This window comes from Vogesella oryzagri (assembly GCF_040148885.1).
Taxonomy (GTDB): domain Bacteria; phylum Pseudomonadota; class Gammaproteobacteria; order Burkholderiales; family Chromobacteriaceae; genus Vogesella; species Vogesella oryzagri.
Genome location: NZ_JBEFLD010000007.1, coordinates 54,914 through 111,922 on the forward strand (window position 1 = coordinate 54,914; position 57,009 = coordinate 111,922).

At 60.8% G+C, this 57,009-nt stretch carries 53 protein-coding genes (2 of these 53 only partly in view); 14 read left to right on the top strand and 39 right to left on the bottom strand.

Going from position 1 to position 57,009, the window contains the following annotated elements:
• The 3 genes from tadA to ABNW52_RS13755 all read right to left on the bottom strand — a co-directional run.
• Positions 1-708, bottom strand: the 5' portion of a protein-coding gene (tadA, locus tag ABNW52_RS13745) for a tRNA adenosine(34) deaminase TadA (protein ID WP_349588867.1). Its footprint begins 6 nt before the window's first position; the window shows 708 of its 714 coding nt (coding positions 1-708); it begins with the start codon at positions 706-708; its stop codon lies beyond the left edge, outside the window.
• A gap of 74 nt (positions 709-782) precedes the next feature.
• Positions 783-1,481, bottom strand: coding sequence for a bifunctional 2-polyprenyl-6-hydroxyphenol methylase/3-demethylubiquinol 3-O-methyltransferase UbiG (gene ubiG / locus ABNW52_RS13750; protein WP_349588869.1), 699 nt, complete (start codon positions 1,479-1,481; stop codon positions 783-785).
• A gap of 12 nt (positions 1,482-1,493) precedes the next feature.
• Positions 1,494-2,813, bottom strand: a complete 1,320-nt coding sequence (locus ABNW52_RS13755) for a TRZ/ATZ family hydrolase (protein WP_349588872.1) — start codon at positions 2,811-2,813, stop codon at positions 1,494-1,496.
• A 172-nt stretch (positions 2,814-2,985) separates the two neighbouring features.
• Here ABNW52_RS13755 and ABNW52_RS13760 point away from each other — a divergent pair, with 172 nt between their 5' ends.
• Positions 2,986-5,802 carry an EAL domain-containing protein gene (locus ABNW52_RS13760; protein WP_349588874.1) on the top strand — a complete coding sequence of 939 codons (2,817 nt, stop codon included), beginning with the start codon at positions 2,986-2,988 and terminating at the stop codon, positions 5,800-5,802.
• A 231-nt stretch (positions 5,803-6,033) separates the two neighbouring features.
• Here the strand turns inward: ABNW52_RS13760 and sucD are convergent, their stop codons facing one another.
• From sucD to ABNW52_RS13820, 12 genes are all read right to left on the bottom strand, one after another.
• Entirely contained in the window at positions 6,034-6,918 is an 885-nt protein-coding gene (sucD, locus tag ABNW52_RS13765) for a succinate--CoA ligase subunit alpha (RefSeq protein ID WP_189354411.1), read from the bottom strand.
• A gap of 27 nt (positions 6,919-6,945) precedes the next feature.
• Entirely contained in the window at positions 6,946-8,115 is a 1,170-nt protein-coding gene (gene sucC, locus ABNW52_RS13770; protein WP_349588876.1) for an ADP-forming succinate--CoA ligase subunit beta, read from the bottom strand.
• Between the two features lie 157 nt (positions 8,116-8,272).
• Positions 8,273-9,706: a dihydrolipoyl dehydrogenase gene (gene lpdA / locus ABNW52_RS13775; protein WP_349588878.1), complete on the bottom strand. Its 1,434-nt coding sequence runs from the start codon at positions 9,704-9,706 to the stop codon at positions 8,273-8,275.
• 97 nt (positions 9,707-9,803) lie between these two features.
• The gene (odhB, locus tag ABNW52_RS13780) at positions 9,804-11,048 is read right to left on the bottom strand and encodes a 2-oxoglutarate dehydrogenase complex dihydrolipoyllysine-residue succinyltransferase (protein WP_349588881.1); all 1,245 of its coding nucleotides are present in this window, start codon (positions 11,046-11,048) and stop codon (positions 9,804-9,806) included.
• Positions 11,049-11,102: 54 nt separating this feature from the next.
• A complete protein-coding gene (locus ABNW52_RS13785; RefSeq protein ID WP_349588883.1) occupies positions 11,103-13,931 on the bottom strand; it encodes a 2-oxoglutarate dehydrogenase E1 component in 2,829 nt (942 codons plus the stop codon).
• 181 nt (positions 13,932-14,112) lie between these two features.
• On the bottom strand, positions 14,113-15,402 hold the full coding sequence (gltA, locus tag ABNW52_RS13790) for a citrate synthase (protein ID WP_349588885.1): 1,290 nt from the start codon (positions 15,400-15,402) through the stop codon (positions 14,113-14,115).
• Positions 15,403-15,459: 57 nt separating this feature from the next.
• Positions 15,460-15,708, bottom strand: coding sequence for an FAD assembly factor SdhE (locus ABNW52_RS13795; protein ID WP_349588887.1), 249 nt, complete (start codon positions 15,706-15,708; stop codon positions 15,460-15,462).
• Positions 15,705-16,409: a succinate dehydrogenase iron-sulfur subunit gene (locus tag ABNW52_RS13800; protein WP_349588889.1), complete on the bottom strand. Its 705-nt coding sequence runs from the start codon at positions 16,407-16,409 to the stop codon at positions 15,705-15,707. Before ABNW52_RS13800 ends, ABNW52_RS13795 begins: the two co-directional genes overlap by 4 nt.
• Before the next feature lie 21 nt (positions 16,410-16,430).
• The gene (gene sdhA / locus ABNW52_RS13805) at positions 16,431-18,197 is read right to left on the bottom strand and encodes a succinate dehydrogenase flavoprotein subunit (protein ID WP_349588892.1); all 1,767 of its coding nucleotides are present in this window, start codon (positions 18,195-18,197) and stop codon (positions 16,431-16,433) included.
• A complete protein-coding gene (sdhD, locus tag ABNW52_RS13810) occupies positions 18,197-18,541 on the bottom strand; it encodes a succinate dehydrogenase, hydrophobic membrane anchor protein (RefSeq protein ID WP_349588895.1) in 345 nt (114 codons plus the stop codon). The genes sdhA and sdhD overlap by 1 nt, the downstream gene beginning before the upstream one ends.
• Entirely contained in the window at positions 18,535-18,909 is a 375-nt protein-coding gene (gene sdhC, locus ABNW52_RS13815) for a succinate dehydrogenase, cytochrome b556 subunit (RefSeq protein WP_349588898.1), read from the bottom strand. Before sdhC ends, sdhD begins: the two co-directional genes overlap by 7 nt.
• Before the next feature lie 225 nt (positions 18,910-19,134).
• Positions 19,135-19,863 (bottom strand): GntR family transcriptional regulator, encoded by a 729-nt coding sequence (locus ABNW52_RS13820; protein WP_349588901.1) that lies wholly within the window; start codon positions 19,861-19,863, stop codon positions 19,135-19,137.
• A 207-nt stretch (positions 19,864-20,070) separates the two neighbouring features.
• Here ABNW52_RS13820 and ABNW52_RS13825 point away from each other — a divergent pair, with 207 nt between their 5' ends.
• The 6 genes from ABNW52_RS13825 to ABNW52_RS13850 all read left to right on the top strand — a co-directional run bounded on the left by ABNW52_RS13825 (position 20,071) and on the right by ABNW52_RS13850 (position 27,736).
• Positions 20,071-21,057, top strand: coding sequence for a malate dehydrogenase (locus ABNW52_RS13825; RefSeq protein WP_349588903.1), 987 nt, complete (start codon positions 20,071-20,073; stop codon positions 21,055-21,057).
• Between the two features lie 108 nt (positions 21,058-21,165).
• Positions 21,166-22,270 (top strand): peptide chain release factor 2 gene (prfB, locus tag ABNW52_RS13830; RefSeq protein WP_349589376.1). Its coding sequence is split into 2 segments (ribosomal slippage): positions 21,166-21,246 and positions 21,248-22,270, totalling 1,104 coding nucleotides; the frame shifts between segments, so codons are not numbered across the junction.
• Between the two features lie 60 nt (positions 22,271-22,330).
• The gene (gene lysS / locus ABNW52_RS13835) at positions 22,331-23,845 is read left to right on the top strand and encodes a lysine--tRNA ligase (protein WP_349588906.1); all 1,515 of its coding nucleotides are present in this window, start codon (positions 22,331-22,333) and stop codon (positions 23,843-23,845) included.
• A gap of 455 nt (positions 23,846-24,300) precedes the next feature.
• Positions 24,301-25,689 carry a tryptophanase gene (locus ABNW52_RS13840; RefSeq protein WP_349588908.1) on the top strand — a complete coding sequence of 463 codons (1,389 nt, stop codon included), beginning with the start codon at positions 24,301-24,303 and terminating at the stop codon, positions 25,687-25,689.
• Between the two features lie 70 nt (positions 25,690-25,759).
• Positions 25,760-26,509 (top strand): hypothetical protein, encoded by a 750-nt coding sequence (locus tag ABNW52_RS13845; protein WP_349588911.1) that lies wholly within the window; start codon positions 25,760-25,762, stop codon positions 26,507-26,509.
• A 123-nt stretch (positions 26,510-26,632) separates the two neighbouring features.
• Positions 26,633-27,736 (top strand): alpha-hydroxy acid oxidase, encoded by a 1,104-nt coding sequence (locus ABNW52_RS13850; protein ID WP_349588914.1) that lies wholly within the window; start codon positions 26,633-26,635, stop codon positions 27,734-27,736.
• 79 nt (positions 27,737-27,815) lie between these two features.
• Here the strand turns inward: ABNW52_RS13850 and ABNW52_RS13855 are convergent, their stop codons facing one another.
• The 7 genes from ABNW52_RS13855 to ccoN all read right to left on the bottom strand — a co-directional run bounded on the left by ABNW52_RS13855 (position 27,816) and on the right by ccoN (position 33,483).
• On the bottom strand, positions 27,816-28,235 hold the full coding sequence (locus ABNW52_RS13855; RefSeq protein WP_349588916.1) for a YbaY family lipoprotein: 420 nt from the start codon (positions 28,233-28,235) through the stop codon (positions 27,816-27,818).
• Positions 28,232-28,753, bottom strand: a complete 522-nt coding sequence (locus tag ABNW52_RS13860; RefSeq protein WP_349588918.1) for a FixH family protein — start codon at positions 28,751-28,753, stop codon at positions 28,232-28,234. The genes ABNW52_RS13855 and ABNW52_RS13860 overlap by 4 nt, the downstream gene beginning before the upstream one ends.
• A 1-nt stretch (position 28,754) precedes the next feature.
• On the bottom strand, positions 28,755-30,173 hold the full coding sequence (gene ccoG / locus ABNW52_RS13865; protein WP_349588920.1) for a cytochrome c oxidase accessory protein CcoG: 1,419 nt from the start codon (positions 30,171-30,173) through the stop codon (positions 28,755-28,757).
• A gap of 151 nt (positions 30,174-30,324) precedes the next feature.
• A complete protein-coding gene (gene ccoP, locus ABNW52_RS13870) occupies positions 30,325-31,239 on the bottom strand; it encodes a cytochrome-c oxidase, cbb3-type subunit III (RefSeq protein ID WP_349588922.1) in 915 nt (304 codons plus the stop codon).
• 3 nt (positions 31,240-31,242) lie between these two features.
• Entirely contained in the window at positions 31,243-31,422 is a 180-nt protein-coding gene (locus ABNW52_RS13875; RefSeq protein ID WP_349588924.1) for a cbb3-type cytochrome oxidase subunit 3, read from the bottom strand.
• 3 nt (positions 31,423-31,425) lie between these two features.
• A complete protein-coding gene (gene ccoO / locus ABNW52_RS13880) occupies positions 31,426-32,040 on the bottom strand; it encodes a cytochrome-c oxidase, cbb3-type subunit II (RefSeq protein WP_349588926.1) in 615 nt (204 codons plus the stop codon).
• A gap of 18 nt (positions 32,041-32,058) precedes the next feature.
• Positions 32,059-33,483: a cytochrome-c oxidase, cbb3-type subunit I gene (gene ccoN, locus ABNW52_RS13885; RefSeq protein WP_349588929.1), complete on the bottom strand. Its 1,425-nt coding sequence runs from the start codon at positions 33,481-33,483 to the stop codon at positions 32,059-32,061.
• A gap of 432 nt (positions 33,484-33,915) precedes the next feature.
• Between ccoN and ABNW52_RS13890 the strand changes: the two genes are divergently transcribed.
• Entirely contained in the window at positions 33,916-35,697 is a 1,782-nt protein-coding gene (locus ABNW52_RS13890) for a M61 family metallopeptidase (protein ID WP_349588931.1), read from the top strand.
• A 98-nt stretch (positions 35,698-35,795) separates the two neighbouring features.
• Positions 35,796-38,429 (top strand): aminopeptidase N, encoded by a 2,634-nt coding sequence (gene pepN, locus ABNW52_RS13895; RefSeq protein WP_349588934.1) that lies wholly within the window; start codon positions 35,796-35,798, stop codon positions 38,427-38,429.
• Positions 38,430-38,607: 178 nt separating this feature from the next.
• On the opposite strand, the gene ABNW52_RS13900 is transcribed toward pepN, so the two are convergent.
• Complete coding sequence (locus ABNW52_RS13900) at positions 38,608-39,090, bottom strand: Lrp/AsnC family transcriptional regulator (protein WP_349588937.1); 483 nt, start codon at positions 39,088-39,090, stop codon at positions 38,608-38,610.
• A gap of 141 nt (positions 39,091-39,231) precedes the next feature.
• Here ABNW52_RS13900 and phhA point away from each other — a divergent pair, with 141 nt between their 5' ends.
• Positions 39,232-40,119: a phenylalanine 4-monooxygenase gene (phhA, locus tag ABNW52_RS13905; RefSeq protein ID WP_349588940.1), complete on the top strand. Its 888-nt coding sequence runs from the start codon at positions 39,232-39,234 to the stop codon at positions 40,117-40,119.
• Between the two features lie 85 nt (positions 40,120-40,204).
• Here phhA and guaA read toward each other — a convergent pair whose 3' ends face one another.
• Genes guaA through smpB form a run of 3 tightly spaced genes read right to left on the bottom strand, consistent with a single transcriptional unit; the run spans position 40,205 to position 42,626 of the window.
• Positions 40,205-41,782 (bottom strand): glutamine-hydrolyzing GMP synthase, encoded by a 1,578-nt coding sequence (gene guaA / locus ABNW52_RS13910; protein ID WP_349588942.1) that lies wholly within the window; start codon positions 41,780-41,782, stop codon positions 40,205-40,207.
• A gap of 41 nt (positions 41,783-41,823) precedes the next feature.
• Complete coding sequence (locus ABNW52_RS13915; RefSeq protein ID WP_349588944.1) at positions 41,824-42,177, bottom strand: hypothetical protein; 354 nt, start codon at positions 42,175-42,177, stop codon at positions 41,824-41,826.
• A gap of 2 nt (positions 42,178-42,179) precedes the next feature.
• A complete protein-coding gene (smpB, locus tag ABNW52_RS13920; RefSeq protein ID WP_349588947.1) occupies positions 42,180-42,626 on the bottom strand; it encodes an SsrA-binding protein SmpB in 447 nt (148 codons plus the stop codon).
• 151 nt (positions 42,627-42,777) lie between these two features.
• Here smpB and ABNW52_RS13925 point away from each other — a divergent pair, with 151 nt between their 5' ends.
• Positions 42,778-43,215: a type II toxin-antitoxin system RatA family toxin gene (locus ABNW52_RS13925; RefSeq protein WP_349588949.1), complete on the top strand. Its 438-nt coding sequence runs from the start codon at positions 42,778-42,780 to the stop codon at positions 43,213-43,215.
• Positions 43,208-43,513, top strand: a complete 306-nt coding sequence (locus ABNW52_RS13930) for an RnfH family protein (RefSeq protein ID WP_349588951.1) — start codon at positions 43,208-43,210, stop codon at positions 43,511-43,513. The genes ABNW52_RS13925 and ABNW52_RS13930 overlap by 8 nt, the downstream gene beginning before the upstream one ends.
• 71 nt (positions 43,514-43,584) lie before the next feature.
• Here the strand turns inward: ABNW52_RS13930 and ABNW52_RS13935 are convergent, their stop codons facing one another.
• The 5 genes from ABNW52_RS13935 to ABNW52_RS13955 form a co-directional block, all read right to left on the bottom strand.
• Entirely contained in the window at positions 43,585-45,366 is a 1,782-nt protein-coding gene (locus ABNW52_RS13935; protein ID WP_349588953.1) for a diguanylate cyclase, read from the bottom strand.
• Between the two features lie 75 nt (positions 45,367-45,441).
• On the bottom strand, positions 45,442-45,741 hold the full coding sequence (gene ftsB / locus ABNW52_RS13940; RefSeq protein WP_349588955.1) for a cell division protein FtsB: 300 nt from the start codon (positions 45,739-45,741) through the stop codon (positions 45,442-45,444).
• Positions 45,742-45,743: 2 nt separating this feature from the next.
• Positions 45,744-47,027, bottom strand: a complete 1,284-nt coding sequence (eno, locus tag ABNW52_RS13945; RefSeq protein ID WP_349588957.1) for a phosphopyruvate hydratase — start codon at positions 47,025-47,027, stop codon at positions 45,744-45,746.
• 85 nt (positions 47,028-47,112) lie between these two features.
• Positions 47,113-47,964 (bottom strand): 3-deoxy-8-phosphooctulonate synthase, encoded by an 852-nt coding sequence (gene kdsA, locus ABNW52_RS13950; RefSeq protein WP_349588960.1) that lies wholly within the window; start codon positions 47,962-47,964, stop codon positions 47,113-47,115.
• A 101-nt stretch (positions 47,965-48,065) separates the two neighbouring features.
• Complete coding sequence (locus tag ABNW52_RS13955) at positions 48,066-49,706, bottom strand: CTP synthase (RefSeq protein ID WP_349588962.1); 1,641 nt, start codon at positions 49,704-49,706, stop codon at positions 48,066-48,068.
• A gap of 355 nt (positions 49,707-50,061) precedes the next feature.
• On the opposite strand from ABNW52_RS13955, the gene rpmB reads away from it, so the two are divergent.
• Both rpmB and rpmG read left to right on the top strand, forming a co-directional pair.
• The gene (rpmB, locus tag ABNW52_RS13960; RefSeq protein WP_026107616.1) at positions 50,062-50,295 is read left to right on the top strand and encodes a 50S ribosomal protein L28; all 234 of its coding nucleotides are present in this window, start codon (positions 50,062-50,064) and stop codon (positions 50,293-50,295) included.
• Positions 50,296-50,329: 34 nt separating this feature from the next.
• A complete protein-coding gene (gene rpmG, locus ABNW52_RS13965; protein ID WP_017506994.1) occupies positions 50,330-50,485 on the top strand; it encodes a 50S ribosomal protein L33 in 156 nt (51 codons plus the stop codon).
• A 75-nt stretch (positions 50,486-50,560) separates the two neighbouring features.
• On the opposite strand, the gene ABNW52_RS13970 is transcribed toward rpmG, so the two are convergent.
• The 8 genes in view from ABNW52_RS13970 to ABNW52_RS14005 are tightly spaced (at most 55 nt apart) and all read right to left on the bottom strand, a layout consistent with a single transcriptional unit that may run on beyond the window.
• The gene (locus ABNW52_RS13970; RefSeq protein WP_349588968.1) at positions 50,561-51,349 is read right to left on the bottom strand and encodes a uracil-DNA glycosylase; all 789 of its coding nucleotides are present in this window, start codon (positions 51,347-51,349) and stop codon (positions 50,561-50,563) included.
• Positions 51,346-51,795, bottom strand: coding sequence for a ribosomal protein S18-alanine N-acetyltransferase (gene rimI / locus ABNW52_RS13975; RefSeq protein ID WP_349588971.1), 450 nt, complete (start codon positions 51,793-51,795; stop codon positions 51,346-51,348). Before rimI ends, ABNW52_RS13970 begins: the two co-directional genes overlap by 4 nt.
• Positions 51,788-52,426, bottom strand: coding sequence for a tRNA (adenosine(37)-N6)-threonylcarbamoyltransferase complex dimerization subunit type 1 TsaB (gene tsaB / locus ABNW52_RS13980; protein WP_349588973.1), 639 nt, complete (start codon positions 52,424-52,426; stop codon positions 51,788-51,790). The genes rimI and tsaB overlap by 8 nt, the downstream gene beginning before the upstream one ends.
• A 15-nt stretch (positions 52,427-52,441) precedes the next feature.
• On the bottom strand, positions 52,442-53,653 hold the full coding sequence (locus ABNW52_RS13985) for an EAL and HDOD domain-containing protein (protein ID WP_349588975.1): 1,212 nt from the start codon (positions 53,651-53,653) through the stop codon (positions 52,442-52,444).
• Between the two features lie 12 nt (positions 53,654-53,665).
• Positions 53,666-55,537 (bottom strand): chemotaxis protein CheA, encoded by a 1,872-nt coding sequence (locus tag ABNW52_RS13990; RefSeq protein WP_349588977.1) that lies wholly within the window; start codon positions 55,535-55,537, stop codon positions 53,666-53,668.
• Positions 55,538-55,592: 55 nt separating this feature from the next.
• Positions 55,593-56,327 (bottom strand): protein phosphatase CheZ, encoded by a 735-nt coding sequence (gene cheZ / locus ABNW52_RS13995; RefSeq protein ID WP_349588979.1) that lies wholly within the window; start codon positions 56,325-56,327, stop codon positions 55,593-55,595.
• A 46-nt stretch (positions 56,328-56,373) separates the two neighbouring features.
• Positions 56,374-56,763 (bottom strand): chemotaxis response regulator CheY, encoded by a 390-nt coding sequence (cheY, locus tag ABNW52_RS14000; RefSeq protein ID WP_174875268.1) that lies wholly within the window; start codon positions 56,761-56,763, stop codon positions 56,374-56,376.
• 39 nt (positions 56,764-56,802) lie between these two features.
• Positions 56,803-57,009: the 3' portion of a chemotaxis protein gene (locus ABNW52_RS14005; protein ID WP_349588981.1), read on the bottom strand. Its footprint extends 729 nt past the window's final position; only the last 207 of its 936 coding nucleotides appear in the window; the start codon falls outside the window, past its right edge; it ends in the stop codon at positions 56,803-56,805.

Genomic DNA, 57,009 nt, shown 5'->3' on the forward strand with positions numbered 1-57,009 from the left:
GCGTTGGGCAAAAAAAGCAGCCAGAAGTGCCGCGGCAGCCTCGGCGGCGATGCCGCCATCGATGGCAGTGTGGTGATTGAGGCGGCGTTCGGCAAACAGATTGATCACACTGCCGGCGGCGCCGGTACGTGCCTCTGCCGCACCGTACAGCACGTGATCCAGCCGGCTGTGCAGGATGGCGCCGGCACACATGGCGCACGGCTCCAGCGTGACATACAGCTGGCAGCCGTGTAGCCGGTAGTTGCCAACATGAGCCGCCGCTTCGCGCAGTGCCAGCATCTCGGCATGGGCGCTGGGATCGTGGCTGCCGAGCGGGCGGTTGTAGCCACGGCCGATGATCTTGCCCTGATGCACCACGACCGCGCCTACCGGTACCTCGCCGTGTCGCGCCGCTTCGGCGGCCAGCGCCAGCGCCTCGGCCATGAACGCCTGCCGTTCCGCCTGTGGCGGCAGCGGCCGCACCGGTGGGTGGTTGCCCGCAGCGGCGCGTAGCGCGGCGCGAGTGGCGTCGTCCAGCGCCGACCAGTGTTCGCCGCGTGCCGCTGCCTCCAGTGCAAACAGCAGCCGCTCGGTGACGGTGTGACCGCTGGCCTTCAGCAGCAGAAATGCCCGCACGGCACCCACGGCCTGCAATTGCTCGCGGCGATGGATATTGAGTGCCGCCAGCCAGCGGATGGCATTGGGTGGCAGGGGGGGCGAAGTCAGCATGGCTATGGGCTTAAATGCTGCGGCCAACCTGAACATGGTGTCAGGTTGGCCGCAAGGTGGTCACGCCGGCAATATCAACCCGGACGGCGCATGGCCAGCAGGTAGTTGACGTCGGTGTCGTCGTTCAGACTATAGATATGTGTCAGCGGGTTGTAACCCATGCCCTTGACCTGTACCAGTTCCAGCCCGGCGCCACGCGCCATGCGTGCCAGCTCGGATGGCTTGAGGAAGCGCTTGTAATCGTGGGTGCCGCGCGGCAGCATGTTCAGCACGTATTCGGCGCCGACCACTGCCAGCAGATAGGCCTTGGCATTGCGGTTGAGAGTGGAGAAGAACACCCAGCCGCCCGGCTTCACCAGCTCGGCGCAGGCGCGCACCACGCTCAGCGGGTCCGGCACGTGTTCAAGCATCTCCATGCAGGTCACCACATCAAAGCTGGCGGGCGCCTCTGCGGCCAACTCTTCTACCGGCAAGCAGCGGTAGCTGACGCTGACGCCGGATTCTAGGCTGTGCAGCTGGGCCACTTTCAGCGACTTCTTGGCTAGGTCGATGCCGGTAACGCTGGCACCCTTGGCCGCCATGCTTTCGGCCAGGATGCCGCCGCCGCAGCCAACGTCCAGCACCGTCTTGCCGTCGATGGCAGCGAAGTCGTCGATAAAGCCCAGTCGCAGCGGGTTGATCTCGTGCAGCGGCTTGAACTCGCTGTCCTTGTCCCACCACTTGTGGGCAATCTGGCTGAATTTATCCAGTTCCAGTTCGTCTACATTGCTCATTTTGTATCCTGCTTATTTGGCCAGAATGCGCACGCGCCAGTCTTCGGCCTTGGCTTTCAGTTCCGCTTCGTCGAGGGTGGTCAGCTGGCGCTCGCGCAGCACCTGGCGACCATTTACCCACATGTGGCTTACCTGTTCGCGACCGGCGGCGTACACGATGTGCGAGATCGGATCGAATTGCGGGCTGGTTTCCACCGCCGACAGATCGACGGCAATCAGATCGGCCTGCTTGCCCACGCTGACGCTGCCGACCTTGTCGGCAATGCCCAGCGCCTGCGCGCCGTTGAGCGTCGCCATACGGATGGCGGTGGCAGCCGGCACGGCGGTCGGGTCCAGCGTGCCGACCTTGGCCAGCAACGCGCCCATGCGGGTTTCGCTCAGCATGTCCAATTTGTTGTTGGAAGCGGCGCCGTCAGTACCGATGCCCACGGTGACGCCGGCGGCCAACAGTTTCTGCACCGGGGCGATGCCGGAAGCCAGTTTCATGTTGGAGGTCGGGTTGTGGGCGATGGACACGCCATGCTTGGCCACCAGCGCGATTTCCTCGTCGCTCAGGTGCACCATGTGGGCGGCAATCAGCCGCGGCGACAGCAGGCCGAGATTGGCCAGGCGCGCCAGCGGGCGCTGCTTGAACTGCTCCAGGCTGCCGTTTACCTCGTCCATGGTTTCATGGATGTGGCAGTGGATCAGCATGTCTTCCTGTTCGGCCAGGGTGATCACCTTGCGGAAGGTGTCGTCGGCCACGGTGTACGGCGCATGCGGCGCCAGGGTGAAGGTCACCAGTTCCTCGCCCAGGAACTGCTGGCGTTCGGCCATGCCCTTGGCGATGTAGTCATCGGCATTCTGGCCGTAGACGGTGGGGAATTCCAGGATCGAGCAGCCGACGAAGGTACGCATGCCGGCAGCCAGGCCGGCACGGGCCATGGCGGCATGGAAGAAGTACATGTCGTTGATGGTGGTGGTGCCGCTACGGAACATTTCCCCCATCGCCAGCAGCGCGCCGTCGAACACGAAGGCATCGCTGACATGTTTGCCTTCTGCCGGCCAGATGTGGTTTTGCAGCCAGTCCATCAGCGCTTTGTCGTCGGCCATGCCGCGCAGCAGAGTCATTGCCGAATGACCGTGCAGATTGATCAGCCCCGGCATTAGCACGTGCTGCGGCAAGTTGATGTGCTTTACCGCGCTTGCCGCAGCAATTTCGTCCGGTCGCAGGATCGCCACAATGCGGCCATTACGCACGCCTACTGCGTGGTTTTCCAATATCTGGCCATCCTGCTCCACGGGAATAATCCAGCGAGCGCAAATCAACTGATCAAAAGCGGTATTTTGCATGAAATGTTGCCTATAAAAGTATGCGGGCGATTGTAGGCGCTGGCTTCCCGGTTCGGCAACCTGCCTTATACTATGCAAAAAGAGAAATTCCGCGCAGCGGCAAGCGCTTCCGTATAATCTGTTGCAATAAATTGAACATCCATGGCGCCTAGCCTTTGGGGAACCCGAGTCCATGACCCAGAAGCCTGACAATTTCGATAGCTATACCATTGGTTCGCGCCTGTCCTTGCGACAAGTCTTTCTGATGGCGCTGGTCCTTGGACTACTTATTCCTGCCGTCATCATCAGTGTGCTGAGTTTCAACCTGCAGCGTGAGCAGGCCGAGAACCAGCTGGCAGTGGACCAGAAGCGCCTGTTGGATATCGTGGCGCTGGGCATGCAGGAGCCGTTGTGGAACCTTAGCCGCCAGGCCGGTGCACCGCTGGTGTCGTCGGTGATGGACGACCCGCGCGTGATTTCCATCCGCGTGTCGGATACCCAGTCCAATACCGTGTTCCTGTCTACGCTGCGTAGCGAGCGCCGTATCGGCAGCGTGGCGTTTGTGCAGAAGCCGGTGGTGTACCGCGGCGAGGAAATCGGCCAGGTCAGCATCGAGTTCGACACCGAGCACCTGGCCATCTACCAGCGCAACCAGCTGAAGAACCTGCTGCTGATCGTGGCGGCACAGCTGCTGCTGTCGGTCATTCTGGTGATGACCATTCTGCATTCGCGCTTTCTGCGCCCCATCGCCCAGCTGTCGCAGCAGGCCACCAAGTTGGCCGCACTCAAGCTGGACGAGCCGTTCCATTGGGGGCGGCACGATGAAATCGGCACCGTGGGCAAGCATCTGGAGTGGACCCGCTCCGAGCTCAAGCGCCTGATCGACGAACTGAAAGCCAAGACCCTGGCGCTGGAGGCGGATATCGAGCGCCGCCGCGAGGTGGAAGACGCGCTGCGCCGCTCGGAGAACAAATACCGCGAACTGTTCTGGTCCAACCTGGATGGCATCGTGATCAGCTCGCTGGAAGGGCAGATCATCGACGCCAACCCGGCCTTCCTCAGCCTGCTGGGTTACAGCCTGGACCAGCTCAAACTGCAGAACTTCTGGGGCCTGCTTGATCGCGACAGCGAAGCCCACGAGCGCTATAACCTGGACAACAAGGTGATGCGCTTCGGCTTCTGCGATGAATTCGAAGTGCAGTACATCAACCGTATCGGTAACCCGATTCCAGTCAGCGTCAAGACCGTGGCCATGCGCGATGCCAGTGGGCGCATTACCGCCGTGTGGCGCATGGTGCGCGACATTTCCGAGCGTCGCGCGGCCGAGGAGCGCATGCAGCTGGCGGCCAAGGTGTTCGAGAACACCGCCGAAGGCATCATGATCACCGATGGCGATGTCCGCATTCGCAGTGTGAACCGTGCCTTTACCGAAATTACCGGCTTTGCGCAGGAAGAAGTGCTGGGCCAGCGCCCGATGGTGCTCAGCTCCGGCCGTCACAACAAGGACTTCTACGACAGCCTGTGGCAGGTGTTGAACGAGCAGGGCTCGTGGCAGGGCGAGGTGTGGAACCGCCGCAAGAACGGCGAGGTATACCCGGAGTGGCTGGCGATCAACGCGGTGAAGAGCCCGTCCGGCGATGTCACTCACTATGTCGCGATCTTCAGCGACCAGTCGGAGCGCAAGGCCGCCGACGAGCGCATCCAGTTCCTGGCGCACTTCGACGTGCTCACCGGCTTGCCCAACCGCGGCCATCTGCAGGATCGCGCGTTGCTGGCAATCCAGAACGCCACTCACGACAACGGCAAGCTGGCCATTCTGTTGCTGGACCTGGACCGTTTCAAGACCATCAACGAATCGCTGGGTCATGCCGCCGGCGACATCCTGCTGAAGATGGCATCCGAACGCATCCGCAGCGTGTTGGGCAGTGGCGAGGTGGTGGCACGGCAGGGCGGTGACGAATTCATCATTCTGCTGCCGCTGATCAGCGATGCCGCCGCCGCCGCGCATGCCGCCGAGCGTATCCTGTCCGAGTTCACCACCCCACTGGAGGTGTACAACCACGCGCTGATGGTTACCGGTAGTATCGGCATTAGCGTGTTCCCGGACGATGGCCGCGATTTCGACACCCTGGTGCGTAATGCCGATGCGGCGATGTACCACGCCAAGTCCAGTGGCCGTAACAATTACAAGTTCTACACTGCCGATCTGAACGCGCGTGCCCGTGAGATCCTGGCCATCGAGAGCCAGCTGCGTTACGCGGTGGAGCGTGGCGAATTTGTGCTGCACTACCAGCCGCAGGTGGAAATCAAGAGTGGTCGCATTGTTGGCGCCGAGGCGCTGATTCGCTGGAATCACCCGTCCTTGGGCTTGCTGGGGCCGTTGCACTTTATTGATGTTGCCGAAGAGCGCGGTTTCATCGTGCAGATCGGCAACTGGGTGATCCGTGAAGCCTGCCGCCAGATTGCTGCTTGGCATGCGGCTGGCCTGCCGCTGATCACCATCGGCGTCAACCTGTCGGCATTGCAGTTCCGTCATCAGGACCTGACCCAGGTGCTGGGTAATGCGCTGGCGGCCTACAACCTGCCGGGCAGTTGCCTGGATGTGGAAGTAACCGAAAGCGTGATCATGGACGATATGGAGTCCACGGTGCAGTCGATCCGCGCCATTCAGGAGATGGGCATCCGTTTGTCGATCGACGATTTCGGTACTGGTTATTCCAGCCTGGCCTACCTGAAGCGCTTCAAGGCGGACAAGCTGAAGATCGACCGCTCCTTTGTGCGCGATATTCCGGACGATCAGGACGATACCGCCATTACCCGCGCCATCATCAATATGGCCAAGAACCTGAACATGCAGGTGGTGGCCGAGGGGGTGGAAACCATCGAGCAATGGCACTTCCTGGAACAGCACGGTTGCGATCAGGTGCAGGGCTACTTACTGGCCAAACCGATGGCGGCCGAGCTGGTGGAGCCGCTGTTGCGCAATGCCAGCCTGTTGCCGCAGGGCTGATCGCTGACATTGCGGCCAACGTTGGCCGCAGCATGAAGCCCCGCCGGATACGGCGGGGCTTTTTATCGGCACTTGCTGCCGTGCTACGTGAGAGGCTGGCGTTGTCACGCTTGCCGCTATGCCGGTGACGAAGCTCTGTGCTGTATTACCTATCACCGCTGCCGCTACCCGAGGCAAGAAAAAACCCGCCATCTTGCGATGACGGGTTTTCTTTATCCGCAAATAGCCGGATTAGATCATGCCTTTGCTTTTCAGCAGTTCGAACATGGTCTTGCCGATTTCAGCCGGGCTGCGAGTGTAGGCGATGCCAGCCTGTTCAAAAGCCTTGAACTTCTCTTCGGCAGTACCCTTGCCGCCGGAGATGATGGCGCCAGCGTGGCCCATGCGCTTGCCTTTCGGGGCAGTCACACCGGCGATGTAACCAACAACCGGCTTGGTCACGTAAGCCTTGGCGAATTCGGCCGCTTCTTCTTCTGCGGAGCCGCCAATTTCACCGATCATCACGATCGCGTCGGTATCCGGATCGTCCTGGAACAGTTTCAGCGCGTCGATGTGGCTGGTGCCCGGGATCGGGTCGCCGCCGATACCGATGCAGGTCGACTGGCCCAGACCCAGCGCGGTGGTTTGTGCCACGGCTTCGTAGGTCAGGGTGCCGGAACGGGACACGATACCGATGCGGCCCGGGTTGTGGATGTGCCACGGCATGATGCCGATCTTGCACTCACCCGGAGTGATGATGCCTGGGCAGTTAGGGCCGATCAGGCGGATGCCGGCTTCGTCGACGGCTTTCTTTACGTACAGCATGTCTAGGGTCGGCACACCTTCGGTGATGCACACGATCAGCTTCACGCCGGAATCGATCGCTTCCAGGATGGAATCCTTGGCGAATGCTGCCGGTACGTAGATTACCGAGGCATCAGCCTGGGTCTGGCGTACGGCGTCCTTCATGGTGTTGAACACCGGCAGGCCCAGGTGCTCGGAACCGCCCTTGCCCGGAGTCACGCCACCGACAACCTTGGTGCCGACTTTCAGCGCCTGTTCGGCGTGGAAAGTACCGTTCTTGCCGGTGAAGCCTTGCACCAGCACTTTCGTATCTTTGTTTACCAATACGCTCATTTTGAAATCCTTATGCGGTGCAGGTGATTAAAGCGCGGCAACGGCAGCAACGATCTTCTCGGCTGCGTCGTTCAGGCCCTGGGCGGAGGTCAGTTTCAGACCGGATTCGTCCAGAATCTTGGCGCCCAGTTCAGCGTTGTTGCCTTCCAGGCGTACAACGACCGGAACGGTCACGTTCACTTCTTTAACTGCAGCGATGATCGCTTCGGCGATCATGTCGCAACGAACGATACCGCCGAAGATGTTGATCAGCACGCCCTTGACCGAGGTATCGGCCAGGATCAGCTTGAACGCTTCGATCACGCGCTCTTTGGTAGCGCCGCCGCCAACGTCCAGGAAGTTGGCCGGCTGGCCGCCTTTCAGCTTGATGATGTCCATGGTGGCCATCGCCAGGCCAGCGCCGTTCACCATGCAGCCGATGTTGCCTTCCAGTGCCACGTAGTTCAGGTCGAACTCGGAAGCTTTCACTTCGCGCTCGTTTTCCTGCGACTTGTCGCGCTGTGCCAGCAGCTCTGGGTGACGGTACAGGGCGTTGGAGTCCAGATTGATCTTGCCGTCGACGCAAGCCAGTTCGCCGTTTTCACGCAGCGCCAGCGGGTTCACTTCGAACAGTGCGAAATCGTTGGATACGAACGCGTCGTACGCGCCCAGCATCAGCTTGGTGAAGTCACCAATCTGCTTGCCGGACAGGCCCAGGGCGAACGCGCAATCGCGTGCCTGGAACGGCTGCATGCCGACCAGCGGATCCACTTCCACCTTGATGATTTTTTCCGGGGTTTCTTCCGCTACTTTTTCGATTTCCACGCCGCCTTCGGTGGAAACCATGAACACCACGCGCTGGGAGCCACGGTCAACCACGGCGCCCAGGTACAGTTCGCGCTGTACCGGGTACATGTCTTCGCATACCAGTACGCTGTGAACTGGCTGGCCAGCGGCGTCAGTCTGGTAGGTCACCAGATTGGTACCGATCAGGCTCTTGGCAACTTCAGCGGCTTCTTCGCGGCTTTTCACCACTTTCACGCCACCGGCCTTGCCACGGCCACCGGCGTGGACCTGGGCCTTAACAACGGCAAATTTGCCGCCCAGCTTGTCGTAAGCAGCAGCTGCTTCTTCCGGCGAATTGGCCAGAATGCCCTGTTGCACCGGCAGGCCGTACTTGGCCAGCAGCTCTTTCGCTTGGTATTCGTGCAGGTTCATTGAGTTTCCTTTCGGGTGGAAATGATGGCGGGGCCCTGTCTGGCCTACGTCTCTATTCCTTGGCCGCTTGCGCGGGCCTTATCTTGCGGGCGGTCATGGCTAGCCATTCCCGCCCCGATTCACGCGGGCCGCGTCATTGTACACGGCCCACCACCGTTTAGCCGTGCAAGGCGCGCTTGTCAGCGGCCAGGGCGGCTTCGTGTACTACTTCGGACAAGCTCGGATGGGCATGGACAATGCGTGCCAGGTCTTCGCTGGCAGCCTTGAATTCCATGGAAACCACGCCTTCGGTCACCAGCTCGGACACCATCGGGCCGATCATGTGCAGGCCGAGGATGCGGTCGGTCTTGGCGCAGGCCAAGAGCTTGACGGTACCTTGGGCATGGCCCAAGCCCAGCGCGCGACCGTTGGCGGCAAAGCCGGAAGTGCCCTTCTTGTACTCGATGCCTTCGGCCTTGAGTTGCTCTTCGGTCTTGCCGACCCAGGCGATTTCCGGCGAGGTGTAGATCACCCACGGAATCACGCCGAAGTCCACGTGCGGCTTCTGGCCGGCGATGCGCTCGGCCACTGCCACGCCTTCTTCGGACGCCTTGTGCGCCAGCATCGGGCCGCGCACCACGTCACCGACTGCCCATACGTTCGGCAGGTTGGTGTGGCAGTGGTCATCCACTACCACGAAACCGCGCTCGTCCAGCTGCAGGTTGACGTTTTCGGCGCCCAGACCGGCAGTGTTCGGCACGCGGCCGATGGCCACGATCAGCTTGTCGAACTCGGCCTTCACCGCTTCGCCATTCAGCTCGTAGTTCACGGTGACGCTGTTGGCACCCTTGCTGATCTCGCCGATCTTCACGCCCAGCTTGATGTCGAGGCCGGTGTCCTTGGTCAGCGACTTGAACGCTTCCTTGGCGATCTGCTGGTCGGCAGCGGCCAGGAAGGTCGGCATGGCTTCCAGGATGGTGACGTCGGCGCCCAGGCGCTTCCATACCGAACCCATTTCCAGACCGATCACGCCGGCGCCGATCACGCCCAGGCGGGCCGGCACGTCGGCCAGCGCCAGTGCGCCGGCGTTGTCCAGCACCAGCTGGTTGTCGGTCGGCAGGCCCGGCAGTTGGCGCGGGTTGGAGCCGGTGGCGATGATCACATGGCTGGCTTCCAGGGTGTCCACCACGGCGCCGTTGTCGGTCACCTCGATGATCCACTTCTCGCCCTGACGGGATTTCAGCGTGGCCAGACCGTGTACGTTGGCCACCTTGTTCTTCTTGAACAGGAAGGCGATGCCACCGGCGTTCTTGGTGATGATGCCGTTCTTGCGCTCCAGCATGGTGGCCACGTCCATCTTGGCACCGTCGACCGAGATGCCGTGCTTGGCGAAGTCATGCTGGATGGCGTGGAAGTTTTCCGAGGACTGCAGCAGCGCCTTGGACGGGATGCAACCCACGTTCAGGCAGGTACCGCCGAGCGATGCCTTGCCTTCCGGGCTCTTGAAGGCGTCCACGCAGGCGGTGTTGAAACCCAGCTGCGCGGCGCGGATGGCGGCCACGTAACCGCCGGGGCCGCCGCCGATCACTACTACGTCGAATTGTTGGCTCATTAATCTTTCCTTTGCACGTTGCGGCCAACCTTGTGGGTTGGCCGCACGCGATGGTGTCAGAGCGGGCAGGGCGCATGGCGCTGCCCACCAACTGCGCTTACAGGTCCAGGATCAGGCGGGCCGGATCTTCGATGGCTTCCTTCACCGCTACCAGGCTCAGTACGGCTTCGCGGCCGTCGATGATGCGGTGGTCGTAGGACTGCGCCAGATACATCATCGGGCGTACCACAACCTGGCCGTTTTCCACCACGGCACGTTCCTTGGTGGCATGCATGCCCAGGATCGCGGATTGCGGCGGGTTGATGATCGGGGTGGACATCATGGAGCCGAAGGTGCCGCCGTTGGAGATGGTGTAGGTACCGCCAGTCAGCTCTTCCACGGTCAGCTTGCCTTCCTGCGCGCGCTTGCCGAAGTCGGCGATCTGCTTCTCGATCTCGGCCAGCGACAGCTGGTCGGCATTACGGATCACCGGTACTACCAGGCCACGCGGGCTGCCTACTGCCACGCCGATGTCGAAGTAGCCGTGGTAGATCACATCGTTGCCGTCAACCGAGGCATTCACTACCGGGTATTTCTTCAGCGCGGCAACCACGGCTTTTACAAAGAAGCCCATGAAGCCCAGCTTCACGCCGTGCTCTTTCTCGAACTTGTCTTTGTACTTGTTGCGCAGGTCCATCACCGGCTTCATGTTCACTTCGTTGAAGGTGGTGAGGATGGCGTTGGTCTGTTGCGACATCACCAGACGCTCGGCCACGCGCTGGCGCAGGCGGGACATCGGTACGCGCTGTTCCGGGCGGCCGGACAGCACGCTGGTATTGATGGCCGGAGTGGAGGCCAGTGCCTTGCCCACGTTGGCCGCAGCCGCGGCGATGACCGGGCCGGACTGCGCCGGAGCCGCTGGCTTGGCGGCGGCGACGTCTTCTTTCAGGATGCGACCGTCACGGCCGGAGCCAGCGACGTCAGCCAGGTTCACGCCGGTTTCGGCGGCCAGTTTGGCAGCGGACGGCATGGCGGCGCCACCGGTGGCGGCAGCCTGTACCGGGGCAGCAGCAGCGGCAGCAGGTGCGGCGGCAGCGGCTGGGGCAGTGGCGCCAGCAGTGGCTTCGGTATCGATGTGGGCGATCAGCTGACCGGAGGTCACGGTCGCGCCGTCCTGTTCCACGATCTTCACCAGTACGCCAGCCTGCGGTGCCGGCAGTTCCAGTACCACCTTGTCGGTTTCCAGGTCGATCAGGTTCTCGTCACGGGCAACCGCCTGGCCGACTTGCTTGTGCCAGGTCATCAGGGTGGCTTCGGATACGGATTCCGGCAGCTGGGGGACTTTGACTTCAATGATGGCCATTGTTCTTCTCCATTGGGGGGCGGCGCCTTGCCGCCCCGTTCTTATGTGCAGGTGTTATTTGTTGAACGACAGTGCTTCTTCGACGAAGGCCTTGAGCTGGGCAACGTGCTTGCTCATGTAGCCGACGGCCGGGGAGGCAGAAGACGGACGACCGGCAAAGTCTAGGGTCTGCTTGGCTTGCAGCAGGCCTTCCAGACGGTGGCGGATCTGGTACCAGGCACCCTGGTTACGCGGCTCTTCCTGCACCCATACCAGTTCCTTGGCATGGGCAAACTGCGCCAGTTCGGCCTGCAGTTGCTCGGTCGGGAACGGGTACAGCTGCTCGATACGCACGATGGCCACGTCTTCTTCCAGACCGCGTTCCTTGCGACCGTTTACCAGGTCGTAATACACCTGGCCGGCGCACAGCAGCACACGCTTCACCTTCTTGGCGTCCTGGATGCCGGCATCGCCGATCACCGGGCGGAAGCTGCCGGTAGTCAGGTCGCTGATCGGGCTCATCGAGTCCTTGTAGCGCAGCAGGCGCTTGGACAGGAAGATCACCAGCGGCTTGCGGTACGGACGCAGTACCTGGCGACGCAGCACGTGGAACATCTGGCTGGCTTCGGACGGCATCACGATCTGCATATTGTGCTCGGCGCACAGTTGCAGCCAACGTTCCAGGCGGGCGGAGGAGTGCTCCGGACCTTGGCCATCGTAGCCGTGCGGCAGGATGGTGGTCAGGCCGCACAGGCGGCCCCACTTGGTTTCGCCGGAGGAAATGAACTGGTCGATGGCTACCTGGGCGCCGTTGGCGAAGTCGCCGAACTGGGCTTCCCAGATCACCAGCTGGTCCGGAGCGGAGCAGGCGTAGCCGTATTCGTAGGCCAGTACCGCTTCTTCGTTCAGGATCGAGTCGATCACTAGGAACTCGCCCTGGTTGTCGCTCATATTGCGCAGCGGTACGTAGCTGCCCTGGTCCCAGCGCTCGCGGTTCTGGTCGTGTACCACGGAATGGCGGTGCGAGAAGGTGCCGCGGCCGGAGTCTTCACCGGAGATGCGTACGCCGTAGCCATTGGTCACCAGGCTGGCGTAGGCGGTGATTTCCGCCATGCCCCAGTCCAGCGGCTGCTCGCCGCGGGCCATGGCCATGCGTGCTTCCTGTACTTTCTTCACGGTCGGATGCAGCTTGAACTCGGCCGGTACGCTGGTGAACTTCTCGGCCAGGCGCACGATGTCGGCTTGCGACAGCGAGGTATCGGTCGGGTGTGCCCAGTGGGTGCCCTGGTACTGGCTCCAGTCCAGCGCGTGTTCGCGACGGTAGTTGGACAGTACGGTCTGCTCGACGTGTTCGCCCTTGTCCAACGCATCGCGGTAGGCACGGATCAGATCTTCGGCTTCTTCGGCCTTCAGCACGCCTTCGGCGACCAGACGCTGTGCGTACAGCGCGCGCGGACCGGCATGCTTGGCGATCTTCTTGTACATCATCGGCTGGGTCAGGAACGGGTCGTCGCCCTCGTTGTGGCCCAGTTTGCGGTAGCACACCAGGTCGATTACCACGTCCTTGTTGAAGGTCATGCGGTAGTCGAGCGCGGCCTGCATCACGTAGCACACGGCTTCCGGATCGTCGCCGTTGACGTGGAAGATCGGCGCTTCAACCATCTTGGCCACGTCGGTACAGTACAGCGTGGAGCGCATGTCGCGGGTGTCGGAGGTGGTGAAGCCCACCTGGTTGTTGATCACCAGGTGCAGCGTACCGCCAGTGCCGTAGCCGCGGGTCTGCGACAGGTTGAAGGTGCCCTGGTTCACGCCCAGGCCGGCAAACGCCGAGTCACCGTGGATCAGCAGCGGTACCGCGGTTTTGCGGTCGCTGTCCTTGCGACGGTCCTGGCGCGCGCGCACCGACCCTTCCACTACCGGGTTGACGATTTCCAGGTGCGACGGGTTGAACGCCAGCGACACGTGCATCGGGCCGTTGGCGGTCGGGATGTCGGAGGAGAAGCCCATGTGGTACTTCACGTCACCGGAGGCCAGGTCCTGCGAGGCCTTGCCTTCGAATTCGGCAAACAGGTCACGCGGCAGCTTGCCCAGGGTGTTCACCAGCACGTTCAGACGGCCGCGGTGGGCCATGCCGATGATCAGTTCTTCGATGCCCTGTGCCGAGCCGTTCTGGATCAGGTGATCCAGCGCGGCGATGGCGGCTTCGCCACCTTCCAGCGAGAAGCGCTTCTGCCCCACATAGCGGGTATGCAGGTAGCGTTCCAGTGTTTCCGCGGCAGTGATCTGCTTCAGAATGCGCTTTTTCTTGTCGGCACTGTAACGCGGGGTCGACAGGTCGCCTTCGAAGCGATTCTGGATCCAGTGCTTTTCGGCGGAGTTGGTAATGTGCATGTATTCCACGCCGACATTGCCGCCGTAGGTCTGCTTCAGGCGCGAGATGATGTCGGACAGTGGCAGCTTCTGCGGCGCAATCAGCGAGCCGACATTGAATTGCACTGCCATGTCGGCGTCGGACAGACCGTGCGAAGCCGGGTCCAGTTCGCGGACGGTGGCTTGGTCCATGCGCTTGAGCGGGTCGAGGTTGGCCTGACGGGAGCCCAGCACACGCCAGGCGGAGATCAGCTTCAGCACGCCAACCTGCTTCTGCATCGATTCCCAGTTGGCCACATCGCTGCTGCGCTGACCGGTAATCGGCTTTTTCGCCAGCTGGATGAAGGATTCCTGAATCGGCTGGTGCGCCACGTCGCGCTCGGCGGCGCCCGGAGCCATTGCCAGCTTGTCGAAGTAATCCCGCCATTCTGCCGGAACCACGTTCGGATCAGCGAGGTACTGTTCGTACAGCTCCTCGATGAACGGTGCATTCCCACCAAACAGGTGGGAATGACTGTACATGGATTGCATCATTGTTCGACCCTTTTGTCTGCGTTGCAGCTTTGCAAAAACCGTTTTGACAAAGAGAGTGGTTGGCGATGCGGTCATCGCCGCTACTCCCTTTGACGGAACACTCTTGCGGGGTGTGCTGTCATTTCCCCGCCGCGGGCGGAGAAAAAGGTTGGCCGCATTGCGGCCAACCTTTACTGCGCGTTTAGCGCTTTGCTGCCGGAATGAAGTCGCGACGCGGCGAGCCGGTGTACAGCTGGCGCGGACGGCCGATCTTCATGCCCGGATCGGCGATCATTTCGGTCCAGTGCGAGATCCAGCCCACGGTACGTGCCAGGGCGAAGATCGGCGTGAACATGGAAACCGGAATACCGATGGCGGACAGCACGATGCCGGAGTAGAAGTCGACGTTCGGGTACAGCTTGCGCTCGATGAAGTACGGGTCTTCCAGGGCGATCTTTTCCAGCGCCATGGCCAGCTTGAACTTCGGATCGTCCTGCAGGCCCAGTTCGGTCAGTACTTCGTCGCAGGTCTGCTTCATGATGGCGGCGCGCGGGTCCATGTTCTTGTACACGCGGTGACCAAAGCCCATCAGTTTGTAGCGCTTGTCCTTCACGCCCTGCATGAATTCGGCCACGTTATCCACGCTGCCGATTTCGTCCAGCATCTTCAGCACGGCCTCGTTGGCGCCACCGTGGGACGGGCCCCACAGGCAGGCGATACCGGCAGCGATACATGCGAACGGGTTGGCACCGGAGGAGCCGGCCAGACGCACGGTGGAAGTGGAGGCGTTCTGCTCGTGGTCGGCGTGCAGGGTGAAGATGCGGTCCAGCGCGCGCGCGGTAACCGGGTTCACCTTGTACTCTTCGCACGGGGTGGAGAACATCATGTGCAGGAAGTTCTCGGCGTAGGTCAGACCGTTCTTCGGGTAGGAGAACGGCAGGCCCTTGTTGTAGCGATACGCCTGGGCGGCGATGTTCGGCAGCTTGGCGATCAGGCGGTGTGCCGAAATCTTGCGGTGTTCCGCGTTATTGATGTCCAGCGAGTCGTGGTAGAACGCGGACAGCGCGCCAACCACACCCACCATCACGGCCATCGGGTGCGCGTCGCGGCGGAAGCCCTTGTAGAAGCTGATGATCTGATCATGCAGCATGTTGTGGCGCATGATGCCGCGCTCGAATTCCTTGCGCTGTTCTGCGTTCGGCAGTTCGCCGTTCAGCAGCAGGTAGCACACTTCGAGGTAGTCGCTGTTTTCGGCCAGTTGCTCGATCGGGTAGCCGCGGTAGTACAGCTGGCCCAAGTCACCGTCGATGAAGGTGATCTGCGATTCGCAGCTGGCGGTGGCCAGGAAGCCCGGGTCGAAAGTGAACATGCCGGTCTTGGAGAAGGCACGGATGTCCACCACGTCCGGACCCAGAGTGCCCGGCAGTACCGGCAGGTCGAGCGCGTCCTTGCCGTCGTTGTAGGTGAGCGTTACTTTGCGATTGTTTTCCACAGCAATACTCCCAGTTCCAGTTTGTGGTCGTTGTAATATTTTTGCTGCAGCGGCCAGTCAGGCTGTCCGCAAGATCCCGATGATGTGTGTCAGCTCGGGATCGGGTACTTCCGCCTTGCCATTCACGTAGTCCAGAAAGTCGGTGTCGTCCAGCTCCAGACACTTCCGGTACGCGGCCAGCTCCGCCGCGGTGAGCTGCTCGAAACCGTTGGCGAGGAAACGTTCCAGCACCAGATCGAGTTCGAGCAGGCCGCGGCGGGAGCGCCAGCGGATCCGTTTGATTTCAACCGGATCGATGTCGGTCATACGGCACGCTTGACCATCAGGTCTTTGATCTTGCCGATAGCCTTGGTCGGGTTCAGGCCCTTAGGACATACGTCCACGCAGTTCATGATGCTGTGGCAACGGAACAGGCGGTACGGGTCTTCCAGGTTGTCCAGACGTTCGTTGGTAGCGGTGTCGCGGGTATCGGCAATGAAGCGGTACGCGGCGAGCAGGCCGGCCGGGCCAACGAATTTGTCCGGGTTCCACCAGAACGACGGGCAGGAAGTGGAACAACAGGCGCACAGAATGCACTCGTACAGACCATCCAGTTCCAGACGGTCTTCCGGCGATTGCAGGCGTTCCTTTTCCGGCTTCTGGGTGTCGTTGATCACGTACGGCTTGATCGAGTGGTACTGCTTGAAGAACTGGGTCATGTCCACGATCAGGTCGCGGATGACCGGCAGGCCCGGCAGCGGACGCAGCTCGATCGGCTGTTTCAGGTCGGCCACGTTGGTGACGCAGGCCAGACCGTTCTTGCCGTTGATGTTCATGGCGTCGGAGCCACAAATACCTTCACGGCAGGAGCGGCGGAACGACAGGGTGTCGTCCATGGCTTTCAGCTTGACGATCACGTCCAGCAGTTTTACGTCGTTCGGGCCGAGCTCGATCTCGTAATCCTGCATGTACGGCTTGGCGTCCTTGTCCGGGTCGTAGCGGTAAATGGAAAAACGGGTTTTGGTCATCTTCGATCTCCTGGTCGCCGCTTAGAAGGTACGCTCTTTCGGCGGGATGTAATCCACCGACAGCGGCTTGGTGTGTACCGGCTTGTAGCTCAGACGACGGTCTTCACCGTAGTACAGGGAGTGCTTCATCCACACCTCGTCGTCGCGCTGCGGGTAGTCGGCGTGGGCGTGGGCACCACGGGACTCCTTGCGGGCGTCGGCGGCAATCAGGGTAGCCACGGCGACTTCGATCAGGTTTTCCAGTTCCAGCGCTTCCACGCGGGCGGTGTTGAACACCTTGGACTTGTCCTTGATCTGGGTGCGCTTCACGCGCTCGGCGACTTCCTGGATTTCCTTCACGCCCAGTGCCAGGTTCTCGGCATTGCGGAATACTGCGGCGCGGGCCTGCACGGTACGCTGCATGGCGGTACGCACTTCGGTCACGTCTTCGCCACCGGTCTGGTTGTCCAGACGCTCGATACGGGCCAGCGATTTGGCTGCCGCGTTGGCCGGCAGCGGTTTCCAGGTTGGCATCTCGTTCTTGATGAACTCGACCATGCTGTCGCCAGCGGATTTGCCGAATACCACCAGGTCGAGCAGCGAGTTGGTGCCCAGACGGTTGGCGCCATGCACGGATGCGCAGGCACATTCGCCAGCCGCATAGAAGCCATTAACGCGGCTTTCCGGATCGTCGCCCTTCGGTACCACCACTTCGCCACGGTAGTTGGTCGGAATACCGCCCATCTGGTAGTGGCAGGTCGGGATCACCGGGATCGGGTCCTTGATCGGGTCCACGCCGGCGAACTTGATGGCGATCTCGCGGATGCCTGGCAAGCGCTGCTTGATGATGTCCGGACCCAGGTGGTCCAGCTTCAGCAGCACGTAGTCCTTGTTCGGACCGCAGCCACGGCCTTCCAGCACTTCCTGTTCCATGGAGCGGGCAACGAAGTCGCGCGGCGCCAGGTCTTTCAGGTTCGGCGCGTAACGCTCCATGAAGCGCTCGCCGTTGCTGTTCAGCAGGATGCCGCCTTCGCCGCGCACGCCTTCGGTAATCAGCACGCCGGCGCCGGCCACGCCGGTCGGGTGGAACTGCCAGAATTCCATGTCTTCCAGCGGGATGCCTGCGCGCACGCTCATGCCCAGGCCGTCACCAGTGTTGATGAAGGCGTTGGTGGAGGCGGCGTAGATACGGCCGGCGCCACCGGTGGCGAACAGCACGGCCTTGGCATGAAAGATGGTTACTTCACCGGTTTCCATTTCCAGGGCAGTGACACCAACCACGTCGCCGGCTTCGTCACGGATCAGGTCCAGCGCCATCCATTCCACGAAGAACTGGGTGTTGGCGCGCACGTTGCGCTGATACAGGGTATGCAGCATGGCGTGGCCGGTACGGTCGGCGGCGGCACAGGCACGCTGCACCGGAGTCTGGCCGTTGTTCTGGGTGTGGCCACCGAACGGACGCTGATAAATCTTGCCGTTTTCCAGGCGGTCGAACGGCATGCCGAAGTGTTCAAGCTCGATCACGGCTTCAGGCGCTTTGCGGCACATGAATTCGATGGCGTCCTGGTCACCCAGCCAGTCCGAACCCTTCACGGTGTCGAACATGTGCCATTCCCAGCGGTCTTCCTGCACATTGCCCAGCGAGGCGGAGATGCCGCCTTGTGCTGCAACGGTATGGGAGCGGGTAGGGAATACTTTGGAGAGTACGGCGGTTTTCAGGCCGGACTCGGACAGTTGCAGAGCAGCACGCAGACCTGCGCCACCGCCGCCAACAATCACTGCGTCAAAACGACGAACGGGTACAGTCATTACAGCCCCCAGACAACCTTGAGTGAATAGATGAAACAGGACACCAGCCAAACCGCGGTCAGGGAGTGCAGCGCCAGGCGCACGCCAACCGGTTTGATGTAGTCCATCCACAGGTCACGGATGCCAACCCAGGCATGCATGAACAGAGCCAGCAGCGTGGTCTGGGTAAGTACTTTCACCCAGGTCAGGCTGAACAGGGTTTTCCAGCCCTCGTAGCCGGCCGGCATGGCCAGCAGGAACAGCACCAGCATCACGGTGTAGGCCAGCATGATGACGGCAGTAATACGCTGAACGATCCAGTCCTTCAGGCCGTAATGAGCGCCAACGACGTTGCGGTTTACCATAGGATCGCCCCCAGGATCACGGTCAGGGACAGGCTGACGGCCAAGACGATCTTGGCGGTAGCGCGAGCGGTTTGCAGCTCGAGGCCCTTGTGAATATCAAGAAACAGGAAACGGACGCCGGCAGTAGCGTGGTGCAGGAAGGCCCACAGGAAACCGATCAGGATCAGCTTCATCAGCGGGTGGGCAACTACTGCGTGGTAGCTATCGAAGGTTTCAGCGGCGCTGAGAGAACCGGAGAGGAGGTAAATCAATAACGGCAGGGCGAAGAAGAGTGCCACGCCGCTGATCCGGTGCAGGATCGAGACGATGCCCGGAACAGGCAGTCTGATCTTCCCCAGATCGAGGTGCTTTGGTCGTTGCTTCTGCATAGAGCTTCCTTGGATGTGCATGTACCAAGTGGTTATATCGGGCTCCGCTGTACGGCTGCGAAGTCCTCTGAACAGGGGCCTTGTGGCTGCCCCCACCCGATTAAAAACATGTCGAACCGATGCTGCAGGTGCAACATGTCCGTAAATTCTAGCAAATTAGCGCCGCCATGCCGACGCCTGACATAAAACGGTCGCCTGCTTACACCTTTGCGACACACAAAACCGCTAGTCCTGCTGTTGCCGGGTCAGCCCCAGTGAGCCGGTCAGGCACCAGCGTTCGCGCCACTCCACAGCCTGTCCCTGCATGTCTTTTGCCACGCGCAGGTAGAACAGTGCAGCATCGCCTTCGCGGGCTTGCAGCAGTTGGGCTTCTTCTCGCGACAGCGCCACTGCGCGCCATTGTTCCGCCGCCACTCGCAGTCGCACCCCGAAGTGCTGTTGCAGTACCGCCCACACGCCGGCACTCTGCCGCAGCCAGCGGGCGTCCAGCGTGTCGAAGCGCTCCAGCGGCAGCGTCACTTCGTCGATGGCGACCGCCTGGCCTTGCTGGCGCCACAGCATCCTGATGCGGTGCACGCTGGCGCCTCGGCGCAGGCCCAGCACTGCGGCCAACTCTTCGCTGGCGTGTGCACGGCTGATGCCCAGGAATTCACGTGCCAGCCGATCCGGTTTTTCGTTCAGCAGGCCGGGGGAAACCATACTCATCCCAGCCCAGTCATCCAATGCTTCGGCGACGAAAGTGCCGCGACCCTGCTGGCGAAACAGCACGCCATCGTTTACCAGATCGGTCAGCGCCTTGCGTACGGTGCCTTGGCTGACGGCGAACTGCTCTGCCAGCTCCCATTCGCTGGGCAGCAGTTCATTGCTGGCCCATTCGCTGTTCGCAATCCGCTGCAGAATCTGCAGTTTGATCTGCTCGTACAGCGGTAGGCGAAGAAGGGATTTGGCATTCATGGCTGCTTTTTAACATCAAACAAATCAAGCGTAAAGCCTAGTCTTATATAAGACACAAGACAAATCTTGCGAAGGGGTGCAGATGCAGGGTAAGGTGATGGTCACAAACCGTAACTTGCGTGCTACACTCCGGCTCTATTGCATAGCAACATGCGCAAGTCAGAGCATGTGCACGCACCATCGCCACGTCCAAAGGAGAGTACCTAGATGAAAGCCCCCGTACGCGTTGCCGTTACTGGCGCAGCCGGTCAGATTGGTTACGCCCTGCTGTTCCGTATCGCCTCCGGTGAAATGCTGGGCAAGGATCAGCCGGTGATTCTGCAGCTGCTGGAAATCCCTGACGAGAGGGCTCAGAACGCGCTCAAGGGCGTGATCATGGAGCTGGAAGATTGTGCCTTCCCGCTGCTGGCCGGCATCGAGGCCCACAGCGATCCGATGACCGCCTTCAAGGACACCGATTACGCGTTGCTGGTGGGTTCCCGTCCGCGTGGCCCGGGCATGGAGCGTGCCGAACTGCTGTCCATCAACGGCGCCATCTTCATCGGCCAGGGCAAGGCCCTGAACGCTGTGGCTTCCCGCGACGTGAAGGTACTGGTAGTAGGCAACCCGGCCAACACCAACGCCTACATCGCCATGAAGTCCGCACCGGATCTGAATCCGAACAACTTCACCGCCATGCTGCGCCTGGACCACAACCGTGCCGCCAGCCAGATCGCTGCCAAGACCGGCAAGGCCGTGGCCGACATCGAGAAGCTGACAGTGTGGGGCAACCACTCGCCGAGCATGTACGCCGACTACCGCTTCGCCACCATCAACGGTGAGTCGGTCAAGTCCATGATCAACGACGAAGCCTGGAACCGCGACGTGTTCCTGCCGACCGTTGGCAAGCGTGGCGCCGCCATCATCGCCGCCCGCGGTCTGTCGTCCGCTGCCTCCGCTGCCAATGCCGCCATCGACCACATGCGCGACTGGGCGCTGGGCACCAACGGCAAGTGGGTTACCATGGGTATTCCGTCCGACGGTTCCTACGGTATTCCGAAGGATGTGATGTTCGGCTTCCCGGTAACTTGCGAGAATGGCGAGTACAAGATCGTACAAGGCCTGGAAATCGACGAATTCAGCCGTGAACGTATCAACTTCACCTTGGCTGAGCTGGAAGAAGAGCGCGCAGGCGTTGCCCACCTGCTGGGTTGATGTCTGAGTGTTGCAGGCAAAAGCGCACCGCGAGGTGCGCTTTTTGTCTTTACTGAATTACCATAATCAGCAGCAAAATGTTCTTTATTGTGGAGGTTCTACACCATGATTGAAGCAGAAGTTCTCAATCAGATTCAGGCCCAGATCGACGATCTGAGCGCGCGCAACACCGATATCCGGGGGTATCTTTGACTTCGACGGCAAAAAAGACCGTCTGGAAGAAGTTTCCCGCCTGACCGAAGATTCGGACATCTGGAATGATCCGAAGAAAGCCCAGGAACTGGGTCGCGAGCGCAAGCAACTGGAAGACGTGGTACTGGTGATCGAAGGCATCGCCGCCACACTGTCCGACTGTGCCGAGCTGTTCGACATGGGCAAGGCCGAAGAGGACGACGATACCATCCTCGCGGTGAAGGCCGACCTGGACGAGGTCGAAGCCAAGCTTGCCAGACTGGAATTCCGCCGCATGTTCCACGACCCGATGGACCCGAACAACTGTTTCGTGGACATCCAGGCAGGGGCGGGCGGCACCGAGGCGCAGGACTGGGCCGGCATGCTGCTGCGCATGTACGTGCGTTACGCCGAGCGCAAGGGCTTCAAGGTAGACATCCTGGAAGAGTCCGAAGGCGAGGTTGCCGGCATCACCAGCGCCACCATCAAGATCGAAGGCGAATACGCCTACGGCCTGCTGCGTACCGAAGTGGGTGTGCACCGTCTGGTGCGCGTATCGCCGTTCGACTCCAACGCGCGCCGTCATACCTCGTTCTGCTCGGTGTTCGTGTACCCGGAAGTGGACGACAGCTTCGAGATCACCATCAACCCGGCCGACGTGCGCACCGATACCTACCGCGCTTCCGGTGCGGGTGGCCAGCACATCAACAAGACCGACTCCGCCGTGCGCCTTACCCACGCGCCGACCGGCATTGTGGTGCAGTGCCAGAACGACCGCTCTCAGCACCGCAACCGCGACGAAGCCTGGCAGATGTTGCGTGCCAAGCTGTACGAACGCGAGCTGAAACTGCGTAACGAAGCCAAGCAGTCCCTGGAAGACAGCAAGACCGACGTGGGTTGGGGTCACCAGATCCGCTCCTACGTGTTCGACCAGTCCCGCATCAAGGATCTGCGCACCAGCTACGAAGTGGGCAACATCAAGGCGGTGATGGACGGCGACCTCGACGGCTTCATCGAAGCCAGCCTGAAGCAGGGCGTGTAACGCATTCCCAGGGTTGGCCGCAGTGTTGCGGCCAACCTTTTACATTTGACGGAGATTTCCATGTCGGAACAAGAATCCAGCCTGGTGCAGCATGATGAAAACCACATCATGGCCGAGCGTCGCGAGAAGCTGAAAGCGCTGCGCGAAGCCGGTATTGCCTTCCCCAACGATTTCAAGCGTGAGCACCTGGCCGGTGAGCTGCACAGCAGCCACAACGACAAGAGCAAGGACGAGCTGGAGCCGCTGAACATTCATGTCGCCGTCGCCGGCCGCATGATGCTCAAGCGCGTAATGGGCAAGGCCAGCTTTGCCACCATCCAGGACATGTCCGGCCAGATCCAGCTGTACATCAACGACCAGGGCGTCGGCCCGGAAGTGCATGCCGCGTTCAAGCACTGGGACATGGGTGACATCGTTGCCGCCAAGGGCATCCTGTTCAAGACCAACAAGGGCGAGCTGTCGGTGAACGTTACCGAACTGCGCCTGCTGTCCAAGAGCCTGCGCCCGCTGCCGGACAAGTTCCACGGCATGACCGACCAGGAGCAGAAATACCGTCAGCGCTACGTCGACCTGATCATGAGCGAGGACAGCCGCAACACCTTCATCAAGCGCTCCAAGATCGTGCAGGCGCTGCGTGAAGTGATGGTGGGCGAGGGTTACCTGGAAGTGGAAACCCCGATGATGCACCCGATCCCGGGCGGCGCCACCGCCAAGCCGTTCGTGACTCACCACAACGCACTGGACATGCCGCTGTACCTGCGCGTGGCACCGGAGCTGTACCTGAAGCGACTGGTAGTGGGCGGTCTGGAGCGCGTGTTCGAGATCAACCGCAACTTCCGCAACGAGGGGATGAGCACCCGCCACAACCCCGAGTTCACCATGATCGAGTTTTACGAGGCCTACAGCGACTACCAGCGCATGATGGACCTGACCGAACAGATCATCCGCAGCTGTGCCATTGCCGCCACCGGCCACACCGTGGTCAGCTACAACGGCAAGGAAGTGGATCTGGGCAAGCGCTTCGACCGCTTCACCATCGTTGGTGCCATCAAGCACTACAACCCGCAGTACACCGATGAGCAGCTGTTCGACACCGACTGGGTAGCCGCCGAAATCAAGCGTCTAGGTGGCAAACTGCCGCCGGCACCGGGGCTGGGCAGCCTGCAGCTGGCGCTGTTCGAAGAGTGCGCCGAAAGCCTGCTGTGGAACCCGACCTTCATCATCGACTATCCGGTGGAAGTGTCGCCGCTGGCACGCGGTTCCGATACCCAACCGGGCATCACCGAGCGCTTCGAGCTGTTCATCGTTGGCCGCGAGCACGCCAATGGCTACTCCGAATTGAACGATTCGGAAGACCAGGCCGCGCGCTTCATGTCGCAGGTGGAACAGAAGGATGCCGGTGACGACGAAGCCATGCACTACGACGCCGACTACATCCGCGCCATGGAATACGGCCTGCCGCCAACCGGTGGCTGCGGCATCGGCATCGACCGCCTGGTGATGCTGCTGACCGACGCACCGTCCATCCGCGACGTGATCCTGTTCCCGCAGATGCGTCACGAGCATCAGGACTAAGCACTGCGCCGCTGTGCGGCGCGTTGCTGCCGCCTTCGCCAAACGCCACGAGCACTGCTCGTGGCGTTTTTCATGCGGGCATCGTGCAGCGCAATATCGACAACGCTTGCGGCGTGGGTGGCACAGGCGTAATCTCACCGCCACCTGTCGTGCCGCGCATGGCAGGTCTGTTAGCAACGGAGACCAACATGAATCTGCTTGTCTGCGCTGCGACAAGCTGGGGTGCCAGCCTGACGCAGTCCCACTGGTACAACCTCGACGTTGTGCTGACCTACGATTTTCCCCGCGCCTGATGCTCCCTGCAGCCTGCCGGCTGCCGTCCCGCTTTTCCCTTTTCTACAATTGAATTGATTGTCTTGTGGCCCCGCCACGCACTTTGCCTGCCCGCCGTTTCCACGAGCGCAGGCGCTGCTGCCGTGCGCGCAAAGGTTGGCCACAAGCCAAGGAGCATCCTCATGGCACGACGCATTCCCGAACCGTTCCGCATCAAGATGGTGGAACCGATCAAGCAAACCACCGGCGAGTATCGCCGCGAAGCACTGCAGACAGCTGGCTGGAACCCGTTCCTGCTGCGCGGTGAAGATGTCTACATCGATCTGCTGACTGATAGCGGTACCGGTGCCATGTCCGACCGGCAATGGGCCGGCATCATGACCGGTGACGAGGCCTATGCCGGCAGCCGCAACTTCTACCACCTGTCCGATACGGTACAAGAGGTGTTCGGCTACCAGTACACGCTGCCGACGCACCAGGGCCGCGGTGCCGAGCAGATCCTGTTTCCGGAACTGGTGAAGCGCTGTCAAGGCGACCGCCCGGTGTTCATCTCCAACTACCACTTCGACACCACCAAGGCGCACGTGGAGATTGCCGGTGCCCGTGCCATCAATGTGCTCACCGACAAGGCGCTGGACACCACCACCGCGTACGACTGGAAGGGTGATTTCGACTTGCCGCGGCTGGCGGCCACCATCGAAGAGGTGGGTGCGGCCAACGTGGCCGGCCTGATCATCACCATTACCTGCAATAGTGCCGGTGGCCAGCCGGTGAGCATGGCCAGCATCCGCGAATCGGCGGCGCTGGCACGCAAGCATGGCATTCCGGTGATTATCGACGCGGCACGTTTTTCCGAGAACGCCTGGTTCATCCAGCAGCGCGATCCGGATTATGCCAATGTGAGTGTGCCGGCCATCGTGCGCGAGATGTTCAGCCACGGTGACATGTTCACCATGTCGGCGAAAAAGGATGCGCTGGTGAATATCGGCGGCCTGTGCTGCTTCAAGGATGATGTTGAACTGTTCCGTACCGTGCAGGTGCGTTGTGTGGCAATGGAAGGCTTCATCACCTACGGCGGGCTGGCCGGGCGCGATATGGAGGCGCTGGCCATCGGTCTGAAGGAAGGCATGGACGAAAGCTATCTGGCCTACCGTATCGGCCAGGTGGCGTATCTGGGCGACAGGTTGGCGGCCGGCGGCATTCCGATCCAGACTCCGACCGGTGGTCACGCGGTGTTCGTCGATGCCAAGAAGCTGTTGCCGCACATCCCGGCCGAGCAGTTTCCAGCCCACGCGCTGGCCTGCGAGCTATATCTTGAAGGGGGTATCCGTGGTGTGGAAATCGGCTCGCTGCTGCTGGGGCGCAACCCGGCCACCGGCGAGCAGGAAGCGTCGCCATTCGAGCTGCTGCGACTGACCATTCCGCGCCGGGTGTATACCAACGATCACATGGACTATATCGCCGATTGCCTGATCGACATTCGTGCCCGTGCGGCCAGTATCCGTGGCCTGACCTTCGAGTATGAGCCGCCGCTGCTGCGTCATTTCACCGCACGGCTGAAGCCGGTGTAAGGCAAGCGGGCAGGGCATTGCCCTGCCCGTTGTGGCGCAATCCTGGCAGGATGGCGCAATGAGATATGTATTGTTGCTTGTAGGTTGGCTGCTGCCGGGCGTGGCCATGGCGCTGACCACGGTGGAGCTGTCGCTCTCGGGGCAGGCGCTGATTTACAGCGGCGAGTTGTCCGCCCAGGCCAACCAGCGTTTGTACCAGCTGTATGAAGCGGTGGAGCCCAAGCCGGAAACGCTGGTGATCTCCAGCCAGGGCGGCAATTTCGAGCACGGTCTGGCGCTGGGCGAGTGGGTGTTTCGCCATCGGCTGAAGGTGTCGGTGCCGCGCTACTGCAATTCCTCGTGTGCCAATTACGTGTTCACCGCCGCCAGCAGCCGCGAGCTGGGGTTGTATGCCATCGTGGCCTTTCACGGCGGCATGATGGATACCGCAGACCGCATCGGGCAGCTGCTGTATAAGTATCCCGCCGAGCGCCGCGATGCCCAGCGCCAGCGCATCGCGCTGCTGGTGCGCGACAAACAGCAGCGCGAAACCGCGTTCTTCCGCCAGATCGGCGTCGATCAGCGCATTACTTCCTATGGCTATCTGCCGATCTATCGCAGCGGGCTGCAACGCTACGCGGTGTGGAGCTACAGCTTGCCGATGCTGGCCTATTTTGGCGTGGGCAATGTCCGCGTTGCCACTGATGACAAATGGTTCCCACGACCGAGCAATCATGGGCTGATGCTGATCAGCGCGCCGGGCGAATTTGCCTGCATACCGCCGGGGATGGCGATCGATCGGCTGATCGATTGTCGCGATGGCCGGGTGTTGCAGGGCTGAGCGAGCCGGGTCAGCGACATGGCGGCCACTTGCGTCGGTTTGCCGCCGCGCTGGTAATAAGCTGTTGTTGATAATTATTCTCGATTTGGCTAAGGTGCCTGCTTTAGCCCTTGTTCTGCCATCATGACCGACGCTCTGCCGCCGCTGGACCATATTCCGGCCGATCTGGTAAGCGCTGCCGATTACCAGCGCTATGCTAGCCATTATCTGTCCGCCAATGCCCGTGCCTATATCGACAGTGCCGCCGCCGATGAGCTGAGCCATGCGGCTAACCTGTCGGCGTTTGCGCGCTGGCGGTTGCAGACGCGGGTGCTGGCGGATGTGCGCGGTGGGCATTGCCGCCGCGAGTTGTTTGGTCTGTCGCTCAGCCATCCGCTGCTGTTGGCGCCGGTGGCGTACCAGAAGCTGGCGCATGCCGATGGAGAACGCGCGGCGGCGTATGCCGCGACGGCGGTGGGCAGCAGCATGCTGGTGAGCACGCTGGCCAGCACGCCGCTGGAAGAGATTGCCGCCGCGGCACAGGGGCCATTGTGGTTCCAGCTGTACTGGCAGCCGCAGCGCGAGGTGACGCTGCAGCTGCTACGCCGTGCCGAGGCCGCCGGCTATCGTGCGCTGGTGCTGACCGTGGATGCGCCGCTGGCCGGGGTGCGTAACGTCGAGCAGCGTGCCGGCTTCCAGCTGCCTCCCGCGGTGTATGCGGCCAACCTTCCGGGTCAGGCAATGGCGCTGCCGGCGCTGCTGGGCGGGCAAAGCGTGGTGTTCGATAGTTTCATGGCGCAGGCACCGCGCTGGGAAGACATCGCCTGGCTGCGGCAGCAGACGCGGCTGCCACTGCTACTCAAGGGGGTGCTGTCGGTCGCCGATGCCGAACTGGCGGTGCAGCACGGCGTGGATGGCATCATCGTCTCCAATCACGGCGGGCGGGTGCTGGATACGGTACCGGCCAGTCTGGAGGCGTTGCCGGCCATTACTGCCGCAGTGGGCGAGCGGGTGCCGCTGTTGCTGGATGGCGGCGTGCGCCGCGGCAGCGATATCCTCAAGGCGCTGGCCTTGGGGGCGCAGGCGGTGCTGATTGGCCGCCCGTTTGTGCATGCACTGTCGGTGGCTGGGGCGCTGGGGGTGGCGCACCTGTTGCGCATCCTGCAGGAAGAGCTGGAGGTGGCGATGGCACTGACCGGCTGCCGCACGCTGGACGATATCGACCGCCGGCTGCTGTGGCCGCAGTAACGCGGCAAGGTTGGCCGCAAGTGTCGAGCGACAACAAAAAAGCCCGCCGTTTGGCGGGCTTTGTCATGGCGGAGTGGCCTCAGTCGATGGCGATCATCTGCAGGCGGATCTGCGGCCCTGCGCTGCTGCCATCCATGCTGGCGACCAGCTCACGACCCTGCATGCGCAGCTCGCCATCGACGAACAGGCGGGCATCCACCACGTAGCGGTGGTTGGCCTGCACTCCCTGGGCGTCGTAGCACAGCGAATACGTTGCCGGGGTGCCGACCTTTTCCAGCGATTGTTCCGCCAACACGGCTGGCGCAGCATTGCTGTCGGTGATATCCAGCAGCCGCAAGCGCAGCAGGGTCTTGTCGCGTGGCCACTGGATTTTTTCCAGGTAGAAGGCGCTGCCATTCAGGTGGGCCATGCGGGTCTGGCCGCGGGTGGCGCAGGCGCCCAGCAGCGATGCCGTCAGGCCCAACAGCAGGGTACGGCGGGGAAGGGTGAGTTTGCTCATTCCGCGGGCTCCAGTTTCGGGTTGCCAAGCGCTACTGTCAGGCTTTCACTGGGGCGCCATTCGCCCTGCAGGCGCCAGGTGCCGGCCTTATCCTGCAGCCGCACATACCAGTGGGCGGCGGTGTAGCGGGTGATCTTGCCCTGGTACAGATTGTCGCCCTGACGCTGCAGGGTAATGGTCTGGTCGTCCTGCTGGCGGGTCGGGTGCAGCAGCTGCAGTTCCAGGGTATCTGCCAGCGGCTGTTTGCTGCTGGTAAGGATGCGGACATGTTGCAGATCGTCGCTGAACATGGCCTGTGCCTTGATGCCCATGCTGACGGCGGCCTTGTCGCGGCTCAGTTCCAGATTAATGTCCTTGCCGCGCTTGTAGTAGTCATCGTTCACCATGTCGTCGGCGGTCACTACGGCCAGACGGAAGGTGACGATGCCGGCGACCACGGCAATGGCTGGCCCGGCCATCAGCAGCCACGGCCAGCGATTCTTGTACCAGGGGGTGGGGGTCCCGGTGGTTTTCTGCATGTTATTCCCCGATGAAACTGGATTTTTCGTGCACGGTGCTGCCGTCTTCCAGCGATTCAACCGTGAAGTGGATTTCGTGGCTGCCTTTGGGGGCCTCTTCCGGCTCGACCTGGACCCGTACCGCAATCAGCTCGTTCTCGGTGGGCTTGACGACAATTTCCTTGTGGTCGGTCTGCAGCTTCATGCCGTTCATGCCTTCGACTTGGATGCGGAAGTGCTGTACTTGTTCCGACACGTTCATGATGCGGATGCTGTAGCTGTTTTCCAGCAAGCCGTCGTCGGTTTCGCGCACCAGCGAGGCACGGTCGCGGATGACGTCTACCTTGAAAGGCTTGCGCAGCGCCAGCGAGGTGAGCGCGGCGATCAGGATGATGCTCAGCACCAGTACATACATCACCACGCGCGGTCGCTTCAGGCGCGACAGGAACTGGCTTTCCGGGTACTTGCCTTCCAGTGCGGCTTCGGTGGTGTAGCGGATCAGGCCCTTGGGGCTGCCCACTTTCACCATCACTTCGTCACAGGCATCGATACAGGCGGCACAGCCGATGCACTCGTACTGCAGGCCGTTGCGGATGTCGATGCCGACCGGGCATACCTGCACACAGATGCCGCAATTGACGCAGTCGCCCAGATTCTGCTTTTCCTGCCCCTTCTTGCGTGCACCGCGTGGTTCGCCGCGTTTTTCGTCATAGGAGATGATCAAGGTGTCTTCATCGAACATGGCGCTCTGGAAGCGGGCATACGGGCACATGTACTTGCAGACCTGGTCGCGCATGTGACCGGCAAACAGGTAGGTGAAGCCGGCGTAGAAGAACATCCAGAAGGTTTCCCAGGTGCCGTAGTTGAAGGCGGGCAGGGCGGCGATCAGATCGTGCATCGGGGTGAAATAGCCCACCAGGGTGAAGCCGGTCCACAGCGAGAACACGATCATGATGCTCTGCGAGGTGCCCTTGATGCGCAGCTTGCGCAGGCTCCACGGCTCCTTGTCCAGCTTCATGCGCTTGTTGCGGTCGCCCTCCACCCATTGCTCAATCCACAGCATGATTTCGGTGTACACCGTCTGTGGACAGGAGTAGCCGCACCACAGCCGGCCGGCGATGGTGGTCCAGGCGAACAGACCGAAGGCGCTGATCATCAGCAGTGCGGCAAGGTAGACAAAGTCTTGCGGCATGATGGTCAGGCCCAGCAGGTAAAACTTACGGTTGACCAGGTCGAACAGCACGGCCTGGCGACCGTTCCACTGCAGCCAGGGCAGACCGAAGTACAGCAGCTGGGTGGCCACCACAAACAGGATGCGCCAGTTGGCGAACAAACCTTTCACACTGCGCGGATAGATTTTTTTCTGGGCGGCGTAGAGCGAAACGGTTTCAATTTTGGGGTTTTCGACTTTGACGGCTATGTCTTTAAGCTTGTCGGTCATGGTGGGATTCCTGCAAGAAATTTCCGTCAAGGGCATGCGTCATTGTATGGCCTTGGCGCAAACTTCTGGGGCGGTAAATGATTTATAAAAAAATATACTGATAGTGCAAAAGATACTGCCCGCTTGCGCGGGCAGTATTGAGCGGTATCAATTACTGAGCTTTGCCGTTATGGGACAGGCCATAAACGTAAGAAGTCAGCAGGTGTACCTTGCCGTCGCCGAGGAAGTCTTTCCAGGCCGGCATCTGGTTGTTGCGACCGTTGGTGATGGTCTCGATGATGGTCTTTTCGGTACCGCCATACAGCCAGACGTTGTCGGTCAGGTTCGGCGCGCCGACAGCCTGGTTGCCCTTGCCGTCAGCACCGTGGCAGGCCGAGCAGATGGCAGCAAAGGTTTCCTTGCCGCGTACTGCGCGTTCTGCATCATGCTTCTTGCCGGACAGCGACATCACGTAGTTGGCCGCATCCTTTACCTTGTCCTCACCGAAGGCCGCACCGAAGGCCGGCATCTGACCATGACGACCGCCGCTGATGGTGGTCTTGATGACATCCGGCGTACCACCGTACAGCCAGTCGTTATCGGTCAGGTTCGGGAAACCCTTGGCACCGCGTGCATCAGAGCCGTGGCACTGTACGCAGTAGGTCTGGAACAGACGCTTGCCCATGGCCTGGGCTTCCGGATCGGCAGCAACAGCCTTGACGTCCTGTTTCAGGAACTTGTCGTACAGCGGCTGATACTTGGCTTCCGCCTGGGCCTTCTCTTCGGTGTACTGACCGACGGAAGTCCAGCCGCGCAGGCCTTTCCAGGTACCCAGACCCGGGTACAGGGTCAGGTAAGCGGCACCGAACACCAGTGTGATGTAGAACATCAGCATCCACCAGCGCGGCAGCGGGTTGTTGTACTCGGCCAGGTCGTCATCCCAGACGTGGCCGGTAATTTCAACCTGCTCACCTTTCTTGACCGTGGTTTTCGACTGCGTGAACAGCAGGTAGGCGAGGCCTACGAAGCCCACGATTACCACGACGGCGATATATACGCCCCAGAAGTCACTTACGAAATCACTCATTACTCAGGCTCCGTTGGAAGCGTCTGACTTGTTCGGCAGCTGGTCATCTTCATCCAGCACCAGCTTGGCCGCCTCGTCATAACGCTTCTTGGATTTTTTGCCGAAGGCACCTATCGCGATCACGATGAACACGGTAAAGCAGAACACCGTGAACAAGATACGTGCCAGGTTGGTCCAGTCCATGGCTTAGCGTGCGTTCTTCAGTGCCAGACCCAGGCCCTGCAGGTAGGCAACCAGCGCATCCAGCTCGGACTTGCCTTCGACCATGGCCTGGCCTTCGGCAATTTCCTTGTCGCTGTACGGCACGCCTACCTTGCGCAGCGCGGTCATCTTGGCGGCAACGCCTTCCGCATCGGCCAGGTTACGCGCCAGCCACGGGAACGCCGGCATGTTGGACTCCGGCACCACGTCGCGCGGGTTGGTCAGGTGCACACGGTGCCATTCGTCGGAATAGCGACTGCCGACACGCGCCAAGTCCGGACCGGTACGCTTGGAGCCCCACTGGAACGGGTGGTCGTAGACCGACTCACCAGCAACGGAGTAGTGGCCATAACGTTCGGTTTCGGCGCGGAACGGACGGATCATCTGCGAGTGACAGGTGTAGCAGCCTTCGCGGATGTAGATGTCGCGACCGGTCAGTTGCAGCGCGTTGTACGGCTTCACGCCGGCTACCGGCTCGGTGGTCGACTTCTGGAACATCAGCGGTACGATCTCGACCAGGGCTGCCACGCTGATTACCAGCAGGGTCAGCACGATCAGGTACGCTACGTTTTCTTCAATCAGTTTCTGGATTTTTTCCATGATGTTTCCCTTGGCCCCTTAGTGCGCGTGAGCGGCAACAGCCGGGATCTTGGCATCAACGGCACGGCCGGCAGCGACGGTGCGGAAGGTGTTGTAAGCCATGAGCAGCATGCCGGACAGGAACAGCACACCACCCAGGAAGCGTACGAACAGGTACGGGTAGGAGGCTTTCACGGCTTCAACGAAGGCGTAAGTCAGGGTGCCGTCTGCGTTCAGCGCACGCCACATCAGGCCCTGCATCACACCGGCAATCCACAGCGAGGCGATGTACAGCACCACGCCCACGGTAGCCAGCCAGAAGTGCGCCTCGATCAGCTTCACGCTGTGCATGCCGTCACGGCCGAACAGGCGCGGCAGCAGGTAGTACATGGAACCGATGGAAATGAAGGCAACCCAGCCCAGTGCGCCGGAGTGCACGTGGCCAACGGTCCAGTCGGTGTAGTGCGACAGGGCGTTCACGGTCTTGATCGACATCATCGGGCCTTCGAAGGTGGACATGCCGTAGAAGGACAGCGATACCACCAGGAACTTCAGCACCGGGTCGGTGCGCAGCTTATGCCATGCGCCGGACAGGGTCATGATGCCGTTGATCATGCCACCCCAGCTCGGAGCCAACAGTACCAGCGAGAAGGCCATACCCAGCGACTGGGTCCAGTCCGGCAGGGCGGTGTAGTGCAGGTGGTGCGGACCAGCCCACATGTAGGTGAAGATCAGCGCCCAGAAGTGCACCACGGACAGGCGGTAGGAGTACACCGGACGGCCAGCCTGCTTCGGTACGAAGTAGTACATCATGCCCAGGAAGGCGGCGGTCAGGAAGAAGCCCACCGCGTTGTGGCCGTACCACCATTGCACCATGGCATCCACGGCGCCGGCATATACCGAGTAGGATTTCCACATGGAAACCGGTACTTCCAGGCTGTTGACGATGTGCAGCAGGGCCACGGCCAGAATGAAGGCACCGTAGAACCAGTTGGCCACGTAGATGTGCTTGACCTTGCGGATGGCGATGGTGCCGAAGAACACAATGGCGTAGGCAACCCAGACGATGGTGATCAGGATGTCGATCGGCCATTCCAGTTCGGCGTATTCCTTACCGGAGGTCAGGCCCAGCGGCAGGGTGATGGCGGCCAGTACGATGACCAGTTGCCAGCCCCAGAAGGTGAATGCGGCCAGCTTGTCAGACAGCAGGCGAACATGGCAGGTGCGCTGAACCACGTAGTACGACGTGGCAAACAGTGCGGAGCCGCCAAACGCGAAAATCACGGCATTGGTGTGCAGCGGACGCAGACGACCGTAGTGGAACCAGGGCCCAAAATTGAGCTCCGGCCACACCAACTGGGCCGCAATAATCACGCCAACCAGCATGCCGACAATGCCCCAGACTACGGTCATTATCGAAAACTGGCGCACCACCTTATAGTTATAAGTGGATTGCGTATCCATTAGGGTTTTCTCCAAGGTTGCGAACTAGAACGTGTGAAACCGGTGACTTGAAGTCCGGGTGCGTACCCCCATGTTGTACAGGAGGCCCGGCAAGTCGCGGGAACCGAGGCGTGAGATGCGGCTGCCAGTAGCAGTGCGACTGCACTGCAATAACCTTGGCAAACGCCGCCCGGAAACGCGCTCGATCCCCAGTTGTTCAACGGGCGATTCTAAATCAATTCGGGCATGAGCCACTAGTCGATAGAGAACCGGGTGGTCGCAAATTGCGCGAATGGCACCGTTTGCAGACCCACTCCCGCCATTGACATGCAGGCGATTATATTGTCATCGCCTTGTTCGCTATTGACGCATATCAAGCCGTAAGGTCAGGCGCAGTTCAGGGTGGCTGGTGCTAGAATTCGCGCTTCTTCTGTTTTCCTCCGGACTGCCTCCATGTCTACCGCTGTCAGCTATCGCATCCGTCCTGTCTCGCCCGAGGCTCACCTGTTCGAAGTGTCGATGACCGTGGCCCAGCCGGCGGTGGCCGGGCAGGTGCTGCGCTTGCCGGCGTGGATTCCCGGCAGCTACATGATTCGCGAGTTCGCGCGCCATATCGTGTCTATCCGCGCCGAAAGCGGAAAGAAAGCGGTGGCGCTGAGCAAGCTCGACAAGCACAGCTGGCAGGCGGCGCCGGTCCAGGGCGCGCTGACGGTGCATTACACCGTGTATGCCTTCGATCTGTCGGTGCGCGGCGCTTATCTGGATGGCGAGCGCGGCTTCTATAACGGCACCAGCGTGTTCTTGCAGGCCGACGGCTGCGAGCACGAGCCGTGCGAAGTGGAAATCCTGCCGCCACAAGACAAGGCGCAGGCCAAGTGGAAGGTGGCTACCAGCCTGCCGGCACACGACATCAAAAAATCTGGTTTTGGCCATTATCGTGCGGCCAACTACGACGAACTGATCGACCATCCGGTAGAACTGGGCGAGTTCGAGCGCGTTAGTTTCAAGGCCTGCGGCGTGCCGCATGAATTCATCGTTTCCGGCAAGTACAAGGCGGACCTGAAAAGGTTGGCCGCAGACACCAAGCGTATCTGCGAGTGGCAGGTCCGCTTCTTTGGTGAGCCAGCGCCGTTCGAGCGCTACGTGTTCATGCTGTTCGTCGGCGGCGATATCTACGGCGGGCTGGAGCATCGCGCCTCCACCGCGCTGGTGGCCAGCCGCGACGACTTGCCGCAGGCGGGCGAGGACGGCATCGGCGACGGCTACCTCAAGCTGCTGGGACTGATCAGCCACGAATACTTCCATACCTGGAACGTCAAGCGCATGAAGCCGGCGGCGTTCACCCCGTATGACCTGAACCGCGAAGGCCACACCACCCTGCTGTGGGCGTTCGAGGGCATCACCTCCTACTATGACGATCTGGCGCTGGTGCGCAGCGGCCTGATCGACGAGCGGCGCTATCTGGGCCTGCTGGCCAAGACCATTACCGGGGTGGCGCGCGGCAACGGCCGTAACAAGCAGACGCTGGCCGATTCCAGCTTCGATGCCTGGACCAAATACTACCGCCAGGACGAGAACAGCCCCAACAGCATCGTCAGCTACTACACCAAGGGCGCGCTGGCGGCGCTGGCGCTGGATTTGCACATCCGCCAGCACACCGCCGGCGCCAAGAGTCTGGATAGCGTGATGCTGGCGCTGTGGCAGAAATGGCTGGCGGATGGCCAGGGCCTGGCCGAGGATGAATGGGAGCGCGTGGCGGAAGACACGACCGGCCTCAAGCTGGGCAAATTCTTCGACATGGCGATCCGCTCCACTCGCGAGCTGCCGCTGGCGGAACTGCTGGCCACGCAGGGAGTCGAGATGCAACTGCTGCCCGCCGATAGCTCGGCGGATAGCGGCAGCGTGGTGGACGAAATCGCGCCTGCTTCCATGCGGCCAACTCTGGGGGTGAAAACTGCCAGCGATGCGCAGGGCGTCAAGCTGACTGCCGTGCTGGATGGCGGTGCGGCACAGGCTGCCGGCCTGGCTGGCGGCGATGTGGTCATCGCCGTGGATGGCCTGAAGGTGACGGACCTGGACAAGGCGATCCGTCGTTGCTGCAGTGGCGACAGCATCAAGCTGCATGCCTTCCGCCGCGATGAGCTGCTGAGCTTCCGTGTCACGCTGCAGGACACGCCGGCCGATACCTGCCGCTTACGTTTGGCAGAGCAAGGCGGTCGCTGGATCAAAGGCTGAGCGCAGCGTTAACAGAACATGACCGGGGACGCGTCAGCGTCACAACGATAAAGGCGGGCGCACGGCGACCCGTCCTACCCTTTGCAGGATTGAAGTAGATGAGCCAACAACCGCAGATCAAATACCGCAGCGACTACCAGCCGCCGGCCTACCTGGTGGACAAGGTCGACCTGACATTCGACATCATCGAAGACACCCTCACTCGTGTGCATTCGCGCATGGTGATGCGCCGCAACCCGGCATCGACTGCGGCCAACGTGCTGCAGCTGGATGGCAGCGCCAAGCTGGCCAGCGTGACGCTGGACGGCGACAAGTTGGCCGCCGATGCCTACACGCTAAGCGCCGACATGCTGAGCATCGTCAACGTGCCGGACAGCTTCATCCTGGACGTGGAAACCGAGATCGACCCGGTGGCCAATACCAGCCTGATGGGGCTGTACGCTTCCGGCGGCAGCAACCTCTACACCCAGTGCGAGCCGGAAGGCTTCCGCAAGATTACCTTCTACCCGGATCGCCCGGATGTGATGGCTAAGTTCAGCACCACCATCATCGCCGACAAGGCGAAGTACCCGGTGCTGCTGTCCAACGGCAACAAGGTGGGCGAGGGCATGCTGGACAAGAAGCGCCACTGGGTAAAGTGGGTCGATCCATACAAGAAGCCGTCCTACCTGTTTGCGCTGGTAGCCGGCAAGCTGTCCGCGTTGCGCGACAACTACACCACCCGCAGCGGTCGCAACGTGCTGCTGGAAATCTGGACCGTACCGGCCGATCAGGACAAGGTGGCGTTCGCCATGGGGGCGGTAAAGCGCTCGATGCAGTGGGACGAGGAGCGCTTTGGCCTGGAATACGACCTCGACATCTACATGATCGTGGCGGTGGGCGACTTCAACATGGGGGCGATGGAAAACAAGGGCCTCAATATCTTCAATACCTCGGCGGTGCTGGCGCGGCAGGACACCTCCACCGATGCTGATTTCCAGCGCGTGGAAGCCATCATCGGTCATGAATACTTCCACAACTGGACTGGCAACCGCGTTACCTGCCGCGACTGGTTCCAGCTGTCGCTGAAGGAAGGCCTGACCGTGTTCCGCGACCAGGAGTTCAGCTCCGACCTGGACAGCCGCGCGGTGAAGCGCATCCAGGACGTGAAGAACCTGCGCCAGCTGCAGTTCCCGGAGGATGCCGGCCCCACCGCGCACCCGATCCGCCCGGACAGCTATATCGAGATGAACAACTTCTACACCATGACGGTGTATGAAAAGGGCGCCGAAGTGGTACGCATGTACCACACCCTGCTGGGCGAAGAAGGCTTCCAGAAGGGTATGCAGCTGTACTTCAAGCGCCACGACGGCCAGGCGGTGACCTGCGACGAATTCCGTGCCGCCATGGCGGATGCCAACGATGTCGATCTGGCACAGTTTGCGCTGTGGTACAGCCAGGCCGGCACACCGCTGCTGACAGTCAGCGGCGAGTACGATGCCGAGGCGCAACGCTACACCCTGCATGTGCAGCAAAGCTGCCCGGCGACCCCAGGGCAGAGCGACAAGCAGCCGCTGCACATTCCGTTTGCCGTCGGTCTGATCGGCCCGGATGGCGACGACCTGCCGCTGCAGCTGCAAGGCGAGGACACCGCGCAAGGCACGACCCGCGTGCTGGACGTGCGTGCCGCGGCGCAGACTTTCACCTTCGTCAACGTGGCCAGCGCGCCGGTGCCGTCGCTGTTGCGCGGTTATTCCGCACCGGTGAAGCTGTCCTTCGCCTGGCACGACAGCGAACTGGCCTTCCTGATGGCCAACGACAGCGATGCCTTTGCCCGCTGGGAGGCCGGCCAGGCCTATGCCGAGCGTTTGCTGCGCCAGCTGCTGGCCGATCACGCCGCCGGTACGCCGCTGAAGTTGGCCGCAGGCTTTATCGATGCCTTCCGCGCGGTGCTGGAAGACCACGCGGCGGATCCGGCGTTCAAGGCGCTGATGCTGAGCCTGCCGACCGAGGCCGAAATCCTGGAAATGGTGGCCGAGGCCGACCCGGCCGCCATCCACACCGTGCGCGACTTCGTGCTGGATACCCTGGCCCAGGCGCTGCGCGGTGAGCTGCGCGAAGCGTTTGATGTCAACCAGACCCGCGATTACAAGCCGGCCGAAGCCGGCCGCCGCGCGCTGAAGAACCTGGCTCTGGGCATGCTGGCACGGCTGCCGGACCCGTGGCCGCTGGAAGCTGCCGAGCGGCAGTGCCTGCAGAGCAACAATATGAGCGACCAGATGGGCGCCATGCTGGCGCTGCGCGACCGCGACAGCGAGGAGCGCGACAACTGCTATCTGGCGTTTGTCGAGCGCTGGCAGGATAACGCGCTGGTGATGGACAAATTCTTCTCGTTGGTGGCCAGCAGCCAGCTGCCGTGCACGCTGGAGCACGTCAAGGCGGCGATGGCGCATCCAGCGTTCACCCTGCGCAACCCGAACAAGGCGCGGGCGCTGCTGGGCAGCTTCGGCCGCAACATGCTGCACTTCCATGCCGAAGACGGCTCCGGCTACCGCTTCCTGGTGGACCAGGTGTTGGCGCTGGATGCCATCAATCCGCAGGTGGCCAGCCGCATCGTGTCGCTGTTCAATCGTCGTCAGAAGCTGGAGCCGCTGCGCCGCGACCTGATGACGCGCGAACTGCAGCGCATCCTGGCCAAGGATGGGCTGTCCAAGGATGTGTACGAAATCGTGTCGAAAAACCTGTCGGCCTAACTGCCGCCTTGCGCGGTAGCGTCAGCACGGGCCGGTGACTCACCGGTCCGTTTTTATTGCCCACGGCCAAGCGTGGCGGGCCGTGGTGTCATGCCCTGTGGCTGCTTCTGTTGCCGTCAGCACGCTGTGCTGCCACTCGCTGCATCGGCGCAGGGCGCAGCGGCCAACGTTGGCCGCATCAGCGTCCCGGCGGTTGCAGCGGCAGGCGGGTAGTGTGCTTGATCGACTCCAGCGCTACGGTGGATTTCACGCTGCGCACCAGCGACAGCGTCATCAGCTTGTTCATCACGAAGCGCGATAGCGATGGCAGGTCCTGTACCACGATGCGCAGCCAGTAGTCGGCCTCGCCGGCCACCGCGTAGCACTCCAGCACTTCTGGCAGATCGCTGATGGCGGCGGCAAACTCACGGATCGATGCCTCGCCATGGCGTTCCAGGCTGACGTTGGCGAAGGCGGTCACCGACAGGTCCAGCAGGTCTGGGCGCAAGGCGATGTGGTAGCCCTGGATGATGCCGGCTTCTTCCAGCCGCTGGATGCGGCGGCCGATCTGTGATGCCGACAGCGGCACCTCCTGCGCCAGCTTCTGGTGCGTAGCGCGCGCGTCCTTCTGCAGCGCTTCCAGAATCTGGTAGTCGTAACGGTCTAGCTCGATTCCGCGCATTTTGTGCATACCAATGAGTTTGTGTGCGGGAAGTATGCAAAACACGGCGTCAAAACTCAAATCATGCGGCCAACGCGCATGCGCTTGCACCTACACTCGAAACATAGGCAGCCACTGCCAGACACATCGAGAGACAACGCCATGGATATGAATACCTACACGGTGCCGGACATTACCGTGCGCAAGAACCAGGGGCTGACGCACGCGGCAGACTTTACCCTGCCGCAACCGCTGGATCGCTATACCGCCGAGGATCACCAGACCTGGGCCACGCTGTACCGTCGCCAGAGTGAGATGCTGCCGGGCCGTGCCTGTGACGAGTTCCTGCAAGGGTTGGCCGCGCTGGAAGTGGATGCCGACCGGGTGCCGGACTTTGCCCGTCTGAACGAAAAACTGCAGGCCGCCACCGGCTGGCGCATCGTGGCGGTACCGGGGCTGATTCCGGACGACGTGTTCTTCGAACACTTGGCCAACCGCCGTTTCCCGGTGACCTGGTGGCTGCGCGAACCGCATCAACTGGATTACCTGCAAGAGCCGGACGTGTTCCACGACCTGTTCGGCCATGTGCCGTTGCTGATCAACCCGGTGTTCGCCGACTACCTGGAGGCTTACGGCAAGGGCGGCATGAAGGCCAAGCATCTGGGCTTCCTGCCGTTGCTGGCGCGGCTGTACTGGTACACGGTGGAGTTCGGCCTGATCAACACGCCGCAGGGCATGCGCATCTACGGTGCCGGCATCGTGTCCAGTAAGTCGGAGTCGGTGTACAGCCTGGAAAGCGATAGCCCCAACCGTGTCGGTTTCGACCTGCAGCGCATCATGCGCACCCGCTACCGTATCGATACCTTCCAGAAGACCTACTTCGTGATCGACAGCTTCCAGCAGCTGTTCGAGGCTACCGCGCCGGACTTCACCCCGTTGTACCACGCGGTGGAGCAGCAGGGCGTGCTAGGCGCCGGCGAGATCGATGCGCACGACCGCATCTTCCATGTCGGCAACCGCGTGGGCTGGGCCGATACTGCCGACGCGTAAGGTGGCTGGCAGCCGCACTGCTGCCGCCAGCAACAAAAACGCCCGCTAAGCGGGCGTTTTTTACTGCAAGGTTGGCCGCGTGGGCTTATTCCCACTCGATGGTTGCCGGCGGCTTGCCGCTCACATCGTAGACCACACGGTTGATGCCGCGCACTTCGTTGATGATGCGGTTGGAAGCATGGCCGAGCAGGCTGTACGGCAGTTCCGCCCAGTGTGCGGTCATGAAGTCGCTGGTCACCACCGCGCGCAGTGCCACCACGTAGTCGTAGGTGCGGCCATCGCCCATCACGCCCACCGATTTTACCGGCAGGAACACGGCAAAGGCCTGGCTGGTCAGCTCGTACCAGTTCTTGCCGGTTTTTTCATCCACGGTATTGCGCAGCTCTTCGATGAAGATGGCGTCGGCGCGGCGCAGCAGCTCGGCGTATTCCATTTTCACTTCGCCGAGGATACGCACGCCCAGGCCCGGACCCGGGAACGGGTGGCGGTATACCATGTCATGCGGCAGGCCCAGAGCCACGCCCAGCTGGCGCACTTCGTCCTTGAACAGGTCGCGCAGCGGTTCCAATAGCTTCAGGTTCATGTCGTCCGGCAGGCCGCCGACGTTGTGGTGGCTCTTGATGGCGTGCGCCTTGCCGGTCTTGGCGCCGGCGGACTCGATCACGTCCGGGTAGATGGTGCCCTGTGCCAGCCACTTGGCGTTGGTGAGCTTGCCGGATTCGCGCTGGAACACCTCGACGAACTCGGCGCCGATGATCTTGCGTTTCTTCTCCGGGTCGGATTCGCCGGCGAGCTTGCCCATGAACTGGGCGCTGGCGTCGACCTGGATCACTTTCACGCCCAGGTTCTGCGCGAACATTTCCATCACCATCTTGCCTTCGTTCAGGCGCAGCAGGCCGTGGTCGACGAAGACGCAGGTCAGCTGGTCGCCGATGGCGCGGTGGATCAGCGCGGCAGCTACCGAGGAATCGACACCGCCGGACAGGCCGAGGATGACTTCCTCGTCACCGACCTGGTCGCGGATCTTCTGCACCGCTTCCTCGATGTAGTTCGGCATGGTCCAGCTCGGCTTGGCGCCGGCCACGTGCAGCACGAAGCGATGCAACATCTCGGTGCCGCGCTTGGTGTGGGTCACTTCCGGGTGGAACTGCACCGCGTAGAAACCGCGGTCCTCGTCGGCCATGGCGGCGATCGGGCAGGACGGAGTCTCGGCAATCACTTTGAAGCCGGCCGGCAGCGCGGTCACCTTGTCGCCGTGGCTCATCCACACGTCGAGGAAGCCGTTGCCGGCGTCGTCGATGCGGTCCTGCAGGCCTTCCAGGATCTTGGAGTGGTGGCGCGCCTGGATTTCGGCGTAGCCGAATTCACGCTTGTCGCCGGCTTCCACCTTGCCGCCCAGGCTCTGCGCCATGAACTGCATGCCGTAGCAGATGCCCAGCACCGGCACACCCAGGGCGAACACTTGCGGGTCGGCCTGGTAGTCGGATTCGTATACCGAGTTGGGGCCGCCGGACAGGATGATGGCCTTGGGGTTGAACGCACGGATCTCGTCGATGGGCATGTCGAACGGGTGCAGCTCGCAGTAGACGTGGGCTTCGCGCACGCGGCGGGCGATCAGCTGGCTGACCTGGGAGCCGAAGTCGAGGATGAGGATTTTGTCCATGGCAGTCCTTGCGTGAATTAACCGGCTGGGGTTGGCCGGTGTCATTTTGAATACGGTGTATCGTTGCGGCGGCGCGGCTGGCGTCGCTCCGGTATGCGGTCGCTGCGCGCCAGCAACAGCAGGATGCCCAGCAGCATCATGCCGACAGCGGCGACATGGCTGAAGCGCACGAAGTAATGGTCATACAGGTAGATGGCGGCACCGGCATAGATCAGCAGCGGGCTGCTGACCACGGTGGATTTGGTCACACCATCGAGCAGCGCCAGCACCACGCCGGCAGCGGCCAGCAGCAGGGCCAGCAGGGTGCTGGTCTCGGGCAGCATGGCGGTACTTTTCAGCAGCCACAGGGCGCCCAGAATGATCAGCAGGATGGGTTGGACGGCGCTGGGTTTCATATTCAGCCCTTGTCGCGCATCAGGCGCTGCTTCTCGCGCTGCCACTCACGGTCTTTTTCGCTTGCGCGCTTGTCGTGCTGCTTCTTGCCCTTGGCCAGGCCGATATCGGCCTTGATATTGCCTTTGCTGTAGTGCAGGTTGAGCGCCACCATGGTGTAGCCGGCGCGTTCCACCTTGCCGATCAAGCGGCTGATTTCGTGCTGGTTCAGCAGCAGCTTGCGGGTGCGCACCGGGTCGGGGTGGACGTGGGTGGAAGCGGACTGCAGCGGGGTGATATGGCAACCGAACAGATAAAACGCGCCATCGCGATAGATGACGTAGCTTTCTTTCAGTTGCACGCGACCAGCGCGGATGGCCTTGACTTCCCAGCCTTCCAGCACTAGGCCGGCTTCGAGCTGCTCCTCGATGAAGTAGTCGTGAAAGGCTTTGCGGTTGTCGACAATGCTCATGGGGTCCAAGGCGGGTATTGCAGGGAATCGCGCATTCTAGCAGAACGGGCGCATTCGCCAAAGCGCTGAAAATTCATGGGCTTGATCTGACGGCTTGCCGCCGGCGGTAGCGATTGTGTACCCTTCGGGCTTTCCTTCGCCCTGTTTCAGCATGCATGTCATCGAGAAAAGCGTCCTGGTGGCGCACACCCCGGAGCAGATGTTCCGGCTGGTGGATGATGTAACCCACTATCCGCGCTTCCTGCCGTGGTGTGCCAAGGCCGAGGAGCACGAGCGCGATGGCGACCAACTGGTGGCCAGTCTGCATATCGACTATCTGAAGGTGAAGCAGCATTTCACCACCCGTAACCGTAACGAGCCGTATGGCACCATTTTGATGGAGCTGGTGGATGGGCCGTTCCAGCACCTGGAAGGGCGCTGGCATTTCCAGCCGCTGGGCGACTTTGGCTGCAAGGTGGAGTTTCGCTTGAGCTATCAGTTCTCCAGCAAGATTCTGGAAACCATCATCGGCCCGGTGTTCGGCCATATTTCTGGCACGCTGGTGGACGCCTTTATCCGCGAAGCCGACAAGGTCTACGGAGATGACTGAGCCGTTTGCCATCGAGGTGGCGTTTGCGTTGCCGCAGCGGCAGAAGATCGTGACATTGACGGTAGCGCCGGGCACCACGGCGCAGCAGGCGGTGGCGCTGTCCGGGTTGGCCGCAGAGTTTCCGGAGATCGCACTGGCGGAACTGAAGCTGGGCATCTTCGGCAAGGCGGTAAAGCCGGACAGCGTACTGCGTGCGCACGATCGGGTAGAGATCTACCGCCCGCTGCAGGCCGACCCGAAGGCGGTGCGGCGCCAGCGGGCCGAGGCCGGCAAAACCATGAAGAAGGGCAGCGAGTAAACAGGCAGGCGGCAAGCCGGCAGATATGAAAAAACGGGGCATTGCCCCGTTTTTGTTTTTGCCGTCCTGGCTCAGCTTTCCGCCGATAGCGTCCGGTTCTTGCCGGCCAGCTTGGCCTGGTACATCACGCGGTCGGCGCGCTCGATGATGTTCACATCCTGTTCGCCACGGTGCCACTGCGCCACGCCGGCACTGAAAGTCACCACCAGTTTTTCCTGGTTGGCCAGGAAGAAGTTCTTGGTCAGCTCGCGCTGCAGGCGTTGCATCAGCGAGACGGCTTCTTCCGCCGGGGTGTCCGGCAGCAGGATGATGAATTCCTCGCCACCGAAGCGGCCAACGATGTCGGAGGCGCGCACGCAGTGGCGCATCATGTCCACCAGGTACTTCAGCACATTGTCACCGGTGAGGTGGCCGTAGCTGTCGTTCAGCTGCTTGAAGTTGTCCACGTCCAGCAGCGCTACCGACAAAGGTTGGCCGCTGCGCTCGGCGCGGCTGATTTCGCGGGTAAAGTGCTCTTCCAGCCCGCGACGGTTGTAGGCGCCGGTCAGCTGGTCTTCCTTGATCTTGGCGCTGGCCGCTTCCAGTGCCTGCTCCAGCTCGCGGATGCGCGATTGGGCATTTTCTACGTCGTGCTGCGCATCCAGCAGTTCCAGCTGCGAGTGCTGCAGGTTGTTCTGCATGCTGGCGGTGTCTTCCAGCAGCGATTGCAGGATATCGTTCAGCGAATTGCTGTCGCTGCTGGCACGGATACGCTCGCTATGTTCGCGCAGCTTTTGCTGGAATTGCCCGGTGCCGCTGCTCATCAACGACAGCTTGTCGAGGAAGGTGTCCAGCAAGGTGCGCAGCGAGTCGGTGGCTTCATCCAGCGAGCTGCGCAGCACCCCCTGCTTGTGAATCACCTCTTTTAGCGTGGATTCCAGGTGGTAGATATGCTGGATCGAGATATTGGGCTGGGCCAGAATCTGTTGCAGATTGCTGATTTGGCCGATCAGGTAGTTATCACCGCGATTGAGCTCGGCCACGTTTTGCAGCATCAGGCGCATCAGGTTGGAGAGGCCGGATACCAGGCGCTCGTCTTCCTGTGACAACAACTCCAACCGGATCAGGAATGTGCGCAGCTTGGGGAAGAACACTGCCAGCTCGTCTTCGTTGCTGCAGTGCTGCAGGCTGTGCTGCACTTCTTCGAACTGCGCCATCAGGTCGGGGTAGTGCACCAGGCGCGGGGCGATGCCATAGCGCACGCCATATTCCAGTACGTCGCGCCAAACCATGCTGCTCGCCGCCGGGACGCTGTCGTGCTCGGCTGTTGCTGCCGGTACGGCGGGGGCGTCATCGGCGTCGGCGGTTTCGATGCCGGCGGCCGGGCTTTCCGGCTGCATCCAGCTTTTCACCAGATTGCTGAGCTTGTCGTTGAGTTCCTGCGGATTGTTGCCAAAGGTGGCAATCACGCGCTCCAGCGCCGATTGCTTGTAGCGCTGCCCCATTTCCGGGGTGCGGATATCCCATGCCTGCATCAACTCCAGAATCAGCTTGCCCCAGTGCTGGCTCAGTTCGCGGCTACGCTGGTGCTGTACCGACAGATCCATGGTCAGCTGCGGTACCAGCTCCCATTTTTCCTCCTGGATGGCCTTGCGCAGTTTGGCCAGGGAAATCTTGTAGCTGCTGTCGGCGACCGGCAGCTTTTCAAAGGCGTGAAACAGCAGCTCTGCCAGTTTGTTCTTTTGTGATTCTGGCTCTACACCGGCAATTTCACAGTAGAGGCGCTCGAAGTTGTCGGGGGTGGGAAGAAGTTTGCGCTGCGTCAGCTGTTTCAGCGTTTCTCGCGCAGTGTCTATTGGATTGTGCGTCGTCATGGACCAGACCCTGAAGCCTTTTTTGCCAACCATGTTTGTCGTTATCGCTTGTGGTCCGTTTCCCGTCAATGCCTGTTATGGGGATGCCGGGGTGGGTGGATGTGACGGATCAAGAAGCTGGAAAAATACCTCACCTTGCCGAATCATGCCAAGCTCGTTGCGAGCCCGCTCTTCAATTGCGGCGGTTCCTTGCTTTAGATCACGTACTTCCGCGTCCAGTGCCGTGTTGCGGCCAACCAGTTGCCGGTTGGCCGCACGTTGCTCTTCAACCTGCTTGTCAAGTTGCCAGACCCTGAGCCAACTGCCCTTGCCCAGCCATAATGGCCATTGCAAAGCAGCAAGCAGCAGGATGAGCAGCAGGGTCAGGCGTTTCATGATTACTTCAGATTGTAGAAGGCGGCACGGCCCGGGTACCAGGCGGCATCGCCCAGTTCTTCTTCGATGCGCAGCAGCTGGTTGTACTTGGCCATGCGGTCGGAGCGCGACAGCGAACCGGTCTTGATCTGCATGCAGTTGGTGGCCACGGCCAGATCGGCAATGGTGCTGTCTTCGGTTTCGCCGGAACGATGGCTCATCACGCTGGTGTAGCGCGAGCGCTTGGCCAGGTCAACTGCCTTCAGGGTTTCCGACAGGGTGCCGATCTGGTTCACTTTTACCAGCAGCGCATTGGCCACGCCGCTTTCGATGCCCTTGGCCAGGATTGCCGGGTTGGTCACGAACACGTCGTCACCCACCAGCTGTACGCGACCGGCCAGACGCTCGGTCAGCAGCTGCCAGCCGGCCCAGTCGTGCTCGCTCATGCCATCTTCGATGGAGATGATCGGGTAGTTGTTGACCAGGGTTTCCAGGTAGTCGGCGAACTGCTCGGAAGTCAGTGCCAGGCCTTCGGCGGTCAGGTGGTACTTGCCATCCTTGTAGAACTCGGAGGAGGCGCAGTCCAGGGCCAGCAGCACGTCCTGGCCGGCAACGTAGCCGGCGGCATCGATGGCTTCCAGAATCAGCTTGATTGCATCTTCGTGGCTGGCCAGGTTCGGGGCGAAGCCACCTTCGTCACCGACGGTGGTGGCGTAGCCCTTGCTGTCGCACAGCTTCTTCAGAGTGTGGAAGATCTCGGCGCCACAGCGCAGCGCTTCGCGGAAGCTTTGCGCGCCTACCGGCATGATCATGAATTCCTGGATATCCAGGGTGTTGTTGGCGTGCGCGCCACCGTTGATCACGTTCATCATCGGTACCGGCATGGCCATCGGGCCGGCGCCGCCCAGGTAGCGGTACAGCGGCAGGCCGGCGTCTTCGGCGGCGGCGCGGGCCACGGCCATAGACACGGCCAGCATGGCGTTGGCGCCCAGGCGACCCTTGGTCTCGGTGCCGTCCAGCTCGATCATGGTCTTGTCGATGAAGGCCTGGTCGGAAGCGTCCAGACCGATGATGGCTTCACAGATTTCGGTGTTGATGTTCTCGACGGCTTTCAGCACGCCCTTGCCCAGGTAGCGGCTCTTGTCGCCGTCACGCAGTTCCAGTGCTTCCTTCTCACCGGTGGAGGCGCCGGACGGTACGGCGGCACGGCCCATTACGCCGGATTCCAGCAGTACATCGGCTTCAACAGTCGGGTTACCGCGCGAGTCAAGAATCTCGCGGGCAATCACGTCAACGATCGCACTCATCTATGTTTCCCTTTGGGTATCAAGGTTAGTCAAACCGGGTTCGGTGCGGCCAACCTTGGAACAGGCTGGCCGTGGAGTCAACCTGTTACAGCGAAAGCTCGGCCAGCGGTTGCGCTTTTACCAGCTTGTCGATGGCGATCAGGGTGCTCAGCAGTTCTTTCATGCGCGGCAGCGGCCAGGCATTGGGGCCGTCGGACATGGCCTTGGCCGGGTCGGGGTGGGTCTCCATGAACAGACCGGCGACACCGGCGGCAACCGCGGCGCGCGCCAGCACCGGCACGAATTCGCGCTGGCCGCCGGAGCTGGTGCCCTGGCCACCCGGCAGCTGTACCGAGTGGGTGGCATCGAATACTACCGGGCAGGCGGTTTCGCGCATGATCGCCAGGCTGCGCATGTCGGATACCAGATTGTTGTAGCCGAAGGAGGCACCGCGTTCGCAGGCCATGAAGCTGTCCGGGTCCAGGCCGGCTTCGATGGCGGCATCGCGCGCCTTGTCGATCACGTGCTTCATGTCGCCCGGGGCCATGAACTGGCCCTTCTTGATGTTCACCGGCTTGCCGCTTTGCGCCACGGCACGGATGAAGTCGGTCTGGCGGGCGAGGAAGGCCGGGGTCTGCAGTACGTCCACCACCGCGGCCACGTGCGGTACCTGTTCTTCGGTGTGGATGTCGGTCAGCACCGGTACGCCGATCTGGCGTTTTACTTCCGCCAGGATGCGCAGTCCTTCTTCCATGCCAAAGCCGCGGAACGACTTGCCGGACGAGCGGTTAGCCTTGTCGAAGCTCGACTTGTAGATGAAGTTGATGCCCAGTTGCTGAGCAATTTCCTTCAGTTGGCCGGCGGTATCCAGCGCCATCTGCTCGCTTTCGATCACGCACGGGCCGGCGATCAGGAACAGCGGGTGGTCGAGGCCAACTTCAAATCCGGCAAGTTTCATGGTGTGTCCTTTCAAGACAAGGTTGGCCGCAACAGCCGCGAAACCTGCGTTTCGCTACCTTGCGGCCAACTTTGGTCAGACGGGCTGACTATTCAGCAGACTCAGGCGTTGGCCTTGTCGGCCTGGTAGGCAAGGGCTGCCTGCACGTAGGCGATGAAAAGTGGATGACCGTCACGCGGCGTGGAAGTGAATTCCGGGTGGAACTGGCAGGCAAAGAACCAGCGATGGTTGCCCAGTTCAATGGTTTCCACCAGTTTTTCATGACCGGCGGACAGGCCGCTGATGGTCAGGCCGGCAGCCTGCAGGCGTGGCACGTAGTGGTTGTTCACTTCGTAGCGGTGACGGTGGCGTTCGGTAATCTCGGTGCTGCCGTACACGCGTGCCGCCAGCGAGCCTTCATTCAGCTCGCATTGCTGGCCGCCCAGGCGCATGGTGCCGCCCAGATTGGAGTTTTCGTCGCGGGTTTCGATCTTGCCGTCGTGGTTTACCCACTCGTCGATCAGCGCCACTACCGGGAAGTCGGTTTCCAGGTCGAATTCGGTGGAGTTGGCACCAGTCATGCCGGCTACGTCACGGGCGTATTCGATCAGCGCGATCTGCATCCCCAGGCAGATGCCCAGGTAGGGGATGTTGTTCTCGCGGGCGAACTTCACTGCCTTGATCTTGCCTTCCACGCCGCGCTTGCCGAAGCCGCCCGGTACCAGGATGGCATCCATGTCCTTCAGCGATTCGGCGCCGTCGCGCTCGATCTCTTCGGAGTCGACATAGATGATGTTGACGTTGGTGCGGGTGTGCACGCCGGCGTGCTTCAGCGCCTCGGACAGCGACTTGTAGGACTCGGTCAGGTCGACGTACTTGCCTACCATGGCGATGTTCACGCTGTGGTCTGGGTGCTCGATGGCGTCGATGATGCGGTTCCAGGTCGACAGATCGGCCTTCGGCAGCTCCAGTTGCAGCTGTTCGGCGATGATGTCGTCGATGCCCTGCGCGTGCAGCATCGCCGGTACCTTGTAGATGGAGTCGGCGTCGTAGCAGCCGATTACCGCGTTCTCTTCCACATTGCAGAACAGGGCGATCTTGCGCTTTTCGTCTTCCGGCAGCTCGCGGTCCATGCGGCACAGCAGAATGTCCGGCTGGATGCCGATCTCGCGCATCTCTTTTACCGAGTGCTGGGTCGGCTTGGTCTTGATCTCGCCGGCGGTAGCGATGTACGGCACGTAGGACAGGTGCACGAACAGGGTGTTCTTGCGGCCCAGGTTGGAGCGCATCTGGCGGATGGCTTCCAGGAACGGCAGCGATTCGATATCGCCCACAGTGCCGCCGATCTCGACGATGGCAACGTCCACGTCGCCGGCGCCTTCGCGGACTTTCAGTTTGATTTCGTCGGTGATGTGCGGGATCACCTGCACAGTGCCACCCAGGTAGTCGCCACGGCGTTCCTTGGTGATCACGGATTCGTATACCTGGCCGGTAGTGAAGTTGTTGCTCTTCTTCATCTTGGCGTGGATGAAGCGCTCATAATGGCCAAGGTCGAGGTCGGTTTCCGCGCCGTCTTCGGTGACGAACACTTCACCGTGCTGGAAGGGGCTCATGGTGCCCGGATCCACGTTGATGTAGGGATCCAGCTTCAGCATGGTGACCTTGAGACCACGGGATTCGAGAATGGCGGCGATGGACGCGGCAGCGATGCCCTTGCCCAGAGAGGACACCACACCACCGGTAACGAAGATGAACTTGGTCATGGGATTACGGCTCTATGAGAATCCGGGATTCTAACAGCAACGCCCCTGTTTTTGAATGGGGAGGCGCGAGAGTTTGTGGTGGCAGAGTGGCGTTTGTGGTGCGCAAGTAGCAGTGCCGCTTTCTGCAGTTGCATGATTTTTATGATGTTTTTCTATTTGTTGTTGCTTCTCTCCGCCGTGCTTTAGGTTTTTGCTGCAAGACGCGATGGCTTTCGGTATGATCTTGCCTTTCTTTATGAACCCGATGCCGCTGCATCTTGTCGCCGGGGCCTCTGCGCTTGCGGGTCCGACTTGTGTAATGGTGTCGATTTATGGTATAAGTCTTTCTTTTACCGGCTTTTGGGAGTGACTCACCATGGCGCGTGTTTGCAAAGTCACCGGCAAGCGTCCGATGACCGGGAACAATGTGTCCCACGCCAATAACAAGACCAAGCGTCGTTTTCTGCCGAACCTGCAGTACCGCAAGTTCTGGGTAGAGAGCGAAAACCGTTGGGTGCGCCTGCGCATCTCCAACGCTGCTCTGCGTACCATCGACAAAGTAGGTATCGATGCCGTTCTGGCCGACCTGCGTGCTCGCGGCGAACTGTAATTTAGTCGACCGACAGCTCTTTAAGGAATAAGCCATGCGCGACAAGATCAAACTGGAATCGACCGCCGGTACTGGTCATTTCTACACCACCACCAAGAACAAGCGCACTATGCCGGAAAAAATGGAGATCAAAAAATTTGATCCCGTTGCCCGCAAGCATGTTCTGTACAAAGAAACCAAACTGAAGTAATTCGGCCCGGTTTCATGCAAAAAGCCCTCGTTATTGAGGGCTTTTGTTTTGATGCCCCGCACCAGCGGGGCATTGTCATTGCTGCTTGAGTAATTGGCGTACGCGGCACCAGTCCTGCCAAGCCTTGGCTTTTTCGGTCGGGCTGCGCAGCAGGTAGGCAGGGTGGAAGCTGACGAGTACCGGGTAGCGCCCATGCTGGTGCAGCTTGCCGCGCAAGCTACTGAGCGACGCCTGATTCTGTAGCAGGCTCTGGGCGGCAAAGCGGCCAACGGCCACGATCAACTCGGGTTGTACCGCATCAATCTGCCACTGCAGGAAGCGGTTGCACTTAGTGATTTCGTCTTGCGCAGGATTGCGGTTGCCCGGCGGGCGGCACTTGAGCAGATTGCAGATGTAAACGTCGCGGGCGCTATCGATACCGGCTGCGGCCAACATGTTTTCCAGCAGTTGTCCCGCCTTGCCGACAAATGGCAGCCCCTGCCGATCTTCCTGTTCACCCGGCGCTTCACCAATCAGCAGCACGCGTGCTTTGTTGTTGCCGCGGCCGACGACAGTATTGTTGCGGGTCTTGGCGAGCTGGCATTGCTGGCACGCGCTGACCTGCCCTTGCAGGTCATCCCAGTCGGCAATCGGTATGGGCGCCGCTGCTACTATGGCGGTGGGTGCAGCCGGGGACGGTGGCTCGGCCACACTGGTGTTTTCGGCGGCTGGTGATGGGGGCGCTGCCACCGCCATCGTAATATGGCTGGTGCTTTCCGGTATGGTCGCAGCCGATAGTGCCGGCTGAGCACCCACTGGCGGATGGCGTGGCTGCCACAGTGTACGGTGTCCAATTTCGGCCAGTATCAGGTCACGTCTGCTCATAGCTGGGCCTCCATCAGGATGGCGTGTTCGCGCGGGCCGCTATCGGTACGATAGTAATGCTTGCGCTGGCCGGTTTCGCGGAAGCCACAGCTCAGATATAGCTGCCTGGCGGCGAGATTGCTTTCCCTTACTTCCAGTAGCATACGGCTGGCCCCTTGCTTGGCCGCATGCTGCATCAGCTGCTGCAAAAGTTGGCGGCCATGGCCCAAGCGCTGCCAAGGCTGACAGATGAAAACATTTTGCAGGTGAGCTTCGTCCAGTACTTGTAGCAGCACGGCAAAGCCGATGGCCTGTTGCTGCTCGGCATGATAGGCAAAGACTTGATCCTGCCCTTCGATCGATTCCGCATACATGGTGGAGGACCACGGGTGGGTGGTACTGGCGGCTTCTGCGTTGGCGATATCTGCCGCGGCAAGCACATCAACTATGCGGCACAGTTCAGCCACGCTGTTGTTCCCGTTGTTCTGCCGTGGTCAGGGCAACCTTGTCGCGTACATAGAGTAGGTTGGCACTGTCGCTGCCCTGGTAGCGCTCCGGCTGGCGTTGAAACAGCTGGATATAATGCTCGGCCAGTGGCTCACAGGTGATAAACCGCTGCGGCCAACCTGTAAAATAACTGCCTGCGTCGCCGGCCAGTACATCTTCGGCTTGTAGCTGCAGCTCAGCCGGCTTGCCCACCGTAATGCTGGCTGCTTGTCCGGCCTGATAACGACAGGCATACACCTCTTGCATGCGGGCATCCAGCACCGCAATGCCGGTATCCTGTGGCAGCTGCAGGGCGATGGCATCCAGTGTGGTAATGCCATGCACCGGGATATTGGCTGCGGTGCCGAGTCCTGCGGCGATGCCGGCGGCAATGCGCAGGCCGGTAAAGGCGCCAGGGCCTTTGCCAAACAGAATGGCATCCAGTTGCTGCAGTGAAATGCCGGCTTGCTGTAGCAGGTCGGCAATTACGATCAGGGCCAGGTCGGAGTGGCCCTGTTTGACGGTCTGGTGATAGCGATACAGTTGCTGATTGCTCAGCAGCGCAACCGACAGATTGTAGTTGGAGCAGTCAAAGGCAAGCAGGTGGGTCATCAACAATAATTTCGATCAGAGTTCTTCCACCCAGGCGAGGGCAGAGGTGTGCAGCAGATTGAGCTGATCCGGGTCCAGTCCGAGGCTCTCTGCCTGTTGTGGCAATGTCTCCAGCCCCTGTTCCAGCGCCAGTGCCAGTTTGAAAATATTGGCAAAGCTGCCTTGCTGGTGCAGTAGCACCTGCTGCACTTCGTGCGGCAGGTTGATGTGCTCCAGAATCTGCGGCATTGGCATGTCGAAAATGACATCCAGCAACGAGAACATGCCGACAATGAAGGCATTGTCGCAGAATTCGCTGCCATGGCTGGTTTCAACCGCCAGCAGTTCCATGACTCGTGCGCGGGTAATGGCCGTCTTTTGCAGGGCTGGTGCCAGGTTGCCGTTTTCGTTGCTGGTTACCAGCAGCAGGGTCAGCCAGCGGTACAGCTTCTGGTAACCCAGCACGGTTACTGCATGGCCAAAGGAACTGATGGTGGTGTTCAACCCTGCGGCCGCAGAGTTGACGTAGCGCAGCAGTTTGAACGACAGCGCAACATCGCCCTTCAGTACCTGTTCAATGTCGCGCAGTGGCGCATCGGCACGCAGCAGGTTGAGCAGTTTCAGTGTATTGCTGAACGAGGCGTGAATGATTTTGGCGGACAGTGTCTCCGGGCGGGCGAAGTAGTAGCCCTGATAGCCGTCCAGCCCGAGGTCGCGGCACAGATTGTAGTGCTCATAAGACTCAATGCGCTCGCCAATGCGAATCACCGGGTAGCTACGCAGGCGTGCGGCCAAGGCCTGGAACTGCAGCTTGTCCATCGCCTGCACATCCAGCTTCACGTAATTGGCCAGCTCCAGCAAGGCGGCAGCAGGCTGCTCGAAGTTGAAGTCATCCAGCGAAATGCCAAAGCCTAGTGAGCGCAGGTAGCGTACACGGGAAACCAGTTCATTGCCTGGTTGGATGTTGGCCGCAATATCCAGCACTACCCGCCGTGGTGGGAGCAGTTCGAGGAAGTCGCTACCCAGCATGGCCTCACCCACATTAATGAAGGCCAGTTTGCTGCCGATCAGCCAGTTGGTGCCCATATTATTGAGGGCATTCACCAGTACCTGGGTATCAGCTTCCAGCGGCGCATGCGGCGCCGCGGATGCCGCATCGCCAGAACTACGAAAAAGCAGCTCATACCCGATGAGCTGCTGGTTCCTGTTCAAGACAGGTTGACGCCCAAGAAAGGCGGAGTTCGACATCGTAAACAGTCTTTAGTAAGCGAAATTGTCAGCGTTTCTGGCCATGATGCCGCCGGCTGCCGCATTATCCAGCTGGCCGGCCAGCAGGTCTTCCATATCCAGCACCAGTACCACCGAGCCATCGCCGGAGAGCGTGGCACCTGCTACGCCTTTCGGGCGGATATTCTGCAGCGGCTTGATGACCACGTCGTCGCGGCCAACAAAAGAATCCACGGCAAGGATGAAGGACTTCTCGGCAGATTGCATCAGCACGCCAAAGTTCGGCTTTTGTGTTGCTTCCCAGTTGAGCAAGCCGGACAGAGTCTTCAGTGGCAGGATCTCATCGCGCACCACGATGGTCGGACGACCCGAGACTTCCTGGATCGCGGTGGTGTCGATCGGAATGATCTCGCGCACCATAGCCAGCGGTACGGCAAACGGCTGGTTGCAGGCACGTACCACCAGTACCGGCAGAATGGCCAGCGTCAGAGGCAGGGAAATGCTGATCCGAGTGCCTTCACCCTGGATGGAGTTGATGTCGATGCGGCCATTCAGCTTTTGAATATTGGTGCGCACCACATCCATGCCGACACCGCGGCCGGAAACGTTGGAAATCTGATCTTTGGTAGAAAAGCCCGGCAGGAAAATCAGTTGTAGGCACTGCTTTTCATCCAGCGAGTTGGCGGTTTCGGCATCAATCAGGCCCTTGGCAATAGCCTTGCGGCGTAGTACTTCGGGATTCATGCCCTTGCCGTCATCGGTAATCTCGATAACGATGTGGTCGCCAACCTGCTCGGCAGTCAACTCCACCAGCGATTGCGGCTTCTTGCCGCTGGCAATGCGCTCTTCGGCAGATTCCACGCCATGATCCACCGCGTTACGCACCAAGTGCACCAGCGGGTCATTCAGATCCTCGATCATGGTCTTGTCGAGTTCGGTTTCCTCACCGGTAATGATCAGCTCGACTTCCTTGCCCAACTGGCGTGCCAGATCGCGAGCAAGACGCGGATATTTCTGGAACAGGCGGCCAATCGGCTGCATCCGGGTTTTCATTACCGCGTTCTGCAGATCGCTAACCAACAGGTCCAGCTGGCTGATGGCCTCATCCAGCGAACGCAGAGTGTTGGTTTCCATATTGCCCTGCAAAATCTCGGTACGCAGGGTGGTCAAGCGGTTCTTGGTCAGCCCGATTTCGCCCGACAGGTTTAGTACCTGGTCAAGGCGTACGGTATCGATCCGAATGGTGTTTTCCTGGCCGGAAATCGAGCCGGAGCCAGCAGAGGAGGATGTTTTGGCTGGTGGCTTGGGTGCGGCAACAGGAGCAATGGCGGTAGCCGGTGCACTTACCGGGGCTGCAGCAGGAATGACTTCAACTGCGGCAGGAGCAGGAGCCGCCAGTGCGGCTGCGGGACTTGCGCTGCTGGTAGTGACGGCTGCGTGCAGGGCGTTCCAGTCGGGCTCACCGCTGGCTGCGGCAACTACTGCCGCTGGTGCCGCGACCGCCGCCTCGAGGTTGCCCGCAAGTGCGGCATCCAGTGCGGCGAGCAAGGCTGGATCCGGGGTTGCTGGCGGAAGGCCTTGTGACAGGGTTGTGAACATGTCGCGCACGGCACCGGTAGCATCCAGAATTACATCCATCAGCTTGGTGGACAGCTGCAGCTCGGAGTTACGCAGCTTGTCGAACAGATTCTCGGTGCGATGGCAGACGGTCACCATTGGGGCAACATTCAGGAAGCCGGCACCACCTTTGATGGTATGAAAGCCGCGAAAGATGTCGTTGAGCAGAGCCCGGTCATTCGGACGCTTTTCCAGTTCGACAAGCTTGTTGTCGACATCGGACAGCAACTCGGTCGATTCGAGCAAGAAGTCTTGCAACAGTTCTTCCATGCCAGCGAAGTCGCTCATTTTTACTTCCTTAATTGAATGTCGGCCCGACCTGTGTCAGGCGGCAAGTATGCGCTCAGAAACCCAGGCTTTCGAGCAGGTCGTCTACCTGCTGCTGGCTGGTGACTACGTCGGTACGGCCATCCGGGTTAACCACCGGGCCTTGCAGCAGGTCAGAGCCAAGCTCCATCTTGCGGTCAGCAGGCAGATATTCGATCAAGACACTGAGCAACTCGTTTTCCAGTGTTTTGACCATCTCCATGACCTTCTTGATTACCTGGCCGGTAAGGTCCTGAAAGTCTTGCGCCATTACAATTTCCAGCAGCTGGTTGCTGGTTGCTTCGGTCTGCTTGGGGACCAGGGCCAGATAGGAGCGAGTTTCTTGTGCCAGTTGCTTGAACTCGGCGGTACTTAGCTGGTTGGCGAACAGTTTTTCCCAACGCTGGTTCAGGGATTCGGCCTGATTCTGCAGTTCATCCTGAATTGGTTTGGCAATGTCGGTGGCGTTGAGAACCCGCTCTGCCGCATTGGCTGTCAGGGTGGCGATATAACCCAGGCGATCCTTGGCATCGGGGATGGCGTCGGCCACTTTTTCAAGCGACTTGTCATAACCTAATTCGCGCAGAGTATCGTGCAACTTGCGAGTCATCTGGCCAATCTGGGCGTACATGCCCATCACTGCTTCCGGGGACATGTCGGCGGGCATCGAAACCTGGACGTCGCCACCGGTGGCACTGTGTTGCAGGGCGATACTGTCGAACAGGGCTTCCAGATCTGGAGAGTCACCACTTTCAAGAGTGTGGTCAGGCACGTTAACTCCTCCTGCGCGTAGCACTTTGGTGCTGGCTTAATTAATGTTATTTGCTCAGGTTCTGGAAGATCTTGTTCATCTTTTCTTCCAGCGTGGCGGCAGTAAACGGTTTCACGATATAGCCGCTGGCTCCCGCCGTAGCTGCTTCGATGATGTTTTCGCGTTTGGCTTCCGCGGTAATCATCAGAAAGGGGATGGGCTTCAGCTGTGCGTCTGCGCGTACGGCACGCAGCAACTCGATGCCGGTCATGTTCGGCATGTTCCAGTCCGACACGATAAAGTCGAAATGCTGTGTTTTCAGTTTGTGCAGGGCAACCTGACCATCTTCTGCTTCATCAACGTTGGTAAAGCCCAGTTCCTTGAGCAGGTTGCGCACGATACGTCTCATTGTGGAAAAGTCATCTACCACGAGGAAACGAAGATTCTTGTCTGTCATTAGCGTTGTCCTGACCTGGGTGGTGGTTAACCCGTTATTTTAACGTTGCAGGAACGGAATTAAAGTGTCTGCAAGAACTGCTGGGTCGAATTTTGCAACGTAGGCATCGACACCGACACTGGCACCCATCGCACGATTGGCATTGGAGGACAGAGAAGAGTGCATGACGACAGGGATGCCGCTGAAGCGATGATCAGACTTGATCAGTTTGGTCAGCACGTAGCCGTCCATTTCCGGCATTTCCGC

Bases quoted from the DNA above. Each gene is read 5' to 3' on its own strand.
- ABNW52_RS13785 (WP_349588883.1), bottom strand. From the start codon at position 13,931: ATGATGCAATCCATGTACAGTCATTCCCACCTGTTTGGTGGGAATGCA.
- pepN (WP_349588934.1), top strand. From the start codon at position 35,796: ATGAGCCAACAACCGCAGATCAAATACCGCAGCGACTACCAGCCGCCG.
- ABNW52_RS13795 (WP_349588887.1), bottom strand. From the start codon at position 15,708: ATGACCGACATCGATCCGGTTGAAATCAAACGGATCCGCTGGCGCTCC.
- eno (WP_349588957.1), bottom strand. From the start codon at position 47,027: ATGAGTGCGATCGTTGACGTGATTGCCCGCGAGATTCTTGACTCGCGC.
- ABNW52_RS13875 (WP_349588924.1), bottom strand. From the start codon at position 31,422: ATGGACTGGACCAACCTGGCACGTATCTTGTTCACGGTGTTCTGCTTT.
- ABNW52_RS13860 (WP_349588918.1), bottom strand. From the start codon at position 28,753: ATGCAGAAAACCACCGGGACCCCCACCCCCTGGTACAAGAATCGCTGG.
- sucD (WP_189354411.1), bottom strand. From the start codon at position 6,918: ATGAGCGTATTGGTAAACAAAGATACGAAAGTGCTGGTGCAAGGCTTC.
- ABNW52_RS13760 (WP_349588874.1), top strand. From the start codon at position 2,986: ATGACCCAGAAGCCTGACAATTTCGATAGCTATACCATTGGTTCGCGC.
- guaA (WP_349588942.1), bottom strand. From the start codon at position 41,782: ATGGACAAAATCCTCATCCTCGACTTCGGCTCCCAGGTCAGCCAGCTG.
- ccoP (WP_349588922.1), bottom strand. From the start codon at position 31,239: ATGAGTGATTTCGTAAGTGACTTCTGGGGCGTATATATCGCCGTCGTG.
- ABNW52_RS13855 (WP_349588916.1), bottom strand. From the start codon at position 28,235: ATGAGCAAACTCACCCTTCCCCGCCGTACCCTGCTGTTGGGCCTGACG.
- ABNW52_RS13990 (WP_349588977.1), bottom strand. From the start codon at position 55,537: ATGAGCGACTTCGCTGGCATGGAAGAACTGTTGCAAGACTTCTTGCTC.
- ABNW52_RS13755 (WP_349588872.1), bottom strand. From the start codon at position 2,813: ATGCAAAATACCGCTTTTGATCAGTTGATTTGCGCTCGCTGGATTATT.
- ABNW52_RS13840 (WP_349588908.1), top strand. From the start codon at position 24,301: ATGGCACGACGCATTCCCGAACCGTTCCGCATCAAGATGGTGGAACCG.
- ABNW52_RS13890 (WP_349588931.1), top strand. From the start codon at position 33,916: ATGTCTACCGCTGTCAGCTATCGCATCCGTCCTGTCTCGCCCGAGGCT.
- ccoO (WP_349588926.1), bottom strand. From the start codon at position 32,040: ATGGAAAAAATCCAGAAACTGATTGAAGAAAACGTAGCGTACCTGATC.
- ABNW52_RS13825 (WP_349588903.1), top strand. From the start codon at position 20,071: ATGAAAGCCCCCGTACGCGTTGCCGTTACTGGCGCAGCCGGTCAGATT.
- sdhA (WP_349588892.1), bottom strand. From the start codon at position 18,197: ATGACTGTACCCGTTCGTCGTTTTGACGCAGTGATTGTTGGCGGCGGT.
- smpB (WP_349588947.1), bottom strand. From the start codon at position 42,626: ATGAGCATTGTCGACAACCGCAAAGCCTTTCACGACTACTTCATCGAG.
- ABNW52_RS13985 (WP_349588975.1), bottom strand. From the start codon at position 53,653: ATGTCGAACTCCGCCTTTCTTGGGCGTCAACCTGTCTTGAACAGGAAC.
- lpdA (WP_349588878.1), bottom strand. From the start codon at position 9,706: ATGAGCCAACAATTCGACGTAGTAGTGATCGGCGGCGGCCCCGGCGGT.
- ABNW52_RS13935 (WP_349588953.1), bottom strand. From the start codon at position 45,366: ATGACGACGCACAATCCAATAGACACTGCGCGAGAAACGCTGAAACAG.
- tsaB (WP_349588973.1), bottom strand. From the start codon at position 52,426: ATGACCCACCTGCTTGCCTTTGACTGCTCCAACTACAATCTGTCGGTT.
- ABNW52_RS13820 (WP_349588901.1), bottom strand. From the start codon at position 19,863: ATGAATGCCAAATCCCTTCTTCGCCTACCGCTGTACGAGCAGATCAAA.
- ccoG (WP_349588920.1), bottom strand. From the start codon at position 30,173: ATGACCGACAAGCTTAAAGACATAGCCGTCAAAGTCGAAAACCCCAAA.
- ftsB (WP_349588955.1), bottom strand. From the start codon at position 45,741: ATGAAACGCCTGACCCTGCTGCTCATCCTGCTGCTTGCTGCTTTGCAA.
- ABNW52_RS13850 (WP_349588914.1), top strand. From the start codon at position 26,633: ATGACCGACGCTCTGCCGCCGCTGGACCATATTCCGGCCGATCTGGTA.
- sucC (WP_349588876.1), bottom strand. From the start codon at position 8,115: ATGAACCTGCACGAATACCAAGCGAAAGAGCTGCTGGCCAAGTACGGC.
- rpmG (WP_017506994.1), top strand. From the start codon at position 50,330: ATGCGCGACAAGATCAAACTGGAATCGACCGCCGGTACTGGTCATTTC.
- ABNW52_RS13955 (WP_349588962.1), bottom strand. From the start codon at position 49,706: ATGACCAAGTTCATCTTCGTTACCGGTGGTGTGGTGTCCTCTCTGGGC.
- ccoN (WP_349588929.1), bottom strand. From the start codon at position 33,483: ATGGATACGCAATCCACTTATAACTATAAGGTGGTGCGCCAGTTTTCG.
- ABNW52_RS13915 (WP_349588944.1), bottom strand. From the start codon at position 42,177: ATGAAACCCAGCGCCGTCCAACCCATCCTGCTGATCATTCTGGGCGCC.
- ABNW52_RS13900 (WP_349588937.1), bottom strand. From the start codon at position 39,090: ATGCGCGGAATCGAGCTAGACCGTTACGACTACCAGATTCTGGAAGCG.
- ubiG (WP_349588869.1), bottom strand. From the start codon at position 1,481: ATGAGCAATGTAGACGAACTGGAACTGGATAAATTCAGCCAGATTGCC.
- ABNW52_RS13800 (WP_349588889.1), bottom strand. From the start codon at position 16,409: ATGACCAAAACCCGTTTTTCCATTTACCGCTACGACCCGGACAAGGAC.
- odhB (WP_349588881.1), bottom strand. From the start codon at position 11,048: ATGGCCATCATTGAAGTCAAAGTCCCCCAGCTGCCGGAATCCGTATCC.
- kdsA (WP_349588960.1), bottom strand. From the start codon at position 47,964: ATGAAACTTGCCGGATTTGAAGTTGGCCTCGACCACCCGCTGTTCCTG.
- cheY (WP_174875268.1), bottom strand. From the start codon at position 56,763: ATGACAGACAAGAATCTTCGTTTCCTCGTGGTAGATGACTTTTCCACA.
- lysS (WP_349588906.1), top strand. From the start codon at position 22,331: ATGTCGGAACAAGAATCCAGCCTGGTGCAGCATGATGAAAACCACATC.
- ABNW52_RS13925 (WP_349588949.1), top strand. From the start codon at position 42,778: ATGCATGTCATCGAGAAAAGCGTCCTGGTGGCGCACACCCCGGAGCAG.
- phhA (WP_349588940.1), top strand. From the start codon at position 39,232: ATGGATATGAATACCTACACGGTGCCGGACATTACCGTGCGCAAGAAC.
- rpmB (WP_026107616.1), top strand. From the start codon at position 50,062: ATGGCGCGTGTTTGCAAAGTCACCGGCAAGCGTCCGATGACCGGGAAC.
- ABNW52_RS13970 (WP_349588968.1), bottom strand. From the start codon at position 51,349: ATGAGCAGACGTGACCTGATACTGGCCGAAATTGGACACCGTACACTG.
- sdhC (WP_349588898.1), bottom strand. From the start codon at position 18,909: ATGCAGAAGCAACGACCAAAGCACCTCGATCTGGGGAAGATCAGACTG.
- ABNW52_RS13930 (WP_349588951.1), top strand. From the start codon at position 43,208: ATGACTGAGCCGTTTGCCATCGAGGTGGCGTTTGCGTTGCCGCAGCGG.
- sdhD (WP_349588895.1), bottom strand. From the start codon at position 18,541: ATGGTAAACCGCAACGTCGTTGGCGCTCATTACGGCCTGAAGGACTGG.